Consider the following 48,171-nt stretch of genomic DNA (forward strand, 5'->3'; position numbering starts at 1 on the left):
AAAAACAGCGATCGCCGCTCGTAACTCAGCCCAGAAAGATCTTAATGCAGTTCAAGCCGGTGTCAAAGCCTCCTCTGAAGAAGTCGAAGCAGCAAGAGCAAGCTTAGACAGAGAAAATGCTGCTCTTAAACAAGCTCAATCTCAAGCAAATGTTGAAAGTGAGAATTTGGAAGATACTAGAATTGTTGCACCGGTATCTGGGGTAGTGGGAGATATCACCCTCAAAGTAGGAGATTATGTGAATGTGGGACAAGAATTGACTACCCTAACTCTGAATAACACCTTGGAAGTAAGATTTTCTGTGCCATCCGAACAGGGGAGTCAACTCAGACCGGGACTTCCAGTGGAACTGAGAGTAAAAAACGAAGAAGGTAAACCCGTAGCTACAGGAAAAATTAGCTTTATTGCACCGGAAGTAGATAATGATGCTCAAGCAATTACAGCCAAAGCAACTTTTCGCAACCCGAATGGGAGATTGAGATCGGAGCAATTTGTGCGAGCAAGGGTAATATGGGATCGCAATTCGGCAGTTTTAATTCCTACATTTGCAGTATCTCGTGTAGGAAACCAGGCGTTTGTTTTTGTTGCTCAAACAGACAAAGATTCTAATTCAGGAGAAGTTCAACAGGTAGCAAAGCAAAAGCCTGTGAAGCTAGGAGCAATCCAAGATAATAGTTACCAAGTTCTAGAAGGGTTAAAAGGAGGTGAAACAATTATTACTTCTGGTATTCTCAACCTCTCTGATGGAGCGTTAATAGTACCAGAATCAAAAAGTTCTCAGAGTAAAGGTGATAATTAACAGCAAACAGTTAATGTGCTACAGCCCATTCTACGTGTTTTGGCTATTAAAATCCCTAATCCCTGCTCCCTGATCCCTAGTCGCCAATTCTCAATCCTCATTAAAATATGAATGAACTCGAGAACCACACTCATAATCTTTCTAGCCAATTATTTGAGATTCAACAGCAGTTAAATGAATTAAGAAGTCGATTATCTGAAGTACAACTGATTGTAAAGAAAAATTCTGAATCATTTAACAAACAATCTACTACTATCGAGGGCGAATCCAAACAGAACTCTAAATTATCTGAGCAACTGTCGGCGATTGAGAATAATCTTTCACTGGTAAGCGACGTAGTCCGCTACCGACCATTACGAGATATGCTTGCTGCGGAAAAATGGGAAGAAGCAGATAAAGAAACAACCCGGTTAATCGCCGATATCGCTGGACACGAAGACCTAGAAGAATTTCGTCCAGATCAAGTGCAACATTTTCCCTGTGTTCATTTGCAAGTGATTGATAACTTGTGGCTGAATTACAGCAAGGAACGTTTTGGTTTTAGCATTCAAGTTCGTATTTACCAGGAAGAAGGAGGAAATATTGAAACAACCATCGAACAAGATAGTGACATTATTAGGAGATGGGGAAAACGCTTAGGATGGCGTGCAGAAAACCGTTGGCGAAAATGCGAAGAATTAGACTGGACTCTAAACGCTCCCATAGGCTGTCACCCCTCTCGATGGTGGAACTCGCCCTTTGGCTCTAAGATGACCAATTATTTTTTGGCTCGCTTAATAAATTGCGAATTGAATTCTGGTAATAGGTAATTGGTAATCGGTAATAGAGTAATAGGGATAATAAAAATTTTGACTCCTGATAGCTGTTAACTGATAACTGATTTCTTATGTTTGTTGAGTTTTTTATTCGTCGACCTGTTTTAACTATTGTTTCTTCTATCATCATCTTGTTGGTAGGAATAGTTAGTATACCTACCCTAGCTGTAGAACAATACCCAGATATTAGTCCGGTGCAAGTGGTGGTTTCTGCTAATTATATCGGTGCTAGCGCTCGAGTTGTTGAGGATACCGTGACTACCGTTTTGGAAAGAGAGATTAATGGTGTCAAAGGTATGAGGTACATGAGTTCTACTAGTAGCGATGATGGTTCTAGTAGCATTACAGTTACTTTTGAGCAGGGTTATGACCTTGATATTGCCGCTGTTGACGTTCTCAACCGAGTATCAATTGCTGAAGCGCAGTTACCTCAAGCCGTACAAAGAACTGGGGTAAATGTAATTAAACAGTCTAACAGTACTATTGTGGGCATGGGAATCTTCAGTGAGGAAGAGGGTCTTTATGATGATAATTTCATCAGCAATTACGCTGACTTATACGTTCTTGATAGTCTGAAAAGAATTAAAGGTGTTAGTGACGTACGAATATTTGGAGAACGTCGTTATGCTATGCGTTTGTGGATTGATCCCAAACGTCTTGCGAGTAGGAGTGTCACAGCCCAGGATGTAGTCAATGCCTTGCAAGAGCAAAATCTACAAATAGGTGCTGGACGCATCGGTCAACCACCGACAGCAGATGGACAAAAGTATCAATTGACAGTGCGTGCTGCTGGTCGGCTTCAAGATGTTTCTGAGTTTGAGGAAATAGTTCTCAAAACATCAGAAAATGGTACTCTTGTCAAATTAAAAGACGTTGGTCGGGCGGAACTAGGAGCAGAAAGCTACGATACTTTTGCTAGATATCGAGGTCAGGGATCTATTGGTTATCAGGTTTTACAGACCCCTGGTAGTAATGCTTTAGAAGCCGCTAGAGCAGTGAAAGCTAGAATGGCAGAATTATCACAGAATTTTCCACCTGGATTAAGCTATGCTATCCCCTACGATCCAACTTTGTTTATTGAAGAGTCGACTAAAGAAGTAGTTAGTACTTTGATTCAAGCCGTATTACTGGTAATTTTAGTACTCTTTCTATTTTTGCAAGACTGGCGAGCTACTATTGTACCGGCTGTTGTGATTCCTGTAGCGTTAATTGGTACTTTTGCTTTCGTAAAAGTTTTTAATTTTTCCATAAATAGTTTGACCCTATTCGGGTTAACTTTAGCTACGGGGATGGTAGTGGATGATGCCATTGTTGTAGTTGAAGATATCGCCGGGAAAGTACAAAAGCAAGGAATGAGACCCCATTTAGCTGCGATGGAGGCGATGCGGGAGCTTTCTGGGGCTGTAATTGCTACTTCCTTGGTGTTGTTGGCGGTATTTATTCCTGTAGCTTTTTTCCCGGGAACGACAGGACAGCTTTATCAACAATTTGCCTTAACTATTGCATTCTCAGTAATTATTTCTACTTTCAACGCATTAACTCTTACACCAGCTCTTTCTTCCTTGCTCTTACAAGCAGGACAGGAACCCGGAGGTTGGGTGGGTAAAGTATTTGCTGTTATTAACAATGGTATTGACCTAATGCGTCGGGGCTATAAAAATGCCCTATCTTTCCTAACTAGATTAAAAGTTTTAGTATTAGGAGGATTTGCTTTTTTACTGGCAATCACTATTTGGATTTATCAAGTTGTGCCTACTGCTTTTCTTCCAGATGAAGATCAAGGTTACCTAATTAATTTAATTCAAGGTCCGGAAGGAACTTCTTTAGAATATACCAGCGAAGTTATTGAAAAGTCAGATCGGGAATATCTGGATATTCCTGAAGTAGAAGGTACATTTTCTTTAGGAGGATTTAGTTTTACTGGAAGAACCGCAAATAGTGGTCTTTCTTTTGTACCTCTTATTCCTTGGGGAGAACGTAAAGACCCCCAAAAGTCAGCACAAGCAATTCTTTCAAGAGTTCAGGGTGCGTTAGCAAATATTTCTCAAGCTAGGATTATTGCTTTTAACCCACCTGCAATCCAAGGTTTGGGTAATGTGGGTGGTTTTTTGTTTCAATTACAAGATAAAGGCAACAATGACATTAGTACCTTTATCAAGGTTAAAGACCAATTAATTCAAAAAGCTAACGAAAGACCAGAATTACAAAACGTCTTCACTACCTATGCAGCAAATGCTCCCCAATTATTAATTGAAGTAGATCGCGATCGCGCCAATACGTTACAAGTATCTGTTAATGATGTTTTGACAACTGTAGGTACTCTGATTGGTTCAAACTACGTCAACGATTTTAATGCTTTTGGACGAACCTATCGGGTATATGTACAAGCCGATCAAGAATTTCGTTCCCATCCAAAAGATATCGAGCAACTTTATGTCCGTTCTCAACAAGGTAAAATGGTTTCTCTTAGTGACTTAGTGGAAGTTTCTTCCGTTACTGGACCGCCAACTGTTAATCACTATAATCTATTCCGTTCCATTGAAATTAATGGTTCTGCAGCACCCGGCTACAGTTCTGGTCAAGCGATCGCAGCGATGGAGGAAGTTGCTAGTGAAGTTTTACCTCAAAATATGGGTTTTGAATGGTCGGGAATTTCTTTAGAAGAAATTGAATCCGGGGGACAAGCACCAATCATTTTTGGTTTAGGTATTTTATTTGTGTTCCTGGTATTAGCTGCTCAGTACGAGAATTTTGTCGATCCTATAATTATTCTTTTAGCGGTACCTCTGGCAATTTTAGGAGCTTTATTAGCCGAATCAATGCGGGGTTTCCCCAACGATGTGTATTGTCAAGTAGGTTTGGTAATGTTGATTGGTTTGGCGAGTAAAAACGCCATCTTGATTGTAGAATTTGCTAACCAACTGCGCGAACAAGGACTTTCCATAACTAAAGCCGCAGTCCAAGCAGCAGAACAGCGGATGCGACCAATTATTATGACTGCTGTTTCCACTCTTTTAGGAATTTTTCCTCTCGTGATTGCAACGGGAGCAGGTGCAGCTAGTCGACAATCTTTAGGTACTGCTGTTTTTGGCGGGATGCTTGTTTCTACAGTTTTAAGTTTGTTTATTGTTCCGGTACTTTACATTGTAATTGCCACAGTTTTCTGTAAATTTAAAGATGATTGTCGTGGTTTATCTCCACAAAAGGAGCAATTAAAAGAAAAAGAAATAGTCGTAGTAGGTAATAATAGGAGATGAGGTCTCTATATTATAAATACAACTGAAAGTAAAAAATCACAGTATTTACATAATTGGTACATATTAATCCAGTTAAGTAACTTCTGTGAATTTTTATTGAAAATTGACGTTAACTATTGGTAAAAAATGAAAAAATATGATGTGTATATTGCAGTATAAATTTTAATTTTATTTATATTTTATTGACTATAAGTAAGCTGAATTCCAATTAGATATATTATCCTTTATTATATTTATATCACTTGATTAATATATTAAAAATAAATAATGATGACCAATTTTTTATTGATAACAATGAAAGTAAAGTATATAAAAAAGCATAACGCCTATAAATTCGTAAACTATAGGTAGACATATTAAAAATTGGTTGTTTTTATAAGTTTCCAAGGCAATAATATAAAAGTTTGTGATTTTTGTTAAAGTATTTTTTTATAAATATTAAAAAATTAGTATATTAATATGTTTTAACTAACATATGATATTTTATAGGTAACATAACATTAACAGGACTTACTCTATTATCACAATTATCACAGTGAAGAAACTAAATTTAAGCTTGTAGTGGGTACTTTCTTATCCTGATTCAGGGATATATTTCTGACCACGAACTTTAGAATATACTAGTTATACAAGTACTATTATTTTCTATTTCTTAGCAATTTGTAATTTTTATTTCGTATTTTATTTAGTTAAAAGAAATACAAACCTTCTGCAAAAAATTAACCCTAGTAATATTCTTATATACTTATTAAACTTGTGATTAAAGGCTTAAGAAAATTCTCAACAATTTCCAGCCCAGAATATAGTTTCTTTATGGAAGTTTATTTAATATGATACCTAGATCGCTGGGAGGGAAGAAAATCGCAATCCTCGTCGAAAGTGAATTTATTCCCGAGGAAATTGAGGCTTATCAACAGCGCTTTTCTGAACTCAGAGCAACTGTACATTTTATGTCTAGGCTCTGGAATAAACCTAGTCTTCGCTTCTTTAGTGATACCGAGGGAGATGAGACACCTCAAACTCTAGAAGTGAAAATCGATTTTCAGGATGTGGATGTCAATGACTATGCTGCCGTAATTATGGCAGCGAACTATACGAGCGTACGTCTGCGTTACTTTGAGCCAGCTTCAAGTTCTGTAATTACTCCAGAACAAGTTTCTAATGCACCAGCAGTTCAATTTTATGCCAAGGCTATGGCGAATCCCAGAATTGTTAAAGGTGCACTCTGTCATGGGCTTTGGATAATGACACCGATACCAGAATTACTAAAGAGGCGAAGAGTTATCTGTCATGAGGTAGTTCTTGCAGATATCATTAATGCTGGTGCTATATATGAAGCATCACCTTCCGGTGTTGTAGTAGATGGCGATCTTGTGACTGGTCGTTCAAGGAAAGAAGTTAATCTATTTATCGACGCCATTACGGAGCAGATTCAGCAGATTTCCTCTGCAGCAAATCGTTTTTCTGGCAAAAAATTTCTTGCTCCTCTTTCCACAATGAAAAGTGCAAGCTAATGAATCTTCATTGATGTAAAAATATTTCTGCTTTTTAAATGAGGATGAACTTAAAATTCATTTACAAGGAAGCAATCCTATGAAAAAGATTCTAGTAATTTTATCTGAGTGGGGCTATTGGGGTGAAGAACTTGTCGGACCATTGGAAGCTTTTGATGCTGAGGGTTACCAAGTCGATTTTGCAACTCCAACAGGAAAAAGACCAGTAGCACTTCCTCCCAGTATGGATCCTTACTACATCGATCCTCCTTTAGGTAAGCCAGTGGTTTCCCAGGAAATGGCACAGAAAGTCAAGAGTTTAGACGATCCTAGAAATCCTCGCCTAGATAACCCAATAGTTCTGTCCAAATGGTTACCTGATAGACCTTACTGGAGTTCTCCAAAATTTCTTCGGGAAATGGAAGCTTACTACCAGGCACTTGATGAAGTGGAGAAGGATTTGGAACAATACGATGCCATTCTAATAGTAGGTGGTAGTGGTCCAATCATTGATTTAGCAAATAACCATAGAGTTCACGATCTAATTCTTAGTTTTTACAGGGTAGGTAAACCGATTGCTGCAGAATGCTACGGTGTTACTTGCCTTGCCTTTGCTCGCGATCTTGATGACCGCAAGAGCATTATCTGGGGCAAACACGTCACAGGTCATTGCAAGGAATATGATTACATGGATGGAACTGGATTTGTAGGTACTGATCTGAACATGGGACCTCCCCCCTATCCACTGGAATATATCCTACGTGATGCTACGGGTCCAAATGGGCAATACCATGGCAATGTTGGTAAAGGCATATCCGTAATTGTTGACTATCCATTTATCACTGGTCGTTCCACTCCAGATTCTTATATGACTGGTCAAAAATTGGTAGAAGTTTTAGAGAAAGAACTTAAGCGCTACGGGTGGTAATTATGTTAGCAGAAAAAATAGCTGTTAAAACAGGTCGCTTTGCAATCATTGAACAACTTTTGGCAGACGGTATCCAGTACATGTTTGGTAACCCTGGTACCGTAGAAGAAGGATTTCTAGATACATTGGGTAAGTATTACCCAGACTTTAAATATATATTTGCATTGCAAGAAACGATAGCGGTGGCGGCAGCAGATGGATATGCTCGCGTTACTAAGAAACCAACGGTGGTGCAGCTTCACACTGGTGTTGGTTTGGGGAATGGAATAGGGATGATGTATCAGGCAATGCGTGGTCACGCACCGTTGGTGGTGTTGGCTGGTGAAGCAGGTATTAAATATGATGCGATGGATGCTCAAATGGCTGTCGATCTTGTAAGCATGGCCAAACCTGTTACCAAATGGTCAACCCGGGTGATTCATCCTTCTTCTGTTTTGCGCGTGCTGCGACGGGCGATCAAAATAGCTGCTACGCCTCCTATGGGTCCTGTGTTTGTATCCCTACCAATGGATGTTCTGGATGCTCCCAATCATGAAAAAGTAGTTCCAACTTCTATTCCGGTGACGCGGGTTACTCCAGAAGTTGACGAATTAGCTCAGGCAGCAGCTATACTTGCTAATGCATCAGAGCCAATGATAATTGTAGGTGATGGTGTAGCTGTCTCAGATGCGCAAGCTGAATTAACACGTGTAGCTGAAATCATCGGTGCTCAGGTGTGGGGAGCAGATTCATCTGAGCCAAACATGAATGATACACACCCTCTGTATCAAGGACTTCTTGGTCATATGTTTGGCGAGCATAGCTCTCAAATCACGTTGCAAGCAGATGTAATTTTGATTGTTGGAACTTATGTTTTCCCTGAAGTATTTCCTACACTTTCTGGTGTTTTTGCTGAAAATGCAAAAGTTATTCATATTGACCTAGATACTTATGAAATAGCCAAAAACTTTCCAGTAAATATTGGTTTACTTGGGGACCCCAAAACTACCCTTGCGAAATTGGCTATTGAACTAGAATCAACAATAACAGTTGAAAAGAAGGAATCAGCAAATGAAAGAACTGCTTTAATTGCTGAAGAAAAACAGCATAAATTGAATGCTTTATTTGAAGCTGACAAGGCTGTGTATGACTCAGTACCCTTACATATGTCTCGCTTTGCAAAGGAGTTAGCAACTTATATACCGGAAGATACAATCATCTTCGATGAAGCTCTTACTAACTCTCCAGAACTGTGTCGATACATACCAGCTACAACAATAGGACGGTATTTTCAAACGCGAGGCGGATCCTTGGGTGTTGGTATTCCTGGAGCAATTGGTATCAAATTAGCTCATCCTGACAAAACGGTAATTGCGGTTACGGGCGATGGTGGTTCTATGTACACTATCCAGGCGCTCTGGACAGCTGTGCACCACAATATTGATGCCAAATTTATAATTTGCAATAACCAGGGTTACCAAATACTTAAGCTAAATATTTTGCACTATTGGCGCGAACATAATATACCAGAACACGAATACCCATCTTCTTTTAATTTGTGTGAGCCGGATCTCCATTTTGATCGGATAGCCGAAGCTATGGGAGTTGGGTCTATACGAGTTGAGAAGCCAGAGCAAATTGGTCCTGCAATCCAAAAAGCGTTGAGCTACAACGGACCTTTCTTGATTGACTTGGTACTCACAAATGAAATTCAAGGTACAAAGATTGGGATTAAGTGTGGTCAGTAATGCAATATTCACCCCAAATAAATTGGTCACACATCATTAAATTAAATAGTCAATCTTTTCTGTTGAGCTATCGATGTTGAGAAACTTTGTGAGTGTCTCATAACTCAAATAGGATTGATACAGATATAAACTTTACTGATTAAAACGGAGAAAAGCAATGACAGTAGCTAATTTAGCACCTCTAACAGAGTCAGAAATAAAGCAAATGGCAGCGGATTGGTATCGGAAATTAGACGTTCATGCTCCACTAGAAGAATTCATTCCTTTACTGGCTGAACAAGGTTTAGAAATGCGTTTTCCGGAAGTGACAGCCTATGGCTTTGACGCATTTAAAGATTGGTATGAGCGTGTTATTAATATTTTCTTTGATGAAGTACATACCTTAAAAGAGGTTAAAGTTACATCTTCAGGAAACGAGGTAACTGTTAAAGTTGTAGTTAAATGGGAAGCTAGTATTTGGAATCCACCTGCACCAAGTAGCGAACGGATTATTTTAGATGCTTATCAAACATGGATCGTTGAGCGATCGGCAAAGACTCAGAAGCCGGTGATAAAAACTTATATTGTCGACTCACTGGATTACTATGAAGGCTCTGCTAAACTTTAGGTGGTAAATATTAACATGGTGCTGTAGAGGCTGCAGTTTGATTTAGATACCAAATTCATTGGCGGAATCAGCTGAAATACCGGGATAGTAAGGTTTATTAACGGGACTTGGACAAATAACTAAGGGGAAAAAGCCTTAAATATATTCAGAGAAAGAGATATATCTCAAATCTCAAAAATTGCTCTTAAGTAAGTCGGTACAAATAAACCTAATCATGTAACAAAATGTAAATAAACCTGGAGTCTTGCTATTGCTGAATCTCCAACTTCCTACCACTAGCCTACGGCAAATCTGTTAGCAAAAGTGTGACGTTAGTCTACGCAGTGACATTTTACGCCGACTTACTTAGTAAAGCATGGCTATAGCCGTAATCAAGAGATATTAAGCATCTAACATAGATTCAAAATCTTTGGCTTATATAGCTTTTAGGCTTTTTTCATAATAACAATGTCCAAGTCCCGTAAGAATTTGATTTACTGACACTACAGAATTTAATTATGAAAAATATACCTAATTCTTCACTAGGAAAAATGTATAAGGAGCATATTCAATTAATCCTAGACAAAGACATTGATGGGCTCTTAAATCAATATACTGATGATGCTGTCCTTATTAGTAGCTTTGAGAAAAAACCACTTTATTTCAGAGGCTCTAAAGAATTGAAAGAACATTTCCAGGGTATCTTAGGTATTCAAGGTTTGCAAACTGATATTGCTTTTTGGGCAGAGACTGAAAATCCAACTACACTAATGATAGTAGAAGCGATCAAAATGCAGACTGAAAGCGGTGAAGCCACAATGCGGTTTGCTGACAGTTGGGTTTTAAGAGATAACAAGATTGCTATTCATTTTGCTGGTATGACTCAGTATCCGGATGGTTCTGTTGCTTAAAACAATTCTCAGTATAGATATTAGTCAAATGACCTAAACATTATATCTTTGTGTTGAAAGTCAAAACTTTTTGCAACTTAATACTGCATAAAAACTTGTGTGAAATGAGATTGTAAAGTTTTGACTAATTTTCTGAAAGTACAGAGAACAAAATTTATATCAGTTTGCAATTCAATGAGGTATATGTGGGCGAATAAAATTGGAGAATCTAAAAACATGACGGAATTCAAATCCAAAGTGGCTTTAGTTACAGGTGGTACTTCAGGAATTGGTCGCGCTACAGCTCTAGCATTTGCTAAGGAAGGTTCAAAGGTAATTATTGCTGGTCGTTCAGCTAACAAGGGTGAGGAAACACTAAAACTTATTAACGAAATCAACGGTGAAGCAATATTTGTGCCATGCGATGTTTCCAATGCAACAGAAGTAAAGTCTCTAATTCAGACAATAGTTAAAAAGTATGGCAGACTTGATTATGCCTGTAATAATGCCGGAGTTGAAGATCATTTCAAATTTCCTATAGCTTCATATCCAGAGGATATGTGGGATTATGTTATTAAAAACAATCTAACAAGTAATTTTCTTTGTATGAAGTACGAAATTCAGCAAATGCTAGAACAGGGAGGAGGAATAATTGTCAATATGTCCTCAGATTTAAGTCAAGTAGGGATGCCTAACGGTTGTGGTTATGTTACTTCCAAAACCGCTCAGCTTGGTTTAACCAGAACCGTTGCTCTAGAGTATGCAACTCAAGGTATCCGTGTGAATGCTGTTTGTCCTGGAGCAGTAGCAACACCAATGATGGATACAATTGGCATCACAGAAGGAACAGAGGCATACGAAAACTTAATAAGTTCTATTCCTGCTAAACGCCTAGGGAAGCCAGAAGAAATCGCAGGAGTAGTTTTATGGTTATGTTCAGATGCTGCTTCCTATGTGAATGGACACGCATTGGTAGTAGATGGTGCTTATATAGTTCAATAGACTGTCAGTAAATCGTAAACTTAACCCTCTTCTAAAAAAGCAAAGATATTGTTAAAAGTTTATTAATTAGGAAAGATTGACCATGATTACTAATACTGCTGGGCGCAAGTTTTTTGATGAACATATTCAATACCTCCTAGTAAAAGATGTAGCTGGGATGGTCAAAAATACTTACACTCAAGATGCTATTCTTTACAACGCATTCCCTTTCCTAGATACTCCACCTCCAAATGTTATCAAAGGTCAGGAAGAACTAATCAAAGTTTTTAACGCTTACCTCGACTATCAGGGTGATATCCAAGTCGACTCTCTGTATAACTTTTTAGAGACTGAGGATGTCATTTCCTTTCAAGCTACAATTACTTCACCTAAGACCGGAAAATGGGCTGTTGGTGATGTTTGGCTAATGCAGGGTGGTAAAATTTCTCGTCATATTGGTTTTGCCCATAGCCTATAAGTATGTAAAAAGATCCCCGACAAAGAGAAGAATGATTATGGAACTAGTACATGAATTTACATATACTGTTTATGCCAAAGAGGGGCTTCCAATAGGGAAGGGGCCATATGGAGAACGCCAATGCTTTGAATTTCGCGAAGGTGTAGTACAAGGAGAACACCTAAATGGGAAGGTGGTCGGACCCGGTGCAGACTGGATACTAATGGGTGAAGACAGTTGGTTTCGCATGGATTGCCGTACACAGATACAAACTAATGATGGGGCTTACATTTATGTCATTTATCTAGGTCTCGTAGAAGCGAATGAGACATTTAGGTTAGCTGTAAAAGAAAAGAAAGAAACCAAGTTCGATAACCAATACATCCGAGCCTACTTTACCTTGGAAACCGGTGATCCCCGATACAACTGGGTCAACCAGGCGCTATTCATCGGTGAAGCTCGTTTAGTGAAGAATGGGCCAGGTATGGAGCACAAAGTCTATCGTTTAGCCTGATCAAGAGTATATGGGCGAGCGAACGTTCGGAGGATGAACATACAAGCAAAAGAATGTGAGATTACTCCGAAAACTAGATCCTTATTAGCGCTCTTCCATCACTCTGGGGAAGTAAAAATCTCAGAAAATTTTTTAACCTCAAACAGGGAGTGAGTTTGGAGCTTTATCTTCTAACACTATGCATAAAATCATCACTTTTGGCTAAAAGTCTTATGCAACAAGGATTTAATTTTTTACTCTGAAGAGAGTGATGGAAGAGCGTTAGTGTAATTCACCATTTTTAAAGTTAATCACTAAGTAAAGTCTCTCTAGAGTTGTATCGGTTGTACAATAATTTCAGCTTTTTCTTTACCCCCTCATTCCATTAAAAGGAAAATTCCATGCAGATTTCTATCAAAGTCAATGGTAAAGATTATAGTGGAGATGTTGAGCCACGGTTGCTTCTTGTGGATTTTCTCCGCGATAGCTTAGATCTGACGGGAACAAAAAACGGCTGTGATACAGGTCAGTGCGGTGCTTGTACAATTATGATTGATGGAGTGTCTGTTAAAAGTTGTACAATGTTAGCAGTTCAAGCTAATGGCAGTGATGTAACGACGATTGAGGGTGTCACTCACAATGGTCAACTTAGTCTTTTGCAAGAAGCATTGTGGGAAATGCACGGCCTACAGTGCGGTTATTGCACACCAGGTATGGTCATATTATTAATGGATCTCTTACAACGCAATCCTGAACCTAGCGAGGCAGAGATACGATATTGGCTTGATGGTGTTTTATGCCGTTGTGGTACTTACCAAAATATTATCTGTGCGGTACATCGTGCTGCTGAGAAAATGCAATCAAAATCTGTAACGGCTCAGTAGTCGGTATAGGAGATTACGAGTAACGACAATTAAGGTGAACTCACCCTGGCGTTTTCCTTGCGAGTAAATATCTGCTGTTTGTTGTGAAGAAGTTTATTTTGTTTATAACTACTCATAAGGAAACTGAGTGTAATTCCTCCTCTCTTTTTCAATACGAGAATAAGGTAATGAAACTTTAGAGGAGTGGAGGAGCTAACAGTTAATTTTGATTTTTTTCATCACTCAGTGTTAAGAGTAAAGGCTTAATTTAGCGTAAAACACCAGGTAAAATACGACACTTTTAAGCTTTTCAGGGTTAATAGGTAGAGGTGCAAGTAGAAGTTTACCTAGTATCACGATGATATAAGGAATCCCCTAAATGTCCCTACCCAAGATGATTTACAAGCATTGGAAATAAATATCTAATACTACACGGCAGAAATGAAACATCTATCTATATAAAACAGCCACAAGCTGTATATAATAACACTTTTGTTTTTGACTTTAATGTAGTAGTACTAGTACACAAGCAAAGTTTAGTGATTCAAGACATAAGTATCATGGAAATAAAACTTGTTGAAAATTACTTTAACGCTTGGAATAATCACGATCCAGATACTCTAGTGGCTTTATTTGCCGAAAAAGGAACTTACTGGGATCCAACAACTGATAAGGAGCTAAGTGGGAATGCCATAAAACAATATGCAGTCAATATGATTTCTGCGTTTCCTGACATATCCTTTGATTTACAAAATATAGCGTTAACAGAAAATTCGGTTGTAGCAATTCAGTGGGTAATGAAGGGTACAAATACAGGACCGATGCTAAAAGGATTGCCACCAACTAACAATTCAATAACACTTCCCGGAACTAATTTTATTGAAGGTGAAAATAACCTGATCCGCTCTGTTAAAGGTTATTTCGATCAGAAAACCTTATTTGAACAGTTAGGTTTTGACAATATAGTTCAGCCAAGACAACTCGGAAATATAACTTTTGGTACTGCTTTAAGAGTATCATCTGACAAAAATAAAAAACCACCTAGCGCCATGGCTATGACTTGGATCGTGGCGAGATCAAAAAATGAATTAGAAGAAATAGTGAGCCACGCGACTAAGATCAATCAAGAATGGTCTCAATCCCCTGGATTTATTGGTCTAATTGAAGGTTTCAATCAGAATCGCGGCTTTACTGCAACTGCTTGGGAAAGTATTGAAGATGTAAAAAGAGCTGCTCACCATGGACCTGCTCATACAGATGCGATGAAGCACTTTAAGGTCGGCTTATCGGGTGGAGTTTTTACAAGTTTATGGGTACCTTATAAGCTAAACACTTTATGGATACGTTGTGAGAACTGTGGTACTGCTAATGATGGAACCCGTACTGATGGGCTATGTACTAATTGTGGTATGCCTCTGCCTGAACAACCGTCATTTTGGTAAATGAACGTATTCATAATACATCTAATGAATTAGCCTAAATTGACACTGAAGTAGCAAATACAGAGTGTATTTTTCGTTAGTGTTACTATCTGTCACTTTCTTAAGTCTTACTCCAATTTAAGGTTCCCAAATATAGTTAAGCGGTATTACCTATTACTTGGAGTAAATTAAATAATTTTTGTGCTGTTTAAAGCGCAAGTCAAATAAGGAGATGTTATGTTATGCGCGCTGATACATTTACAAAACAAGACACTGATATTGCTTCCGAATACAACCCCTTTATCCCTCCCCAGCTTGATAACCCTTATCCCATTTATGCTCGTGCTCGTAAAGAAGCACCTGTGTTCTACAACACAATGTTGGATTTGTGGATTGTTACCAGTTATGACGATATTTCTCATATTTTAAAAAACCCAGCTTACTTTTCTTCGATTCATAACTTTGATCCTGCATATCCTTTACCTCCTGAAGTAGTGGAGATTCTTAAACAGGGCTATTCAAAGATATTTACTATGGTGGTTTCCGACCCACCTGAACATACACGTCTTCGTAAACAACTCCAATCAGTATTTAACGAAAAGAAATTTGCAACAATGGAGTTGCGGATTAAAGAGATTAGTAATGAGTTGGTAGATAAATTTTGGCATGACGGTCAAGCTGATCTAGTTACACAATACAGTAAGCTTTTACCCCTTACAGTAATGTTCGATTTGATGGGATTACCGCGTACAGATATGAACATTATCAAGCAGACGTGTGATGAAATATCCATATTGCTGTGGGGTCAGTCTGTATCTCTAGAAAATCAAATAGCATACGCTCACAACATTGTGGCTTTGCAGCACTACTTGGCTGCTCAAGTGGAAGAACGTCGTGCTGCACCACGGGATGATATGCTTTCTGAATTAGCCAACACCTGTGTAGAAGGGCAAATGCCCTTAACAACTTCAGAAATAGTGAATTTGGTCACGACTTTGTTATTTGCTAGTAATGGAACTATTACTTATTGGTTGAGTAATGCCCTAATGCTGCTGAATCATCCAGCAGAATTACAAATTCTTCGAGAAGATCTGAGTTTAGTAGATAAATACATTGAAGAAACTATACGTATGGAACCTCCTATACAAGGATTGATCCGAACTGCTAAACAAGATGTTAAAATTCGCGGAATTGAAATTCCTGCTGGAGCACGCTTCCAAGTTATGATAGCCTCAGCCAATCGTGACGAAACTCATTTTCCCGATCCTGATCGCTTTGATATTCATCGAGAGAAATTGGCTTACAAACATCTTGGTTTTGGGCAGGGCATTCATCGCTGTATAGGTTCATATTTAGCAAAGGTTCAAGGTCGGATAGCGATTCAAGTTTTGCTTCAAAGATTACCTAATCTGCGGCGAAAGCAAAATCAACTTCTAGAGTTTGAGCCAAACCTAATTTTTCGCATATTGAAAGGCTTGATTGTAGAGTGGTAAACACTTGTAGTTTGAGATTGAATTAAACCCAAATATTTAGTAATAATTTCAAGGAATTTTGAAACTATGGATAGTTTTTCTCTAAAACAAAAGCGTGTTGTAATAATCGGTGGATCACAAGGGATTGGTCTAGCAGTTGCTCAAGCTGCAAGTGCTGCTGGTGCATGGGTAGCAATTGCAAGTAGGTCAAAGGATAAACTGACTCGTGCTGCTACTACAATTTTAGGGGAAGTTGAAACCTACTCTATTGATTTCACACACGAAGATGAAGTCGCTGACTTGTTCCAAAATAAAATCCGTGAGTTTGATCACCTGGTTGTCACTGCTTTTTCTTTCAGTGGAGGTCCAATTGCTAAATTACCAATGTCAGATGCTAAAGCCATTTTCGAAGGTAAGTTCTGGGGTGCATATCAAGCAATTAAGTATGCTAGACCATACTTATCAGACAGCGGCTCGATTACTCTATTTTCAGGGAATATGTCCCAACGTCCTGGTGGAGGAGGCTTTGCAGCTGGTATTGCAGCTGGTGGGGCGCTTGAAATACTGGGACGAGCACTGGCCGTCGAGCTTGGTCCCATTCGCGTTAACGTAATTAGTCCAGGTGTTGTGGATACACCTGCTTGGGGATTATTGAATGATAAATTCCGTGAAACTATGTTCGATCAGGCAAGGCAACTTTTTCCAGTAGGACGAATCGCTGAACCTGAAGACCTCGCACATGCAACTTTGGCTCTTATGACTAATAAATTTATTACCGGTGTAACACTCTTAGTCGATGGTGGTGAAGTCCTGAGCATGTTTCCTCAACCCGAGATGAAAGAAGATGTAGGTAAGATGACACATCCTCTGGTTGAGATAGAAGTATAACTGAGTTTCATTGTCAAGTTAAGTTGCAATCAAAGTAGTAATTGACCACTAGTCAACTCATTGGTTTTAGAAATGAAAATTCTTGCTATTGGAAAAATTCCATCTGGTGTCCCCCTAAACAATGTACAGACCCACCTAGCAGCAGAAGCAGAAAAGGTATGGCAATTATATATAAGTGAATCGCTGCGGGAGATTTACTTGCGAACCGATCAACCTGGTGCTGTTGTCGTATTGGAATGTGTTGATGTTGAGGCAGCAAAAGCAATTTTAGCTACTTTACCATTGGTGAAGGCTGGTATGCTGGATTTTGACTTCATCCCGTTAGGACCATTTCGAACTTACGAATTACTGTTCGCTAGTATTACCAAGTTAAGTGAGCCACAATCGAAAAAAATACTATCCCCTACGGGAAATGTCAATGGCAGAGATTAGCCAGCAGATTGAGCGCCAGTCAACTCACACTAAATTGACAATCATTATTGCATTATTTAGCAATATTCTGTAGCAAAGAGTTGATGTTGTTTTAGATGAGAGAAATTGCATGTATGTTCAGACTAGATGATTTAAAGCATTGCATTTGTCTCTCTCATACTCATGAAGATTAACCCTCTTCCGTCACTCTCCGGAAACAAAAATCAATGGCGATGTTTAAAGATTTCACTATGACTGGGTTTGTGGCTTTATTTCGTAACATTATAAATGTTATCATCGCTTTAAAGTAAAATCTTTCTAATACAAGGGTTTCAGCTTTTTATCTGGATAAAGTGACAGAAGAGGGTTAATGTGAGTTTTTTCCTTGATTATTTTTAATCTCCCAATATAACAGTAATTTCTGGAGATCAATGTCATTTGTGGTGTGTAGTATGTTGCTGGAAAAATGCAGCTAAAATCTGTGATGACTACTGCTATCGCTCGAGGGGATGATGAGTCATGGAATTAGCAATTACCAAAGATAAAAGTTCAAGGACTTTAACAGAAGTAGAAACATGGGACAAATCGCTATTGTCATTCTTGCTGCTGGTAGGGGTTCGCGATTTGGGGATCATTCTCCCAAACCTCTGGCTTTGCTGGCAGGACGATCGCTAATTTCTTATGCTCTTACTGCTGCTTTTGATAGTGGTCTCGCCCCAGTGTTGCTTGTCCTCGGATATGGTTATCAGAAAGTTGTTTCATCTGTCCCACCGAGTGTGAAAATTGTACATAATCCTAGTTGGCAGTGTGGAATTGCTTCTAGTCTAAAAGCGGCCTTACGAGTATTAGAGCCATATAAGTCTATCGAGGCTCTTTGCATTGGTCTTGCCGATCAGCCTCTTGTAGGTGCTGCTTCTTACCAGCATCTCGTATCTGCTTACTATGAGGGAGCTTCTTTTGCTGTCGCAACTTACGGAGGATTTAGGCGTAATCCCGTGTTGCTTGCTCGTTCAATGTGGCATAATGCCATGAAACTTGAAGGAGATGAAGGAGCCAAACAGTTAATGCAAGTTCATCCAGTCGTGGAGGTAGATTGCGATGGTACAGGTAACCCTGTTGATGTTGATACCAAAGATGAACTTCAGCAATTGGAAACAAATATTTTGCTTCCCCTCAGTTTGGAGTTGAACTGATTGATCTGAACTCACATTCCGCAGTTCAATACGTACCACGCAAAGTAATACGAAAATTATCTTTAGCTTGCCATTTTTTACGCATAAAGACTTAATATTTTCAGGTATTGTGTCTATAAAGCTACTCTTGGCAAGTCAGAGGAAGTTGCACAAGCCGTAGTATGGTTGTGGGTTGTGCTCGGACGCGGCTAATTTCGTCACAGGGCATAATATGCTCATCGACGGAGGACAGACTGCACAGTAAGGTTGAATAGATGTAAGTAAGGGTCGCTAGTATAAGCATTCTGATAGAAGAGGAGCAGCATGACTAACAAAATCTTAGGAAAATCAATTAAACGACGCGAAGACCCAGAATTTCTTCGGGGAGAAGCTAAGTTTACAGCTGATATCAGGCTGCCTGATATGCTGCACATGGCAATTTTGCACAGCGAGTACGCTCATGCACTAATCAAAGGCATTGATACTAGTGCAGCTGAGCAGATGTCTGGAGTTGTACGGGTAATTACTGGGGCTGATACCAGTTCAATTATGCCCCTACCCTGCATCATGAATCCTGCAGGTGCTGAAGCTCACTTTCCTCCTCATCCCTATGGGCTTCCCGGAGCTCAAACTGTCCTAGCCACAGATAGAGTTCGCTATGTTGGAGAATTTGTAGCAGTTGTCGTGGCTGAAAGTCGTCAGCAAGCCTATGATGCTTTATCAGGAATTAGGGTAAACTACGAACCTTTGCCAGTAGTGCTCAATGCAGAGGAAGCTCTGAAACCAGACGCACCCCAACTCCATGATACAGTTCCCGGTAATCTCAACCAATATGTCAGTCATGGGGACAAGGAGGAAACTCTTGCAGCTATTGCTAATGCTGAAGTAATTGTCAAGCAAAGAATTCGCAACCCACGGGTGATTCATAATGCTATAGAAACCCGCGCTTCTATTGGTGATTACAACTCTGAAACTGAAGAATACACCTTGTGGACAAACACTCAAATTCCTCACGGCAACCGTTTTCTGCTTTCTCAGTTGGTAATGGGTATTCCCTACAACAAGCTGCGTGTAATCTCTCCCCATATCGGCGGTGCTTTTGGCTCCAAAGGTTATCTTTACCCAGATACAGCTATTGTACTTTTCTTGGCTAAGGAGTTGGGTCGTCCTATCAAGTGGGTTGATACTCGCCGAGGTTTAGCTCGTTCTACAGTGCATGCTCGCGATCAAATCCAATATGTAACTATAGCTGGAACAAAGGATGGGAAAATTACAGCTCTTCATTGTACGAACTACGCGAATTTAGGAGCTTACCCCGCAACTAACGGCCCCGGTGCTCCTGCGATTCTCACAGGTTGTAGTATTACAGGAGCTTACGCTATTGAGCATCCTTTCTATGAAGTCCACTGTATCTTCACAAACTCAGTCCCTACTGGTCCTATTCGGGGTGCGGGTCGTTCAGAAGCCATCTTCTTGGTTGAGCGCATGGTTGACCTTTTTGCCCTTGAAGTTGATATGGATCCATCTGAGGTGCGGCGTAAGAATATGGTTGCTTCTGACCAATTTCCTTACGAAAATGGTTTAGGCTTCACTTATGACTCTGGTAATTATGAACTAGCGCTTGACAAAGCTCTGGAGATAATTGATTACAGCAACATACAGCAGCCAAAAGCAGAGGCTAAAACGCGAGGTAAACGCCTAGGAATTGGGGTTGCTTCTTATGTGACGATTGGAGGAGTTGGTCCCTCTCCAATCATGGCTAGGGATATAGGTCTAAATGGGAGTACTTGGGGAAGTGCCCACCTCCGAGTTCACCCAACAGGTGATATCACTCTGATAACTGGGGCACAACCCCACGGTCAGGGTCACGTAACGACCTTGTCTCAAATTATCGCTGAAGAATTTGGTGTTGACTTAGAGCAGATAGAGGTATTACACTCTGACACTAAAGGTGCTGTATACGCTCAAGGAAGCTATGGTTCCCGCTCTTTTAGCGTAGAAGGAGCGGCAGTTTACAAAGCCACTCAAAAAATAAATGAGAAAGCGCGTAAATTAGCAGCTCACATTTTTAAAGTCGAAGAAGAAAAGATTATAGTGGATAAAGGTAAATTCTATATCGAAGATGCACCAAATCAATTTAAAACTATAAAGGATATTGCCCTAGCACTTTGGTACGCTTGGGATTTACCTCCTGGAATGGATCCAGGGTTAGAAGTTGTGACCTTCTTTGACCCACCAGCTTTTAATTTTCCTTTCGGTACTCACATTGCCTTAGTAGAAATTGACGAAAAAACTGGCGAGATTGAGGTAGTTCGTTATGTGGCGGTAGATGATTTTGGTAATGTGGGAAATCCAATGATAGTGGATGGTCAAACACAAGGCAATATTTGTCTTGGAATTAGTACCGCTTTGTTTGAAGAAGCTGTTTTTGATGATAGTGGACATATTCTGACGGACGAATTTACAACATATGCGATCGCTAAAGCTTCAAAGTTCCCCAATTTTGAACTTACTCGAACTGTTACCCCCACTCCTCATAACCCCCTTGGAGCTAAAGGTGCAGGTGATGTAAGTAATCCAGTAGTAGCCCCAGCAATTGTTAATGCTATTTGTAACGCCCTCTCCGATTTAGGAGTCAGTCACATTGAGATGCCCGTAACGCCGGAAAAAGTTTGGCGACTCATGCGCCAAAACTCTTCTAACTGATGATGAACAAACCATAATAGATAATGCCACATGATTCCAGTTAAATTTGACTACATTGCTCCAGAGAGTCTAGAAGCTGCGGTGAAACTGCTAGAAGAGAATGAGGGATCTCAGGTTCTTGCTGGTGGTCACAGCTTACTGATGGAAATGAAACTAGGTCAAGTTTTTCCTTCCCTCTTAGTGGACCTGGGTAAAATTAAAGGATTACAGGGTGTTAGATTTTCTCATGAAATGGATGGTATTGTACAAATAGGTGCGATGACTAGCTATTCTGAGGTTGCTACCGCCCTCAAAGATAAGGAAAACTATGAAGCTATTGTCGAGGCAGCTATTAGTATTGGCGATCCTCAGATCCGCAACTGGGTTAAAATTGGTGATACCTTCGCCTATCGGGATCTAGCCTGTGACCTGCTAGCTGTTGCCTTAGCACTTGAAGCAACATTCAATATTATTGATCCGAGTGGGATTCGTGCAGTTTCTGCAGATGAATTTATTTCAGGCTATTCTGACAATACCCTAAAATCAAGTGAAATTATTGTTTCAATTGATTTTCCACACCATGGAATCGGGACTGGTAGTGCTTATGAAGCATTTAAACACCCAGCTACCAAATATAGTATTTGCGGTCTTGCGGTTTTAGTTAGGCTATCTTCTAATGGTATTGTTGATAAATGTCGTGTAGTTGTTACTGGAGCTAGGGAAAATACTAGCCGATTGCTTCAGGTTGAGACAGCATTGGAGGGTAAAGCACCTACGCAAGAAAACATTGAAGCTGCATCCAAATTTGCCTCAAAAAGTTTGAATAAAACAAAAGAAGGTCGTAAAGAGTTGAGTAATATTTCTAACTTCTATACCTCAACAGAGTACCGTAATTATATTAGTAGTGTACTTACGGCTCGAGCCCTTACCCGTGCCACCGAACGGATCGACTTGGCGCTTAAGGATGATCCCTCATGAACAGTGTAGATTATCTCCGAATCAGCTTAATCGACCGCTGTAATTTTCGGTGTCAGTACTGTATGCCGGAAGGAGCAGAGCTAGAACACATTCTACGACAACAATTGTTGACTGATCGAGAACTACTTACTCTTATTCAAGAGGTTTTTATTCCAATTGGATTTACTCGTTTTCGTTTGACTGGGGGTGAACCCTTACTCCGTCCTGGTGTGGTCAAATTAGTACAGGCAATAGCATCCTTTCCCCAAATACAAGACCTTTCAATGACCACCAATGGGTTTTTACTAGCTGCAATGGCACAAGACCTCTACAATGCTGGACTGCGGCGAATTAATATTAGCTTTGACTCTCTTAATCCAAAGACCTTCGATCTGATGACTGGCAATCGTGGTCGTTCTCGTTGGCAACAAGTTTGGGAAAGCATTCAAGTAGCTCATCAAGTGGGATTTGACCCCCTAAAGCTAAATGTAGTCGTAATTCCAGGTGTTAACGATCGCGAAGTTTTGGATTTAGCAGCCTTAACCTTAACTCGGCGATGGCACGTGCGGTTTATTGAATTCATGCCGATTGGTAATGCTCAATTATTTAGTAACAGAGGTTGGACGCCTTCAGGTGAACTGCGTCAGTCTATCCGTTCTTCCTGGGGTTTGATTAAATCGCAAGTCTATGGTGCAGGACCTGCTGATGTTTTCCAAATACCTGGAGCAAAAGGAACAGTGGGATTTATTAGTCAAATGTCCGAGTGTTTTTGCGATCGCTGTAATCGGATGCGCTTATCGGCAGATGGTTGGTTACGTCCTTGTCTTCTCAATGAAAGTAATCAAATCGATCTGAAAACATCTCTCCGCCTTGGTGCTTCACCAGCCGAATTACGGGAACAAGTACGTCAATTGTTGACACTGAAGCCAGAGATTAATTTTCAGCAAAAGGAATCGGGAACAAGCAGTAGGTATACACGTACAATGTCTCAAATTGGTGGTTAGAAAAAATATTTGGCGTTATGGGTCTACTACTTGCTACAGCATTTTCTGTATTGAGTTTGCCTATCCCCAATCCTTAAGATTTGCGATCGCTAGATTGATTTGATCTTGCCACAAAGTAATCACAGAAATCTCTTGGGATAAAGAATTCCCAGACTAGTACAATAATAACCGCAATTGCAACATATGTAGTATAATGAGAATTGGTATCATTGGCTCAGGTAAAGTAGGTAGTACACTAGGGAAACTTTGGGCACAAGCAGGACATGAGGTTATGTTCAGCTTTTCACGAAAACCAGAACGACTTAAAATTTTAGCGCAGCAAATAGGTTCAAATGCACAAAATGGAACTCCAGCAGAGGCGGCTTCCTTTGGAGAAGCTGTGTTGTTCGCTCCCAACTTCTGCTTGATAAAAGAAGCCATTGCCCAAGCAGGTTCACTTGCAGATAAGATAGTCATTGACACGACTAACCCTTATCGTTGGGGTTCTGATAGTATTGTTCGTATGGTTGATGAAAATATCTCTGGAGCAGAAGAAATTCTCAAGTTGATACCAAAGGCAGATTTGGTCAAAGCATATAGTAGTTTTCAACCTAGTGCTTTACTTCGTTTGGCTGAGCATTCTCTCGATCAACGTTTAGCGGTAGCGATTGCAAGCGACTATGATGATGCAAAAAAAATCGTTTCAAGTTTAGTAGAAGATAGTGGAGGTCGTCCCTTCGATCTTGGCCCATTACAAAATGCACGCTTGATGGAGATTCCCGGACCTTTTTCATATGCAGATGATATGATACTGGATGATGCACTTGAGCGCCGATTCCAGATTCTTGGTTACTAGTTCTAACTTGGGCGTGCCTCTTTGTAGAAAGATAAATTTAATTTTGGTATAAAGCCTAAAGTTAAAATAGAAAGAAGATTGTAGGCTTTCAGTCATCTCAAATAAGGCTCACCCAAACTTCAAAGATGGAAGCATATCTTTTCTACTGCTTTTGGAAAAATTTCAAGCAAAATGAACAATATACAAACAATCCTAAAAGCATTTGAGGAAAGTCAAAAAAATGGTGAAACGACATTCCTAGCAACAGTAGTCAAAACTAAAAAATCTACTTATCGTCAACCAGGCGCTCGTATGCTGATGACTAATACAGGTAAAATTGTAGGAATTGTTAGCGGCGGTTGTCTTGAAAATGATATCTTTGAATATACTAGACAACGAATGGACTCATGTAAGCCAGTTGTTGTAACTTATGACACTACTGGTCCCGAAGATTTGATTTGGGGATTTGGACTAGGATGCAATGGAGTAGTACAAGTACTTATCGAGCAGCTTGGTATAGATAGCTTCAACAACCCGATCAAGTTTGTGCAAGATTGTTTTTGCAACAATCAACAAGGTGTTATGGCCACCGTTTTTAGTGTTGAAGGCAGGGTAAACGTTACTGTTGGCAAACGCCTAATGTTGAGTTCAGATGGCATTGTAACAAGTGATATAAAAGACTCAGATTTAAATCTAGCTGTTTTTACAGATGTTCAAGATACCTTAGGTAATGAATCTTCCTATGTAAAAACCTACTTATTGCCATCGGGTCGCACAGAGGTTTTTATCGAACTTATTCAACCACCAACACCACTTGTTATTTTTGGTGCAGGTCGTGATGCTTTGCCTGTAGTAGAGTTTGCTAAAGCACTAGGCTGGCATGTTACTGTAGTTGATTGCCGAGCTTTAGAAGAAACATTTGAGAGATTTTCAATAGCTGACAAAGTTGTTCTAACTCGTCGAGAGATTGTCCACGAACACGTTTCTATAGACCCTCGTACCGTGGCAGTTGTAATGACACATAATTACAATGACGATTTAGAACTCCTAAAAATGTTAATGCCTTCTTCTGTACGCTATCTAGGTTTGTTGGGACCAAGACATCGAACTCTCGCATTGCTACAGGATTTACGTACAGAGAAAGTTATTTATACTGAAGCACAACTACAACGATTACATGGTCCTGTTGGCATTGATATTGCTGCAGATACACCAGAAGAAATTGCAATTGCTATCATTGCTGAGATACAAGCAGTTCTGGGAAACCGTTCAGGTGGTTTTTTGAGAAATCGCGTCGAGCCAATTCATAGAAGACTCGACGAAGAAGATACCCAAATATATTCTACTAGTACCATGGGGTGATGATATGTTAAGGAATTTGACCAACATGTCTTTAAGGTTAAGCTGACGCGTATTTAAATTGAATAATTCAGTATATGTAATGTTTTTACAGCCTGAGTTTGTATCTCAAACTAAATATCTAATATCATGTCCGGTAGAATACTCGTCATAAGGTTTGTAGTTGTGCTGTGTTCTGACGGACACGCAATATCAACGGGAAGCTAGAGCCTGTGCGGCGTCGGTGGAGGGAACCTCTAGCAGCACTAATAGCGCTAAAGCGCAACTACAAACAAAGATTTTTTCACAAATAATTAAGCGGACATGACACAGCAAATAAAGTATAATTTTTTATGCTTTACTATGATTTTTTATACTGATTAAAAATTGAGGTGGATGTAAATATCTGCAAAAAATTAATGTTTCAATAATCTAACTTCTTGATTCGCATTCTCTATTAGACATCTCCAAATTTGATAGTTCTATATGTCTGCATTATATTTTTGAATCTTGGTTTTATCAGAGCTTTATTTCTAAAGAATCTACCTAGTTTTCCAATTCTATTTAACATCTTCGCCAATTTACAAAAGTGATATGATGAATATCCCCCAAATAGCTAGTATTTTTTATCTCAATATGTTATTTTTATATTCTACAGGTTGCATGAGTATTTTTCTCTAACATTTGAGATATTCTGAATAATAAATCCCTATCCCGAAATATTATCCATTGTCGTGGGAATTAAGAACTATTAAAGTTAAGTGGCATAACTCCTCTTCTAAAAAACATTTGTGTTTCTTGCGAGAGAGGGACAGAATAAATGGGCTTTAATACTCTAAACACCTCTAAAAATGACTTTACAAATTTTTTCTCAAGTTGCATTGACTTGCCAGGATCCAATTACTACGGAAAAATTTTACGCTCAACACTTTGGTTTTAAACGTGCTAGAGTTGCAAAACTTCCGGATGGCGATCAAATTGTTTTCATCAAAATGGGTGATAATGCATTCTACCTTGAACTTTTTCAGGCGAAGGAAAAAATGCCTGTACCCCCTCCCATTAATGATGGACCCCAGTATCCCTCAGTACGTCATCTAGCATTCAAAGTGGATGATGTGGATACAAAGCTTGCAGAGATGGGGGAAGATGCCAAAATTACCTTAGGACCCCTTAACTTTGACGATTATATTCCTGGATGGCGTACTGTCTGGATAGCTGATCCAGACGGTAGAATTGTTGAAATCAGTCAAGGATTTCTCGATCAGGATAATCCACCGACTTTGGAAGCATCTTAAGCAAGTTGTTATAGAAACTATAGAAAATTCAAGTCATGAGGCATTAGGTATAACAAATCAGTTTTCTTACCGATGCCTTATTTATTATAGAGTCCTGTATTTTTCAGATTAGAGTTGCTGTGGCAACGATTGAATTTGTTGATAAATATTGTGTCTAATAAAGCATCAAAGAAATTATACTTAGACATTCAAGATTTCATTGAGGAAAAAAATAGGCAAGAGGAAATTATTAATATAACTGAATAATAAATATATAAATTATTTTACTTACCTAACTATATAAAAGAATTTTCAGAGATAATAAGTTTTATGTTAATTTCCGTTCTTTTATTTAAACTTTGACTTAAGATTTTTCAAAATCAAATTTATCTTTTGCCGTTAGTGAGTGCGTAATGCTTTTGGTGCAAATATCTACGAAAAATTAATGTTTCAATAACTTAATTTCTTGATTAGTATTCTCTATTCAGCAACGCCTATCTTTTTATACTAATTATATTGATAAATTGGACGTGAGGAGCTATGCTAGACACCTCGTATTCCGAATTCTTATTATTCCCTAAGCCTAAAGTGATGATATTGAGATATTAATATTGCAGATGATTATTAAAATAAATTATACGAAAATAAATTACACAAACTTACTTCCAAACATCAACCCTTACAATTGATATTAGTATTTAATATGCTTTTTTGTATGAGGCACTTCATCTAATTGTTATATCGATTAGCTCATACTCATTGTTGCTTAACTGGTTAAAATTTATTTTAGAAACACCTTCGTAAGCTTTTGAACATCATTCATTGAGATATGAGACTGCTTTAAGCTCTATAATTATAGAAAATTAAAATGATTTCAACAACACCTCAAACCAAATCATTTGCAACTATTTACCAAGTAGAAGCAGGGCGCACCCATCCTTTAGGGGCGACACCAAACAAAGACGGAGTAAACTTCTCACTGTTTTCAGAGAATGCTACGTCAGTGGATCTATTGTTATTTAATAAGTATGACGATCCAGAACCGATACAAATTATCCAATTAGATCCAAAAATCAATAAAAGTTTTCATATATGGCATGTCTATGTCAGAGGTTTAAAACATGGTGCAGCCTATGCTTATCGAGTTGGTGGTCCTCAGGAACTACATGAACGAGGAGACCGTTTTAACAAAAACAAGGTACTGATAGATCCCTACGCACATAGTATTAGTGATGCTCTTTGGAATCGTATTGATGCAATAGGAAAGCAAGATAATCTTGCAACTTCTATGCGGAGTGTAGTAGTCGATCTATCAGATTATGACTGGGAAGGTGACGAACCACTCAGACGATCAATTAGCTCGTCTATAATTTACGAAGTACATATTCGCGGATTTACGATATCACCAACTTCTTCTTGTAAATATCCTGGTACTTTCACGGGAGTTACTGAGAAGATTCCTTATTTGCAAGAGTTGGGGGTAACAGCTGTTGAACTCTTACCGGTGTTTGATTTTGATAATAAGGATATCATTCGAACCGTTGATGGGAAACCGCTGAAAAACTACTGGGGATACGATCCACACAGTTTTTTTGCTCCAGAAGCTTCTTATTGTTATGCTCCAGAGCAGAAAAGCCCGATCAGAGAGTTTCGGGATATGGTCAAGGCTTTACATAAGGCTGGAATTGAAGTGATACTTGATGTCGTCTTCAATCATACAAGTGAAGGTAATCATAATGGTCCGATAATTAACTTCAAAGGTATTGATAACAGTATTTATTATCACCTCGTACCTTCTGACCAACAGTATTACATGGATTATTCTGGATGTGGTAATACCTTTAATTGCAACCATCCAATGGTGGATAAATTAATTGTAGAATGCCTGGAGTTTTGGGTCAAAGAAATGCATGTAGATGGCTTTCGATTTGATGAAGGCTCAATTCTTGCCCGAGACCAAAACGGAGTTCCAATGAAGAACCCACCAGTAATTTGGCATATTGAAACATCTGAAACTTTAGCAGACACTAAATTAATTGCTGAGGCTTGGGATGCTGGTGGACTATATCATGTAGGTAGTTATCCAGGATATCGTTGTGCGGAGTGGAACGGACTCTTCCGAGACCATATTCGGCGTTTTGTAAAAGGAGAAGCAGGACTCGTTGGAGCAGTAGCCTCAAGACTTGCTGGTAGTGCTGATATCTACGAAAAACAAGGTCGTTTACCTCTTAATAGCGTTAATTTTGTGACCTGTCATGATGGATTTACTCTATATGATTTAGTTGCATACAATTACAAACACAATGAAGCAAATGGTGAAGGTAATCGGGATGGTATTGATGATAATTTAAGCTGGAATTGCGGAGTAGAAGGTGAAACCGATAACCCAGAAATACAAGCCTTACGAAAGAAACAAATTAAAAATTTTGCAACGATTCTCTTACTTTCTCAGGGCATACCAATGATTTTGGCTGGGGATGAAGTTGGGCGTACCCAAAAAGGTAATAACAATGCTTACTGCCAAGATAATGAGATTAGTTGGTTTGATTGGAGCCTTTTGAAGAAGAACGCAGATATATTCAGGTTCTTCAAAATGATGATTGCCTTTCGCAAACGCTACGGTGGCTTATGTCGTCGTGGATTTTTTAATGGCGAAATCAATGAGCGAGGTCTAGCAGATATTTCTTGGCATGGTTCCAAATTATTTAGTCCTGGCTGGGACGATCCGAATGGGCTAGTTCTTGCCTATACTCTTGGGGGTTTCGATGGCGAGGCTGATATTCACGTAATGCTTAATATGTATTGGGAGAGCCTCGAATTTGAGATTCCACAAATTGAAGGTAGAAATTGGTACAAAGTTATAGACACATCTGAAATTTCTCCTAAAGACATTTTGGAGCCATGTACAGAAGTTTTAATTGCTAAACAAAATCACTTGGTGAGAGACCGCAGCATAGTTGTGCTCATTTCTCAATAAGTTTACAGATTAAATTGTCTTTTTTGTGGGTCTTGTTGTGGAAAATTTAATGAACAAAGTTGATTTTTCGTTTTCAGACTTGATCGCGGGATATGTCACTTCTTTTAGCCCTCAAAAGGGGGATTTTGGCATTTTCACTTTAAAAACCTCTGATGATAGGGAATTTGAGATTTTATTAACCTCAAAAACCTATGCCAACATGATAAGGAACTTAGGAGACCCTTATCTTGACTGTACTAGTTATATTGATTCAATGCTTATCCCAGGTAGGTATCTTTTTGTACAGGGGGTTTTCTATTCGGAACTAAATCAGTATACATTTGAAGCAAAACATATTATCTTTGTAGGTCGGACAAAGAGCGAGTATCTGTTTGAAAAATCAGACTGGTGGGTTAAGCAGGTACAACAGTTAGCCAATTTTTACTTCAAATCCCAATTTGAGGATGGAAAGATTGATTATCACAAATATCGCACGAATTTGAGCTTGTCTGGTTTCAAAGAAGGATTAAACCGTCAGGAAACTGATACTATTTCCCGCTTGATTTACGGTTTTGCTACTGCTTACATGATGACAGGAGAAGACCGTTATATTGAAGCTGCTGAAAAAGGAAGTGAGTATCTGCGCGAACACATGCGCTTTCTAGATGAGAGTGAAGGAATTTGCTATTGGTATCATGCAATTGACATTAAACCAGATGGTAGCGAGCATAAAATATTTGCCTCAGAATTTGGAGATGATTATGATGCGATTCCAGCATATGAGCAGATTTATGCATTGGCTGGTCTCACCCAGACTTATCGGATAACAGGCGACCCCCTAATTATGAATGATATTGAGTTAACACTCAATTTATTTAACCGTTATTTCAAAGACGAAAACCAGGGGGGATTTTTTTCGCACATTGACCCGATTACCCTCAGTCCTCATTCTGATAATTTGGGTCATAATCGTGCTAGAAAAAACTGGAATTCTGTAGGGGACCATGCCCCAGCTTATTTGATCAATCTCTGGCTAGCAACAGAGAAAGAAGAATATGCCAATTTACTTGAGTACACTTTTGACACAATTGAAGAACATTTTCCGGATTACGATCATAGTCCTTTTGTTCAGGAACGCTTTCATGAGGATTGGAGTCACGACACTACTTGGGGATGGCAACAAAACCGCGCTGTTGTAGGTCACAACCTCAAAATAGCCTGGAATATGATGCGGATGTATCATCTCAAACCGAAAGAAAAGTATGTTGAATTAGCTCAAAAGATTGCAACAATAATGCCTGGAGTTGGTAGCGATCAACAACGTGGAGGGTGGTATGACGTATTAGAGCGTATTCTAGAACCAGAACAGGAGGTACATCACTTTGTGTGGCATGACCGAAAGGCTTGGTGGCAACAAGAACAACCTATCTTAGCTTATCTTATTTTAACCGGCTCTTTAGATAATCCTGAGTATCGCCGACTGAGCCGTGAAGCAACAGCTTTCTATAACGCCTGGTTTCTGGATCACGACGAAGGGGGGATTTATTTTAATGTTTTAGCTAATGGACTTCCTTTCCTCTTAGGGAGGACAGAGCGCGGTAAGGGTAGTCATTCTATGAGCGGCTATCATTCATTTGAATTAGGTTATTTGGCTACAGTTTATACAAAACTGTTGATTAATAAAGAGCCGATGGATTTATATTTTAAGCCTAAGCCAAAAGGCTTTAAAGATAATATCCTACGAGTCGCACCAGATATTCTCCCACCTGGTAGTGTGCGAATTAGCGAGGTATGGATTGATGAAGAACTACATTTTGATTTTGATGCAGATAATCTGACGATTAAACTGCCATCTACTCAACACGAAATGAAGGTTAGAGTTAGAGTTTTACCCACTCAGGTATATTTTAATGCCACTTTGCTAGATGTAATTGAAGGTACTGCCAAGATATCCTTAAGTGGTTTATTAGATGCAAATGCATTGGAATTGCTTCAGGAAGAACTAAGAAAAGCAACAGTACAACCTATCAAACGCCTCATTTTATTACTAGATGAGCTGAAATGTATATCCAGTGCTGGTTTGCGTGCACTCATTTTCACGAAACAAAAGCTGGATCCCAATATGGAAATTTATGTAGTTGGGGCGAGCGAACAGATCAAGCATTTTCTCAAGATGAGTGCATTCTGTGAGGGTATTACCCTGTTGGACAAGTACAACACTGTTGAAATGATAAAAGTATAGCTGGTGTGGGTACAAGTTTTTTGTTCCCTCAAATATATCAAGGTTATATTTATTTAACCCTTTTTTGTTATATTTGGTAAATCATAGCTGTAAGTTTTTCAAGACTTGAATTTTAAATTTTTAGGGTTGGAATTTAATTATTGTTAGAAAATAAAACCCCAAATATTTATTAAATAAAGCTTCCAGCTTTTCAATTTTATCTTTGTTTTCCGATAGTGACAAAAGAGGGTTAATTCACATTAGGCGTTTCCTACCTTTTGTAACACCGAACAGGACAAGCAAGCATATTGAGACTTGCAATTGTAGCGACACTACACTAATATTGCTTGTAATTATATACTAGGCAGATTTCAAAGGAGGGATGGTAATTGTGGTCATACAACCCATGTGGAATCACAATTCCTTGAGCCAGAGACTTCCAATCACGATCAAATACCTGAATTTCTTCTGTGGCGTACATTCGTCTATACCGATATAACTGTCCAATTAATTCTTTTTCTTGGCATCCATGCTCAAAATCGGATTACCTGCTTCGTGGTAAGTAATTTTCAGGTTCTCAATGTTTTCAAACTGTTGATTGCGTTGCGGATGTTTACCTGTTGCTAAGCGTTTTTGTGCTTTGCGTTTGCCATAGTTGTACTTCACCAACAGTTGATCTACTACTGTGAGACTTACTAGTATAACCTTTTTTACTTGAAGCTAGTGTTCTTAGTATATTTGCAGTAGCAAATGTACCTTGTGGGTCGGTGAAGTTTATCGCTTCGGCAGTTGGGCAAGGCATGGTCGCTGTTCAGTTTATTCGTAAGTATCTTAGTCAGGTATAATTATGATTCACTTAAGTATAATTGACTTGCAAGCTTTACGTCTTGCACCACTTTTTGCGCGCTTTACAGATGAGCAAATGTGTTGGCTGGCAGAAAATAGCAGTGAATTACATCTGCAGCCTGGTAAAAAATTTGTGACACAAGGAGATCCAGCCAATTATTTTTACGTACTTCTAGAAGGTGAGCTTTGGCTTACAAAAGATGTCGGTGGTCAGGAAATTTATGTCAATACTTATGAAGCAGGGACAATTTTTGGTGAGATGTCTCTATTGATAGATAAGCCTTATATCGCTAATGGACGTGCTGTAAAAGAAAGTCATGTTTTGCAATTAGGAAAAGAGGTTTTCTGGGACATGCTCACACACTGTCCTTCGATAACTCGTGGCCTTTTATCCACAATGGCGGGGCGCTTACAGCTCTTAGAGTCAATGTCACAACAGCATGAAAAGTTTATTGCACTTGGTACTTTAGCTGCTGGAATTGCCCATGAATTGAATAATCCCGCCGCCGCAACTCTTAGAGCAGCAGAACAATTACAAGAACCGCTACAGATACTATCATTATTTGCACCTCAGTTCTGTCAACAGTCAATGACTAGAGAGCAAATCATATCGATTTCTAACTTGCAAAATCACTTGGAAAAGCACGTAGCAAAACCGGTAAAGCTAGATTCACTAGCTCAGAGTGACCTAGAAGAGGAGGTTACAGCCTGGTTAGAGATGCACGATGTGATTGATGGATGGAAAATAGCCCCAACTTTAGTACAGGCTGGACTAGATATTAAATGGTTAGACAATTTTGCGCAACATTTAGTTACGGGTTCCTTAACCGATATGTTGACTTGGATTGACGCTAAACTTACAGGAATTTATTTGTTGAACGAAATCAAGTTGAGCACATCACGTATTTCAGATCTGGTTAGGGCTATCAAGGACTACTCTTACATGGATCAGGGTCCACTACAAAATATAGATGTCCATGAGGGAATCGAAAGTACGCTGATAATCCTGAATTATAAGCTCAAAAAGAATATGGTTGTTAGCCGCGAGTATGATAATAGCTTACCTCGCATTTATGTGTATGGTAGTCAACTAAATCAAGTCTGGACTAACCTGATTGATAATGCAATCGACGCAATCAAGGAGCCTGGACATATTTGTATACGTACATTACGGGAAAATGACTATGTTTTAGTGGAAATCATTGATAATGGACCTGGAATACCACCTGAGATTCAATCACGTATTTTCGAGCCATTTTTCACGACTAAAGGTGTGGGAGAGGGTACTGGTTTAGGTTTACACATTGCTTATCGCATTGTTGTCGCAAATCATCAAGGCGACATCAGAGTTCTTTCTCAACCTGGAAGTACCTGTTTTCAGATTCGGTTACCCATTGAACAATCACGGTAACTTTTTAAGCTGCGAATAATGCGATATAAAAATAACCAATATTTTCAAGCCTTGGGATTACCCACCTCAATTGCTCCCAAAGCTTTTAAAGAGGCAATAGTTGCACTTGTTAAACCTGTAACCCCAGTAACGTTCATACCTTCGTAAGGTCTAAATTCACTTATAGTTTCTAGGCACTCACCTGTCGACATATCCCAAAGCTTAACAGTTTGGTCTTCACTACCACTTGCCAGTATATTACCTTGTGGACTAAAAGCAACTGATCGTATCCAGTGTGTATGTCCTTCTAAAGTTTTGAGACATTGACCAGTGTTGATATCCCATAGTTTTACCGTTTGATCTGTACTACCACTGGCTAAGATATTACCAATTTCCTTCGAGGAAGTTGTGCTAATGGGAATACAAGCAAGTGACAATACCCAACCTGTATGTCCTTTTAAGGTTTTGAGGCATTTGCCAGTTCTGATATTCCATATTTTTATTGTTTTATCCTTACTACCACTAACTAAAATATTACTACTTCCCTCCAGAAAAACAAGTGATAATACCCAGCCTGTATGTTCCTGTAAGGTTGTGCTACACAAATTAGTACTAATATCCCACAAATGAATTTTTTGGTCATCACAGGCGCTAGCTATAATCTTACCTTTAGGACTAAACGCAACAAACCAAACTCCATTGCTGTGTTTTAGAATTTTGAGGCATTTACCATCAGAAATATTCCATAACCTTACTGTTTTATCATCACTCCCACTGGCCAAGATATTACCTTGGGGACTGAAAGTGACAGATTTTACTGAACCGGTATGCCCTTGCAAAGTTTGAAGACATTGACTCGTGCTAGGATTCCATAGCTTCACTGTTCTGTTCGCACACCCCCTAGCCAAGATATTACCTTGAGGGCTGAATGCAACAGTTCGCAACCCATCAGGAAATTTGGGCAAAAAGTTCAGGTGTTCGTTATTGTTAGTTTTGTCTAACTTTGTAGTCTGGCAATTGCTATCGCTACCAATATTACTAATATCTGAGTTTTTCGTTGTAAGCGTTCCTGTATAGTTAAGTTCTTCACGTAAGACAGAGTTGGCGATTGTTTTTACCCAACTGGCGTGTCCTTTAAAAGTTAATAGTTTGTCATCATCTACAAATACTCGCCACAAGGAAACATTACCCAGTGCATCATTTGTAACTAAAATTTTTCCATCTGGACTAAATGCTAATGAATAAATACTACTTAAGGTTTTAGTAAAAATAGACTTTGCTAGATCCGCATAAGCAAAGTTGACTTGGTGTAAGGTACAACCCCATAAATCTGCTTGCCAAACTGTCAAATATGAAAAATCATAGTTGTTTAAATCAATATTTAGATTCCTGAAAATATTGAAAATATTTCCAGCTGTATAGCCTGGTTCTAAGGGAGATTGCTTTTGTAATTTTGCTAGAATCTTTTTTAAGTGAATTTCAAGACTTTTTTTTCTTTTGAAGATAGTCAACAGTCCATCTATAACCGGTTGAAGAATACAGCGTATCTGTTCTTCAATCACAGAATTTTGACTTTGCGCCTTAATCAAGCTGTAACTCCTAAAAAGTTCTATTTTCTGAGTAAAAATCTCTTCACACACTAAGTCTACTAATCGAACAGTTACATGATCCATTATTACAGGGTGTAGTGTGAAGAGTGCTGACTTTTTTTCTAACAGTCCGCGCCTTTGAAGAGATTCCAGAGCTTCTAGCAATTTTTGATGTGGCAATGGTGACAGAATATCTTCTTGCAATTCCAAAATCGAAATTGGTCGACGGTTGACTGCCAACCAGTACACTATCTCTTGTTCACAACTCGATAAGCGCTTAAACTGCGGTTCTAAAAGTTCCCTAATATCACCAAAAACTGTTGTATCTTGTTGTAAGAATTCAGTTACATTACCATTAAAAAGATCAAAAATGGTGGTCGCAACCATTTTTAAAGCTGATGGATTACCTGCGTAACGCTCAACTAGTCTTTCCCATTCCTCTTCGGATCCACAAAGACCTTTATCTTGAAATATTTTTTGCGCTTCCACATGATCGAGACCAGTTAGTTGCAACGAACGAACAGGTAGTGCTTCTCCTTCAAGGGATGCTACTTCTTTGAATTTTTCCCTACTGGTTAGCACCAAGCAGCTTTGATGAAAAACCTCTCCAAGGCGTTGAAATAGCTTACCATAATCCTCATACCCCTTTAGATAGCGTCCAGCATAAGTGTCAGTTTGAAGAAGTGTCTCAGCGTTATCAAATACAATCAAACAGCGGTGCGATCGCAAGTAATCAATCAATCGTGATATTTTGTGACCAGTGGTTTCTCGTAGATCTATTTTAGTCTGCCCCTTATTTGATAAGAATTGAATCAATTTATCCAAGGTTTCTTTGAGTGGTGGGGCATTATGTAGTGAAATCCACTGAACGTACTCAAATTTGTTTTGAATTTGTTTTGCAAGTTTTACAGAAAGAGTTGTTTTACCGATACCTCCCATTCCCAATATTGCTACTATTCGGCAACGCTCATTAAGAAGCCATTGATACAGAGTAGTAAGTTCTTCTCTACGCCCATAAAAAACACTTACATCAACTGCATCTCCCCAATCTTGATACAATGACGTAATGGCCCGTTCAATATTCTCAAAATCTGGTTCTGGCTGTAAATAATCGTTTCTATGAAGTTTTATATTAAAAGCATTGAATACATTAACAAGCGTCTTCTTATCAACTTTTTCTTCACAGGCTAGTATCTTCGCAAGGGTTACAGAAGTTAATCCAGTAAATTCACTTAATTTTTCAAGGGTGTATTTTTCCCCTGAATTTTCCCGGAATTCTAATTCAACTCTTGCATCCTGAAGTTTTTGCCATCCTGAAGGAGTAAGAATTACACCACGGTTGCGTCTTGACTTATGCAAATTCATATGGTTATGTAACGCTTAATATTATTTAAATATAATATTTTTTGGATGTTGATGACTACATATTAACACTCTACAAACAATAGTATTACTATTTGATTCTTATTAAAATAGCCTATACTTGCTCTTGAAACGCAAATTTGCACTTTCTATAAAGAGTTTGCGAAGAATTCCCGACTTTTTTTGCTCATAATATTTCCGATGGTTGTGTTGCAAAAATTAGAGATGGTTATAAAATACTTGATCAATGCTATTTATTATACAATTACACTGACTCGTTGATGGGTTCCAATCATTTAATATTTTGCAAAAATATTTTATGGTGGGGTCGGAAAATTTGTATAAAAAATATTTAGGAATGGTGCAAGAAATATTGCCACCCTAATTATATTAATGCACAAAAAATAAACTTATTTCAAAATATTAACCATTATAATCGTACTTTACAACTTTTAAAATTAAGGAATACTATATCAAAAACACAAAACAACTATCAAAAAAACAAAACAACGCGTGTCAAAACCATATTTTGTATAACTCTTATATAAGTCTCTTTGATACAGACGATTTAGGGTATCACTTATTCAAGACTCGATATAGAGCTAAACAAGTTCTTATTGGTGCACGAAAATTGGTACTCGAGCATAAGTAATTAACCAGACATGATATTAAGCTTTTGCTCTGATTATACTAATAAAACAATATAATATTGTGTCTTAAAGAACATTGCATCTAAGTATCTACTGTTAATTTAAGCCGCACTAGTTTTTAGAACTGCTGCTGTAATTTGGCTATTTTCTTAACAGTTAATTATGAAATACTGCCCTTGTTGCTCTCATCGACTACTACAACATATTCGTAGTAACCAGGTATACTGGTTCTGCCGAAAGTGTTGGCAAGAAATGCCTTTAACGAATCATATTGGCAGGAAACAAGACTGCGTGGTCAAGGCTCAACGTACATACCACAAAAGAAAAAACTTATGAAGATTGTTTTCAAAAGTGAACATAAATAAAATGTATCTAAAATTTTCCAAGACTGAAATTAATTAGTGTGCTTAATCTTATCGATTTCTACCACCCAATTATGACGACTATTGTGTTCCAGGTTAAGAATTTCTTCCAAAGACCAATGGAAATGAAAAGCAATACAAGCTACCTCCTCCTGGAGTTGTTCTGAGGGGTAGCTTACGACTCCCCCGACAATACAAGCTCCTCGCGGAAATTATGACCGCATTGGGGACATCGAACAGGAATTTCTGCGTTACCTTGTTGATTAATGCGATTATAAAACTCTCGTAAATATGCTAAATCGCGAGTAAAAAGGTTTTCTAAGTTTTCTGGAGTAACTGAAGATAATTCACCCAGACTAACAATAACTCGTGACAACATAATCAACACTCCATAAACAGGTTCTTGTCGAATCCGGTGGTCTTTCTGCAGAGACAATTCATCCTTTGCAGTCGCTAAACGCATTACTCCTTGGCGATGAACTTTACCTTCAGCATCTACTAAACCTTTAGGTAAAACAAAGTTGAATGTTGTTTGTAATTCTCCCATAGCACCAATATTAATTAATGGGTTATTTAGCTATTTGGTCAGCCAGTTAGTTAAAATCAAGGACATATTTCATACTAATTATTTTATGCCTCAAGAAAATATTAGGTTAATTCTGTCAAAATAATTATAAGTTTTTGGTAAGTCAGGCAAAATCATCAATTACAAAAATGATACTGTCGTGTCGAGGACTTTAATCAATTACCGATTACCAATTACCGATTACCAATTACCTATCACCAACTTTCTCCTCAAAATTATTTAATAACTTGTCTCGCTCTTGTTGAGCCAAATTATTATTTGGATCAAGATTTAAAGCGAGTTCAAAGTATTTTAATGCTTCTTGATATCTACCTAAACCAGATAGCGTCATTGCTTTCCCTGTCAATACTGCAGAATTATTAGGCTCGATCAGGTTTGCTCGATTATAAGCATCCAATGCTTGCTCGTAGAGATACTTTTTACGATTCGGTTTAAAACTTTGCCATTCTATTATTACCAAACCTTTGTTATACCAAGCTGCAAATGATTTAGGATTAATTTCAGTAGCTTTATTAATAGAATTTAGAGCTGATACGTATTTTCCTAAACGCCAATGTGCGATACCCTTATTGTTCCAAATACTTGAGCGAGTAGAGTAATCATCTTCATCTAGATTTCCTTTGAGGGCTTTTTCATAAGCATCAACTGCTTCTTGATATTTTCCTAAGGAACTAAGTATTCTACCTTGATTAAACCAAGCTTGACTGTACTTAGAATTCAAATTCGTTGCTTTGACAGATGCTTCTTCTGCTTCCTGATATTTTCCTAAATTCCATAAACCAACAGCTTTATTGTTCCAAGCAGGAGCATAATCTTGTTTTAAAGCAATTACACGTTCAGCATCAGCGATTGATTCTTGATATTGTTTCAAATTAGCTAGAGCAACACTATGTTGATTCCAAATATCAGCTAAAGTTAGATCGCCCCACATAGCATCCCCAGCAAGAGCTTCATCAATCTTTTTCAGTGCTAATTCATAATTTTGTAACTTATTTAGGACTTGAGCTTGACGCGCTAAGGCTTGAGAATATTTTGGCTTAACTTGAACCGCCATTTTATAAGAAGCTAATGCTCGGTCGTATTGATGTAATTTTTGTTGTAAATAACCTTTTTCGTACCAGGCGATCGCATCTTTTGGATTAATCTCTAATCCCTGTTTATAACTATTTATAGCTTCTGGTATTTGCCCTAATCTTGTTAAGGCTACAGCTTTATTCTTCCATGCAATTGCTGCTGTCTGTTTTCCCCAATCTCCATTCGTTTGAATTGCAGTATCACAAACTTTAATAGCACGGGAATAAAGTTGGAGGGTTACAAGTATTTCACATTGTCGAGCAAAAGCTAGGGAATAATTAGATTGTATTAGGGTAGCGCGTTCAAATGATTCCAATGCTCCCTGATACTTTGTTAACTTTGTTAATGCTAAACCTATGTTATACCAAGCATTTGCTGGTGTGACATCTCCCCAATTAGCATCAGCTTTCAGGGCTTTTTCACAAGATGAAATCGCACCTTCATTTTTTTCTAAAGCGAATAATGCTTGACATCGCTGTGTTAGTGCAGAGGAATTATTTGGTTGTTTGTGCAAAACTTGATCGTAAGAAATAATTGCTTCTGCATATTTACCCAAATTCATCAGTGCGTTGCTGCGAGCAGTCCAAAGCTCAATATTTTTTTTCTTGGGTTTCAGAGCGATCGCTGTTTCACAAGCAGCTAAAGCTTCTGTATATTTTTGTAGATTGTCTAGCATTCGACATTGCTCTACCCAAAAATCAAATTTTTTGTAGTCAAAGGAAAGTAGTCTATCAGTTTTTGTGACGATCGCAATATCAGGAATATTTTCATTTGCTTTAACGACTCCAGCCAAAGCATGCATCATAAAACTACAAGTTACAGAAGTAAAAATAAACGATCCAAAAATAAATTTCATACTTCAAAATCTTATTTAGTATTTTTAATATCCTCCCAAGTCCCAATTCCTCCCTTGGGGGAGGCTAAGAGGGAGTTCTTTCTCAGGAGAGACTAGGAGGAAGTTCTTTCTCGGTGGAGACTAGGAGGAAGTTTTCTCTCTGTTTTCTTTTCCCGATTCCCCATTCCCAATTTCCTCAAAACTAAATTTTCAGTAATTATAATGATAATTCGTACGTGGAAAAAGCTGGTTTTTGCTGTTCAATAATCTCCCTTACTAAATTTATATCAATGTGGTGAGATTCGGGAACACGTAGATGAATAATAAAATGATAAGGACGTCCACCTCCTAACATGGAATCTTCTCCAATACGGGTTGGTCCTAAAACAAAACCATCGTTGAAAACTTCTCGGATACTGATGTGCTTATCTATTTCTGGTAAATGCTCATCCAATGGTAAACCGGTATAAAGATGCAAATATAAACGTAAACCATGACGGGTACCATGCCAACGATAAAGAGCGATCGCATTCCGAATCAACCTTCGCTGTATGTCTAAACTCCAACGATTATCTATATCCCAAGCTACCCAATGTGCAAGAAAGGGAAGCAATGCTTCAGGAGCAGTTAAAGGGTCAAGATAAGCCCACATAGCATCTATTGTTTGAACAACTGGATCGAAAGCTTGCTCAAAAATACTCAGCAATCGTCCCACAAAATCTATCTCTCGATAGATACTAGGTAAGAAGTCCGAATAAGAAGTATCAGGACGTACGCATAGTTTAAATACTTGACATGCTACCTGTTGAATCTCACCTCTTGTTTGATTAAAAACTGAAATATAAATTTGATAGTCGATTTGTAAACGTTGTTGACTTCGATCTAAAGCCCATTGGTTCTCAAAAAAATCTTCAGGAACCATTAAAGATATAGGTAACTCAAGTCTTTGTTGGGGTGTAATTTCTTGAAAATCCGAATTATTCCAACTACACCAACCAACAGGAAAATCTCCTTTAATTTCTAACTTCCATTGTTGGGAAAGAGATTTTGTATTTTTTAATGAAACCAAAATTTCTCCAGGTTCGCCAGGATAAAGCAATAAATTATCAGGAAGATTGTCCTCGTTCTCACTAGCTTGAAGGGCTAAAGCTGTAGATGCACCTGTTTGGGGAGGTTGCATCGAGGTTATTTGGACTATTAAAGGGGGATGTGGACTTATTTGAGTCATTGGACGCAAAAATTACCAGAGAATAAGTTATGGATAATTGCTAATCGGTAATTAGTAATGAAAAAATGATAATTACAAATTTAGGGTAGTGTTAGACGCAAAAAAAAAATAAATTAAAAAAAAAATAAATTTTTCAAAAAAATGAGTTATTCAAAGCTAACCATTTGCACCTTAATGCACCATGTTGAATATTACAAAAAAATCCTCATCAAATAATAATCCCGTCAGGTTTAATATTATTGGAAAGTGCGTTACGACCCTTTGATTTGTATCGCTAAAACAAATGTATTATCGTGTACCGAACGCGACCTACAGCTGATATATATAAAGATGTTGACTTGAAACTACAACGGAAATCATCTGTGGCTAATCAAAATGAATGATGCATCTTTGAAGAGAACCCCTTTATTTGGGCTAACACAACAACTTAAAGCGCGGTTTACGGGTTTTGGTGGTTGGGAAATGCCGGTACAATTTAGCGGGATAACTAAAGAACATGAAGCTGTCAGAAATTCTGCAGGGATGTTCGATATTTCCCACATGGGTAAATTTATCCTTCAGGGTAAAAATCTTATATCTCAACTCCAACGGTTAGTACCTTCAGATTTGAGTCGTTTGCAACCCGGACAAGCTCAATATAGCGTTTTGTTAAACCCCCAAGCTGGGATTATTGATGACATAATTTTTTATTATCAAGGCAAAGATTCCTCAGAAGTAGAACGGGGAATAATGATTGTTAATGCAGCCACAACGGATAAAGATAAAACTTGGCTATTAGAAAATCTCAACATCAAAGAAATTCAAGCCAATAAAATCGATCCTCAAAAAATTGATGCTCAAAAAATTGAACTTTTAGATTTATCGCCAGATAAAGTTTTACTCGCAGTTCAAGGTCCAAAAGCTACCAATATTCTCCAACAGTTTGTCTCAACAGATTTAACACCTATCAAAGCCTTTGGTCATTTAGAAACGGAAGTACTTGGTAAACCAGGATTTTTAGCCCGTACTGGTTATACGGGTGAAGATGGATTTGAGGTCATGGTAGATCCAGATTTAGGGACAGAATTATGGCAAAAACTACTCGATGCGGGCGTTACACCTTGTGGTTTAGGGGCTAGAGATACTTTGAGACTGGAAGCAGCTATGGCGCTTTACGGACAAGATATTGACGATCTAACCACACCCCTAGAAGCTGGTTTAGGTTGGTTGGTTCACCTCGATACCAAAAATGATTTTATTGGGAGGTCAGTTTTAGAACAACAAAAAGCTAAGGGGTTGGAGCGTAAAATCGTCGGTCTGCAAATGCAAGGGCGTAATATTGCTCGTCATGATTATCCCGTACTATCCGCAGGTGAACTAATTGGTAAGGTGACAAGTGGTACATTATCGCCAACTTTGGGATATCCTGTTGCTCTTGCTTACGTCAGCGCTAACTTAGCTAAGGTAGGGCAAAGCTTAGAAGTACAAATTCGCAACAAAACTTATCCTGCTATCGTAATTAAGCGCCCCTTTTATCGTTCAAAAAGTCGCGTATCGAAATGATTTGAAACCTACATAGGCAGATAAATCAGATACCTGTTATTTTATGTTCTACATTACTCGCTCTTTTTTCCCTTTTCTCTGTCACCTATGACAAAAACTGTTAATTTTTGCTTTTACTGGGTAAGTAATATGGTGATTTTGCTCTGACTTTAAGCAATAATTTGTGTTGGGTTACTTACAAACTCAACCGAGTATAGCAGGTTGCAAGCAAGTGAAATCGGGGAAAAGGTTAAAAAATATGTGAAAGGGTATTCTACTCCTAGCTCCTGTCTTCTAACTTCTCAACTGCTATAAGCCGAACAAAAGATCAAATTTAAACATTATTTTCTGAGTGCGTTTGAGGAACTAAATTTATATGGCTTTTGAATATCCAGACAATTTGAAATATTTAGATTCCCATGAATATGTCAAACTAGAAGGAGAGATTGCCACCATTGGTATTTCTGAATTTGCTGTGGATCAATTGGGTGATATCGTATTTCTCGAGTTACCAGATGTTGGGGATGCTGTAGATAAAGGAGAAAATTTTGGTTCTATTGAATCAGTAAAAGCTGTAGAAGATTTAAAATCCCCCGTCAACGGGACGGTCATCGAACGCAATGATGGAATGATCGAAGCTCCCGAACAAATTGCTGACGATCCTTATGGTGAAGGTTGGTTGTTAAAGGTAAGGGTAAACGAGTTGGAAGATCTTGATGATGTAATGAGTGCACAGGAGTATCAAGCTTTGGTGGAAGGAGAATAATATTATTTAAAATTCATATTATTTGCCAATAAAATATTTTATTTGCCAATAAACTCCGTAGAGACGCAATATATGTCGTAAAGATGTCAGGTTTAATTACCTAAGATATTCCTACGACACAGGCGTCTCTATACAATTAATATAATCCCAGTAAAATTTATTAAAATAAGTAAAAGATGTTTTATTCTCGCCAACAGAAATTTTTAAACTATTTCAAGATAAATAATTGATTGTCCCCTAGATTTCCTTTACTCCTTCCGAAAGGAACCACCTTACAAGTAAGCAGGAACTGCACAAATAAATTATCTCGAACATTGCGATAAGTTTACTTCATAGAATCTGAATCGAGAGTTTGATAGAGTAATAGCTTTAAAGCTTTATAATCTATCAAAAAATGAATCTTCTTATTGAAAATTTCTCTTTAGAAAAAGAATTAATTTTAGATCGGGAATCTAACTCTCCTTTCAAAATTCGGACGACTTCCCTATCTGTAAGCAAACAAGATAAGCAAATCATCGAGTGTCACCTTACCTTCTGGGTAACTCCGCAACTCTACGATCGCATTGATCGGGAAAGTTTATTTAATCTCAAACCAGAAATTCGCAGTCCTTTTTCTGCAGGGAAATTTCAAGACTCAGAATCTCAAGACTCAGAATCTCAAGACTCAACAGATATTCAAATTACAGCAACTCTCGAACCTGCCTTAATTCCTAAATTAGCAGAGAATGGCACGGATGCCGAACAAGTTACATTATATATCGAACGCCTCAACCAACAAGAACCCAAACATCCGATCCTATCTAGTTACAGTTGGTATGCTTTAGAATTTAAGCAACAAAAAGAAAGTGGTGAAACAGGATATCGTACCTTGTGGACTTATCTTAAACCCTTCGAATTAGCGAAGCAAGGTATTAACAGCAAAGACATTGACAGCAAAACCATCAATGAAGCAATGCTTAATTTTGCTGCATCATGGGGGGATATTCCCCAAGTAAATGTTCAAACAGATGGTCAAACAGATGATCAAAGTATAGATCCCAATAACTCTGAAGATTCAGTAGATGTCATTTCTCCAGTGACTGAAGAAATGATTCATACCTTTGAAGAGTTAACCAATAATCTTTCAGAAATGACTGAAGAAATGGTTTCTGAAAGTATTAAGGAAATAAATGATGCTTTTGAAGAAGTGACTGATAGCATTTCAGAAGTATCTCGAAATATCAACTCCTCTGAAACTATTTTTCAAGCAATTATTAATTTTTTCGTAGAGGATAATTGGCAATTTAGCTATCTGAAAGCAGAACCGATCGTTAGGGTGAATTTCCAAGGTAAAAATGGTCAATGGGACTGTTATGCAAAGGTAATAGAAGAAAAACAACAATTTGCGTTTTATTCCATTTGTCCCATCCGAACTCGTCTAAATAAACGTCTACCGGTAACAGAATTCATTACCCGCGCCAATTATGGGATGATTATAGGAAACTTTGAATTTGATTTTACATCAGGAGAAATTCGCTACAAAACCAGCATAGATGTTGAAGGTGACAACCTTAGTTTTGCATTAATTAAACAAGTTGTTTATGCAAATGTCACGGTGATGGATGAATATTTACCAAGTCTCATTGCAGTTATTGAAGGAAAAGCAGGGGTGAGGGAAGCACTTTCGCGAATCGAAGTTTAAGATTTTTTAGCTTAGGTTTTTGTATTCGTCGCTCATGCAAACATCTATAGCGTAATACGGTTACTGTTAAGTATTTTCATAAATTGGGTTAAGCGACAGCGCAACCCAAGAAAACCCGATGATTGTTGAGTTATATTCTACGGACACGCTTTGCTAACCTGCGTCAACCCAACCTACTTCTCATTACCAATTACCCATTACCAATTACCAATTACCAATTACCAATTACCAATTACCAATTACTCATTCCCCATCACTCCCTTCCAAACGCAAAAAATGCACCCTTCCAAATTCATCTCCCGCCGCAATTGTTACTCCATCTGGTGCAAAAGCACAGCTTCTCATACTAATCTCACCAGTAAAAGTATGGAGTTCTTCCCCTGTTTCTAAGTCCCATTGCTTGAGAGTTGCGTCACGCGAAGCAGAAATCGCCCGTTTTCCATCTGCTGCGATCGCTACTGCATTAACCCAGTCACTATGACCAGTAAAAGTATGGAGTTCTTCCCCTGTTTCTAAGTCCCATTGCTTGAGAGTATTGTCACCCGAAGCAGAAATCGCCCGTTTTCCATCTGCTGCGTACGCTACTGCATGAACCCAGTCACTATGACCAGTAAAAGTATGGAGTTCTTCCCCTGTTTCTAAGTCCCATTGCTTGAGAGTATTGTCACCCGAAGCAGAAATCGCCCGTTTTCCATCTGCTGCGTACGCTACTGCATGAACCCAGTCACTATGACCAGTAAAAGTATGGAGTTCTTCCCCTGTTTCTAAGTCCCATTGCTTGAGAGTATTGTCACCCGAAGCAGAAATCGCCCGTTTTCCATCTGCTGCGTACGCTACTGCATAAACCCAGTCACTATGACCTTCAAAAGTACGCTCCTGTTTTCCTGTTTCTAAGTTCCATAGCTTCAGAGTATGGTCACCCGAAGCAGAAATCGCCCGTTTCCCATCTGGTGCGTACGCTACAGCTAAAACCGAGTCACTATGACCTTCAAAAGTACGCTCCTGTTTTCCTGTTTCTAAGTTCCATAGCTTCAGAGTATGGTCACCCGAAGCAGAAATCGCCCGTTTCCCATCTGGTGCGTACGCTACAGCTAAAACCGAGTCACTATGACCTTCAAAAGTAGCTAATAATCCTCCACCAGCAGGAGTTAAGTTTGGAGTCAAAGGTCGCAACCAGGGAGAAGTTTTACTATTTTTTGTTTGTTCTAAGAAAAATTCAATGTCAGGGTTTTCAGAAGACAGCAACCGTCCAAACAATTGTCCTGGTAACTGAGTTTTATTTTGATCTTTAGCTAAAACATTCACCGAAAGTATAGCAACCGCCAGGTTAGCTAGGACGCTAAAGTCAAGACATGCTCCATGGCTTCTCGCAGTGTTCCAAAATTCTCGAGTTGTTTGCGAATTCGACTTTTTAGCCATGACCAGCATTTTTCAATCCGGTTTAAATCTGGTGAATAAGGTGGTAAGTAGCACACCTCGCAGCCTGCGGCTTGAACCAGTTCTTCAATGCGTCCACCTTTATGAAAGGTGGCATTGTCAATCACCAGTTTTTGTCCTGGTTTCAGGGTGGGAATCAAGCAGGTTTCTAACCAAGTTTCAAATACCTGACGGTTGCAAGCTCCTTCAATAGTGAAGGGTGCTAACAGCTGTTGACCACAAAGTGCGGCAATCATATTGACTCTACCTGTTCTGCGACCAGACTTTAGGTCATAAAATCGCTCTCCTCGAGGATTGTAGCCATAACCATAGTCATCTCGATAATCCATACCTGACTCATCAGCATAAACAATCTCCTCCTTCTTGAAGGTGCCTAGCTGTTCGACAAAGGCTTTGCGTTTAGCTTCATCTCTTTCACGGTAGCCGTAGGTCTTTTTTTTCGCGTAAATCCAATCTTCTTCAAAGCGCGTGATATTGTGCGATCGCTAATGTCACCTTCCCACAATTCAGCCATCTCCACCTGAGTTTTATCGCCATGAGTTTCCACAAAAGCTCGAAATTTCTCCCAGTCGGTGATTTTATGACCATTCCCTCGATTTTTTCTGACTTTGGCTTTAAAATCACCCGTTTCTCTACGACGTTGGAACCATGTATTGATGGTATTACGACTGATGTTGAAGAATTCACTGGCTTCACAGCGCTTCATTCCATTAAGTTCAATTGCCTCAATCACTTTTCGTCGCAGATCATAACTGTAAGACCTTGCCATTGGAATTGTCCAGACTAATCACTTCTCGATCTATCTTACCTTACGTCCTAACTAAGCTGGCGATTGCTATAAGAAGTACTCTGTTTGCTATAGTGCTGGGCGCAAGTAAAAATCTAAAATATGAACTGTACTCAAACACAAGCTTGTGTTTGATGGGATATTAGTACAAATTG

Annotated in this window: 37 protein-coding genes and 1 pseudogene (1 of these 38 cut by a window edge); 30 read left to right on the plus strand and 8 right to left on the minus strand. The window is 38.6% G+C overall.

Going from position 1 to position 48,171, the window contains the following annotated elements; genetic code table 11:
* From BC008_RS24930 to BC008_RS25050, 26 genes and pseudogenes are all read left to right on the plus strand, one after another.
* Positions 1 to 799: the 3' portion of an efflux RND transporter periplasmic adaptor subunit gene (locus tag BC008_RS24930; RefSeq protein ID WP_058183983.1), read on the plus strand. It extends 629 nt beyond the left edge of the window; 799 of the gene's 1,428 nt are visible here — the last part of the coding sequence; the start codon falls outside the window, past its left edge; its stop codon occupies positions 797 to 799.
* A 107-nt stretch (positions 800 to 906) separates the two neighbouring features.
* Positions 907 to 1,608, plus strand: coding sequence for a GUN4 domain-containing protein (locus BC008_RS24935; protein ID WP_027845238.1), 702 nt, complete (start codon positions 907 to 909; stop codon positions 1,606 to 1,608).
* A 77-nt stretch (positions 1,609 to 1,685) separates the two neighbouring features.
* The gene (locus BC008_RS24940; protein WP_058183984.1) at positions 1,686 to 4,871 is read left to right on the plus strand and encodes an efflux RND transporter permease subunit; all 3,186 of its coding nucleotides are present in this window, start codon (positions 1,686 to 1,688) and stop codon (positions 4,869 to 4,871) included.
* 830 nt (positions 4,872 to 5,701) lie between these two features.
* Complete coding sequence (locus tag BC008_RS24945; protein ID WP_027843515.1) at positions 5,702 to 6,385, plus strand: DJ-1/PfpI family protein; 684 nt, start codon at positions 5,702 to 5,704, stop codon at positions 6,383 to 6,385.
* A 79-nt stretch (positions 6,386 to 6,464) separates the two neighbouring features.
* A complete protein-coding gene (locus tag BC008_RS24950) occupies positions 6,465 to 7,292 on the plus strand; it encodes a type 1 glutamine amidotransferase domain-containing protein (protein WP_027843516.1) in 828 nt (275 codons plus the stop codon).
* 2 nt (positions 7,293 to 7,294) lie between these two features.
* Positions 7,295 to 9,019, plus strand: a complete 1,725-nt coding sequence (locus tag BC008_RS24955; RefSeq protein ID WP_235595935.1) for a thiamine pyrophosphate-binding protein — start codon at positions 7,295 to 7,297, stop codon at positions 9,017 to 9,019.
* 157 nt (positions 9,020 to 9,176) lie between these two features.
* Positions 9,177 to 9,626: a hypothetical protein gene (locus BC008_RS24960; protein WP_027843518.1), complete on the plus strand. Its 450-nt coding sequence runs from the start codon at positions 9,177 to 9,179 to the stop codon at positions 9,624 to 9,626.
* A 497-nt stretch (positions 9,627 to 10,123) separates the two neighbouring features.
* Positions 10,124 to 10,516 (plus strand): nuclear transport factor 2 family protein, encoded by a 393-nt coding sequence (locus BC008_RS24965; protein ID WP_027843519.1) that lies wholly within the window; start codon positions 10,124 to 10,126, stop codon positions 10,514 to 10,516.
* 216 nt (positions 10,517 to 10,732) lie between these two features.
* Entirely contained in the window at positions 10,733 to 11,497 is a 765-nt protein-coding gene (locus tag BC008_RS24970; protein WP_027843520.1) for an SDR family NAD(P)-dependent oxidoreductase, read from the plus strand.
* A gap of 82 nt (positions 11,498 to 11,579) precedes the next feature.
* On the plus strand, positions 11,580 to 11,954 hold the full coding sequence (locus tag BC008_RS24975; RefSeq protein ID WP_027843521.1) for a hypothetical protein: 375 nt from the start codon (positions 11,580 to 11,582) through the stop codon (positions 11,952 to 11,954).
* A 37-nt stretch (positions 11,955 to 11,991) separates the two neighbouring features.
* Positions 11,992 to 12,447 (plus strand): DUF3237 domain-containing protein, encoded by a 456-nt coding sequence (locus BC008_RS24980; RefSeq protein ID WP_027843522.1) that lies wholly within the window; start codon positions 11,992 to 11,994, stop codon positions 12,445 to 12,447.
* A gap of 380 nt (positions 12,448 to 12,827) precedes the next feature.
* Positions 12,828 to 13,310: a (2Fe-2S)-binding protein gene (locus tag BC008_RS24985; RefSeq protein ID WP_027843523.1), complete on the plus strand. Its 483-nt coding sequence runs from the start codon at positions 12,828 to 12,830 to the stop codon at positions 13,308 to 13,310.
* A gap of 539 nt (positions 13,311 to 13,849) precedes the next feature.
* Entirely contained in the window at positions 13,850 to 14,731 is an 882-nt protein-coding gene (locus BC008_RS24990) for an ester cyclase (RefSeq protein WP_036265569.1), read from the plus strand.
* A 221-nt stretch (positions 14,732 to 14,952) separates the two neighbouring features.
* A complete protein-coding gene (locus BC008_RS24995; RefSeq protein WP_058183986.1) occupies positions 14,953 to 16,203 on the plus strand; it encodes a cytochrome P450 in 1,251 nt (416 codons plus the stop codon).
* A 66-nt stretch (positions 16,204 to 16,269) separates the two neighbouring features.
* Positions 16,270 to 17,070, plus strand: coding sequence for an SDR family oxidoreductase (locus BC008_RS25000; RefSeq protein WP_058183987.1), 801 nt, complete (start codon positions 16,270 to 16,272; stop codon positions 17,068 to 17,070).
* 72 nt (positions 17,071 to 17,142) lie between these two features.
* Entirely contained in the window at positions 17,143 to 17,502 is a 360-nt protein-coding gene (locus tag BC008_RS25005) for an RNA-binding protein (RefSeq protein ID WP_063800812.1), read from the plus strand.
* Positions 17,503 to 18,056: 554 nt separating this feature from the next.
* A complete protein-coding gene (locus BC008_RS25010; protein ID WP_036265570.1) occupies positions 18,057 to 18,674 on the plus strand; it encodes a nucleotidyltransferase family protein in 618 nt (205 codons plus the stop codon).
* A gap of 126 nt (positions 18,675 to 18,800) precedes the next feature.
* A pseudogene (locus BC008_RS51525) lies at positions 18,801 to 18,918 on the plus strand (SDR family oxidoreductase); the annotation flags it as partial.
* 59 nt (positions 18,919 to 18,977) lie between these two features.
* A complete protein-coding gene (locus BC008_RS25015; protein WP_027843525.1) occupies positions 18,978 to 21,359 on the plus strand; it encodes a xanthine dehydrogenase family protein molybdopterin-binding subunit in 2,382 nt (793 codons plus the stop codon).
* Positions 21,360 to 21,389: 30 nt separating this feature from the next.
* Positions 21,390 to 22,316, plus strand: coding sequence for an FAD binding domain-containing protein (locus tag BC008_RS25020; protein ID WP_027843526.1), 927 nt, complete (start codon positions 21,390 to 21,392; stop codon positions 22,314 to 22,316).
* On the plus strand, positions 22,313 to 23,299 hold the full coding sequence (moaA, locus tag BC008_RS25025) for a GTP 3',8-cyclase MoaA (protein ID WP_027843527.1): 987 nt from the start codon (positions 22,313 to 22,315) through the stop codon (positions 23,297 to 23,299). Before BC008_RS25020 ends, moaA begins: the two co-directional genes overlap by 4 nt.
* 193 nt (positions 23,300 to 23,492) lie before the next feature.
* A complete protein-coding gene (locus BC008_RS25030; protein WP_027843528.1) occupies positions 23,493 to 24,134 on the plus strand; it encodes an NADPH-dependent F420 reductase in 642 nt (213 codons plus the stop codon).
* A 171-nt stretch (positions 24,135 to 24,305) separates the two neighbouring features.
* A complete protein-coding gene (locus BC008_RS25035; protein ID WP_027843529.1) occupies positions 24,306 to 25,475 on the plus strand; it encodes an XdhC family protein in 1,170 nt (389 codons plus the stop codon).
* Between the two features lie 827 nt (positions 25,476 to 26,302).
* Positions 26,303 to 26,746, plus strand: a complete 444-nt coding sequence (locus tag BC008_RS25040) for a VOC family protein (RefSeq protein WP_027843530.1) — start codon at positions 26,303 to 26,305, stop codon at positions 26,744 to 26,746.
* 847 nt (positions 26,747 to 27,593) lie between these two features.
* Positions 27,594 to 29,702, plus strand: coding sequence for a glycogen debranching protein GlgX (gene glgX, locus BC008_RS25045; RefSeq protein WP_027844031.1), 2,109 nt, complete (start codon positions 27,594 to 27,596; stop codon positions 29,700 to 29,702).
* Positions 29,703 to 29,751: 49 nt separating this feature from the next.
* Entirely contained in the window at positions 29,752 to 31,923 is a 2,172-nt protein-coding gene (locus tag BC008_RS25050) for an AGE family epimerase/isomerase (protein WP_027844032.1), read from the plus strand.
* A gap of 486 nt (positions 31,924 to 32,409) precedes the next feature.
* On the opposite strand, the gene BC008_RS46735 is transcribed toward BC008_RS25050, so the two are convergent.
* On the minus strand, positions 32,410 to 32,604 hold the full coding sequence (locus BC008_RS46735) for an ISAzo13-like element transposase-related protein (RefSeq protein WP_082650623.1): 195 nt from the start codon (positions 32,602 to 32,604) through the stop codon (positions 32,410 to 32,412).
* A 145-nt stretch (positions 32,605 to 32,749) separates the two neighbouring features.
* On the opposite strand from BC008_RS46735, the gene BC008_RS25055 reads away from it, so the two are divergent.
* Complete coding sequence (locus tag BC008_RS25055) at positions 32,750 to 34,159, plus strand: ATP-binding protein (protein WP_036265923.1); 1,410 nt, start codon at positions 32,750 to 32,752, stop codon at positions 34,157 to 34,159.
* Positions 34,160 to 34,203: 44 nt separating this feature from the next.
* Here the strand turns inward: BC008_RS25055 and BC008_RS25060 are convergent, their stop codons facing one another.
* From BC008_RS25060 to BC008_RS25075, 5 genes are all read right to left on the minus strand, one after another.
* Positions 34,204 to 37,092: an NB-ARC domain-containing protein gene (locus BC008_RS25060; RefSeq protein ID WP_027844034.1), complete on the minus strand. Its 2,889-nt coding sequence runs from the start codon at positions 37,090 to 37,092 to the stop codon at positions 34,204 to 34,206.
* Between the two features lie 1,041 nt (positions 37,093 to 38,133).
* Positions 38,134 to 38,295, minus strand: coding sequence for a DUF6760 family protein (locus tag BC008_RS52500; protein ID WP_321170090.1), 162 nt, complete (start codon positions 38,293 to 38,295; stop codon positions 38,134 to 38,136).
* On the minus strand, positions 38,277 to 38,648 hold the full coding sequence (locus BC008_RS25065; RefSeq protein ID WP_058183988.1) for an RING finger protein: 372 nt from the start codon (positions 38,646 to 38,648) through the stop codon (positions 38,277 to 38,279). The genes BC008_RS52500 and BC008_RS25065 overlap by 19 nt, the downstream gene beginning before the upstream one ends.
* A gap of 226 nt (positions 38,649 to 38,874) precedes the next feature.
* Complete coding sequence (locus BC008_RS25070; RefSeq protein ID WP_058183989.1) at positions 38,875 to 40,617, minus strand: tetratricopeptide repeat protein; 1,743 nt, start codon at positions 40,615 to 40,617, stop codon at positions 38,875 to 38,877.
* 196 nt (positions 40,618 to 40,813) lie between these two features.
* On the minus strand, positions 40,814 to 41,776 hold the full coding sequence (locus BC008_RS25075) for a phage tail protein (RefSeq protein WP_235595934.1): 963 nt from the start codon (positions 41,774 to 41,776) through the stop codon (positions 40,814 to 40,816).
* Positions 41,777 to 42,199: 423 nt separating this feature from the next.
* Between BC008_RS25075 and gcvT the strand changes: the two genes are divergently transcribed.
* The 3 genes from gcvT to BC008_RS45800 all read left to right on the plus strand — a co-directional run bounded on the left by gcvT (position 42,200) and on the right by BC008_RS45800 (position 45,792).
* Positions 42,200 to 43,366, plus strand: a complete 1,167-nt coding sequence (gene gcvT / locus BC008_RS25080) for a glycine cleavage system aminomethyltransferase GcvT (protein ID WP_036265926.1) — start codon at positions 42,200 to 42,202, stop codon at positions 43,364 to 43,366.
* A 355-nt stretch (positions 43,367 to 43,721) separates the two neighbouring features.
* Positions 43,722 to 44,111, plus strand: a complete 390-nt coding sequence (gene gcvH, locus BC008_RS25085) for a glycine cleavage system protein GcvH (RefSeq protein WP_027844037.1) — start codon at positions 43,722 to 43,724, stop codon at positions 44,109 to 44,111.
* A 394-nt stretch (positions 44,112 to 44,505) separates the two neighbouring features.
* Complete coding sequence (locus BC008_RS45800) at positions 44,506 to 45,792, plus strand: YbjN domain-containing protein (protein ID WP_027844038.1); 1,287 nt, start codon at positions 44,506 to 44,508, stop codon at positions 45,790 to 45,792.
* Positions 45,793 to 46,035: 243 nt separating this feature from the next.
* Here BC008_RS45800 and BC008_RS25095 read toward each other — a convergent pair whose 3' ends face one another.
* Both BC008_RS25095 and BC008_RS25100 read right to left on the minus strand, forming a co-directional pair.
* On the minus strand, positions 46,036 to 47,211 hold the full coding sequence (locus BC008_RS25095; protein WP_201026177.1) for a WD40 repeat domain-containing protein: 1,176 nt from the start codon (positions 47,209 to 47,211) through the stop codon (positions 46,036 to 46,038).
* A protein-coding gene (locus BC008_RS25100; protein ID WP_153009662.1) for an IS630 family transposase occupies positions 47,124 to 47,998 on the minus strand; the annotation gives its coding sequence in 2 pieces (ribosomal slippage) (positions 47,124 to 47,666 and positions 47,669 to 47,998; 873 coding nt in all). Before BC008_RS25100 ends, BC008_RS25095 begins: the two co-directional genes overlap by 88 nt.
* Positions 47,999 to 48,171: the final 173 nt, after the last annotated feature.

The organism is Mastigocoleus testarum BC008, assembly GCF_001456025.1.
In the GTDB taxonomy this organism is placed as follows: domain Bacteria; phylum Cyanobacteriota; class Cyanobacteriia; order Cyanobacteriales; family Nostocaceae; genus Mastigocoleus; species Mastigocoleus testarum.

Bases quoted from the DNA above. Each gene is read 5' to 3' on its own strand.
- BC008_RS24935 (WP_027845238.1), top strand. From the start codon at position 907: ATGAATGAACTCGAGAACCACACTCATAATCTTTCTAGCCAATTATTT.
- BC008_RS24940 (WP_058183984.1), top strand. From the start codon at position 1,686: ATGTTTGTTGAGTTTTTTATTCGTCGACCTGTTTTAACTATTGTTTCT.
- BC008_RS24945 (WP_027843515.1), top strand. From the start codon at position 5,702: ATGATACCTAGATCGCTGGGAGGGAAGAAAATCGCAATCCTCGTCGAA.
- BC008_RS24950 (WP_027843516.1), top strand. From the start codon at position 6,465: ATGAAAAAGATTCTAGTAATTTTATCTGAGTGGGGCTATTGGGGTGAA.
- BC008_RS24955 (WP_235595935.1), top strand. From the start codon at position 7,295: ATGTTAGCAGAAAAAATAGCTGTTAAAACAGGTCGCTTTGCAATCATT.
- BC008_RS24960 (WP_027843518.1), top strand. From the start codon at position 9,177: ATGACAGTAGCTAATTTAGCACCTCTAACAGAGTCAGAAATAAAGCAA.
- BC008_RS24965 (WP_027843519.1), top strand. From the start codon at position 10,124: ATGAAAAATATACCTAATTCTTCACTAGGAAAAATGTATAAGGAGCAT.
- BC008_RS24970 (WP_027843520.1), top strand. From the start codon at position 10,733: ATGACGGAATTCAAATCCAAAGTGGCTTTAGTTACAGGTGGTACTTCA.
- BC008_RS24975 (WP_027843521.1), top strand. From the start codon at position 11,580: ATGATTACTAATACTGCTGGGCGCAAGTTTTTTGATGAACATATTCAA.
- BC008_RS24980 (WP_027843522.1), top strand. From the start codon at position 11,992: ATGGAACTAGTACATGAATTTACATATACTGTTTATGCCAAAGAGGGG.
- BC008_RS24985 (WP_027843523.1), top strand. From the start codon at position 12,828: ATGCAGATTTCTATCAAAGTCAATGGTAAAGATTATAGTGGAGATGTT.
- BC008_RS24990 (WP_036265569.1), top strand. From the start codon at position 13,850: ATGGAAATAAAACTTGTTGAAAATTACTTTAACGCTTGGAATAATCAC.
- BC008_RS24995 (WP_058183986.1), top strand. From the start codon at position 14,953: ATGCGCGCTGATACATTTACAAAACAAGACACTGATATTGCTTCCGAA.
- BC008_RS25000 (WP_058183987.1), top strand. From the start codon at position 16,270: ATGGATAGTTTTTCTCTAAAACAAAAGCGTGTTGTAATAATCGGTGGA.
- BC008_RS25005 (WP_063800812.1), top strand. From the start codon at position 17,143: ATGAAAATTCTTGCTATTGGAAAAATTCCATCTGGTGTCCCCCTAAAC.
- BC008_RS25010 (WP_036265570.1), top strand. From the start codon at position 18,057: ATGGGACAAATCGCTATTGTCATTCTTGCTGCTGGTAGGGGTTCGCGA.
- BC008_RS25015 (WP_027843525.1), top strand. From the start codon at position 18,978: ATGACTAACAAAATCTTAGGAAAATCAATTAAACGACGCGAAGACCCA.
- BC008_RS25020 (WP_027843526.1), top strand. From the start codon at position 21,390: ATGATTCCAGTTAAATTTGACTACATTGCTCCAGAGAGTCTAGAAGCT.
- moaA (WP_027843527.1), top strand. From the start codon at position 22,313: ATGAACAGTGTAGATTATCTCCGAATCAGCTTAATCGACCGCTGTAAT.
- BC008_RS25030 (WP_027843528.1), top strand. From the start codon at position 23,493: ATGAGAATTGGTATCATTGGCTCAGGTAAAGTAGGTAGTACACTAGGG.
- BC008_RS25035 (WP_027843529.1), top strand. From the start codon at position 24,306: ATGAACAATATACAAACAATCCTAAAAGCATTTGAGGAAAGTCAAAAA.
- BC008_RS25040 (WP_027843530.1), top strand. From the start codon at position 26,303: ATGACTTTACAAATTTTTTCTCAAGTTGCATTGACTTGCCAGGATCCA.
- glgX (WP_027844031.1), top strand. From the start codon at position 27,594: ATGATTTCAACAACACCTCAAACCAAATCATTTGCAACTATTTACCAA.
- BC008_RS25050 (WP_027844032.1), top strand. From the start codon at position 29,752: ATGAACAAAGTTGATTTTTCGTTTTCAGACTTGATCGCGGGATATGTC.
- BC008_RS25055 (WP_036265923.1), top strand. From the start codon at position 32,750: ATGATTCACTTAAGTATAATTGACTTGCAAGCTTTACGTCTTGCACCA.
- BC008_RS25060 (WP_027844034.1), bottom strand. From the start codon at position 37,092: ATGAATTTGCATAAGTCAAGACGCAACCGTGGTGTAATTCTTACTCCT.
- BC008_RS25065 (WP_058183988.1), bottom strand. From the start codon at position 38,648: ATGGGAGAATTACAAACAACATTCAACTTTGTTTTACCTAAAGGTTTA.
- BC008_RS25070 (WP_058183989.1), bottom strand. From the start codon at position 40,617: ATGAAATTTATTTTTGGATCGTTTATTTTTACTTCTGTAACTTGTAGT.
- BC008_RS25075 (WP_235595934.1), bottom strand. From the start codon at position 41,776: ATGCAACCTCCCCAAACAGGTGCATCTACAGCTTTAGCCCTTCAAGCT.
- gcvT (WP_036265926.1), top strand. From the start codon at position 42,200: ATGAATGATGCATCTTTGAAGAGAACCCCTTTATTTGGGCTAACACAA.
- gcvH (WP_027844037.1), top strand. From the start codon at position 43,722: ATGGCTTTTGAATATCCAGACAATTTGAAATATTTAGATTCCCATGAA.
- BC008_RS45800 (WP_027844038.1), top strand. From the start codon at position 44,506: ATGAATCTTCTTATTGAAAATTTCTCTTTAGAAAAAGAATTAATTTTA.
- BC008_RS25095 (WP_201026177.1), bottom strand. From the start codon at position 47,211: ATGGCTAAAAAGTCGAATTCGCAAACAACTCGAGAATTTTGGAACACT.